Below are 54,112 nucleotides of genomic sequence, written 5' to 3' on the forward strand. Positions count from 1 at the left end.
TCGCCGGCTTCCGGCGGGTTGTCTTCCAGCAGGGTGAGGGCGCCCTGGGTGTCGCCATCCTGTTGCAGCAGCAGGGCCTTGCCGAAAATCAGCTGGCCGTTATTCGGGTGGCGCTGCAACAGGCGATCGAAGCTTTTCATCAGGCCGTTGCGGGTTTCCTGGTCGGTATCGGCGGCGGACAGCGCCAGGAAGTCGAAATGGGTGTCGCCCTTGCCCAGCAGGACTTTCTCCATATAGACCATGGAGTCGTCGTAGCGCCCGGCCCGGGCCAGTTGCACGGCGGCGGCGCGCTGTGCTTCCAGGTCATCGGGGGCATTCCTGGCCCAGATCAGCGCGGTATCCAGCGCGGGCTGGTCGGCGCCCAGGTATTCGGCAATGCGAAATGCCCGTTCGGAGATGCCCGGGTCCTGGGTATTGATGGCCTGGGTCACGTAGTTGTCCAGCGCAATGTCGAAGCGATTGCGCTGGCCTGCCAGTTCGGCGCTCAACAGGCTGAAGATGGTTTCTTCGCTGAACGAGCCATAGACCTTGGGTTTTTCAGGGGCCTGCACACTGTCTTCGACTGGCGGCGTACCGTCTGTCGAAACGGGGGCCATGGACTGGCAGCCGCTGAGCAAGGCAAGGGCGAGGAGCAACGCGGAAGATCTATTCATATAGGAAGAGGACGACTAACCTGCGGTCGGATCATCATGACACAAGCGTTGGGTCAAACATAACCGCCCCGTCGATTTACAACCCAGGGCAGGGCGATAGAGATCGAGTGGTTGTTCTGAATCTGACGAAGTAGGACAATTGCCGGCTTCACGTCACCATCAGCGACCTTGAATGGCCTTCCTTGCACTCGGTATTAACCACAAGACTGCTTCAGTAGACGTCCGCGAGCGCGTGGCCTTTACGCCTGAGCAGCTGGTTGAGGCCCTGCAGCAGCTCTGCCGACTCACCGACAGCCGCGAAGCTGCGATCCTCTCCACCTGCAATCGCAGTGAGCTTTATATAGAACAGGATCACGTTTCGGCCGATTCAGTGCTGCGCTGGCTGGCCGAATATCACAACCTGAGCCTTGAAGAGCTGCGCGCCAGTGCTTATGTGCACGAAGACGATGCGGCCGTTCGTCACATGATGCGCGTCGCCTCGGGGCTCGACTCGCTGGTGCTGGGCGAGCCGCAGATTCTCGGCCAGATGAAGTCGGCCTACGCCGTGGCCCGCGAGGCTGGCACCGTCGGCCCGCTGCTGGGGCGCTTGTTCCAGGCCACCTTCAATGCCGCCAAGCAGGTGCGCACCGACACCGCCATCGGCGAGAACCCGGTGTCCGTAGCGTTTGCCGCCGTCAGCCTGGCGAAACAGATTTTCAGTGATTTGCAACGCAGCCAGGCGCTGCTGATCGGCGCCGGCGAGACCATCACCTTGGTCGCTCGCCATCTCCACGACCTGGGTGTGAAACGCATCGTCGTTGCCAACCGGACCCTGGAACGGGCCAGCACCCTGGCCGAACAGTTCGGTGCCCATGCGGTGCTGCTGTCGGACATTCCCGCTGAGCTGGTGCACAGCGACATCGTCATCAGTTCCACCGCCAGCCAGTTGCCGATCCTCGGCAAGGGCGCCGTGGAAAGTGCCCTGAAGCTGCGCAAGCACAAGCCGATTTTCATGGTGGACATCGCCGTTCCCCGGGACATCGAGCCAGAAGTCGGCGAGCTGGACGACGTTTACCTCTATAGCGTCGACGACCTGCACGAGGTGGTGGCCGAGAACCTCAAGAGCCGGCAGGGCGCAGCCCAGGCGGCGGAAGAGATGATCGGCGTCGGCGCCGAGGACTTCATGGTGCGCCTGCGCGAGCTGGCGGCGGTGGATGTGCTCAAGGCCTATCGTCAACAGAGCGAACGCCTGCGCGACGAGGAGCTGCAAAAGGCCCAGCGCCTGCTGGCCAACGGCGGCAGTGCCGAAGAGGTGCTGGTGCAACTGGCCCGCGGCCTGACCAACAAGCTGCTCCACGCCCCCAGTGTCCAGCTCAAGAAGCTGACAGCCGAAGGCCGCCTCGATGCGCTGGCCATGGCCCAGGAACTCTTTGCCCTCGGTGAGGGCTCACCGGATAGCTTTTCGGATAAAAAAACGCAATGAAAGCGTCACTGCTCAACAAACTGGACATCCTCCAGGACCGTTTCGAAGAATTGACCGCCTTGCTGGGCGATGGCGAAGTCATTGCCGACCAGAACAAATTCCGCACCTATTCCAAGGAATACGCGGAAGTCGAGCCGATTGTCGCCACCTATAAACAGCTGCTTAAAGTGCAGGGCGACCTCGAAGGCGCCCAGGCGCTGCTCAAGGACAGCGACCCGGACATGCGCGAAATGGCCGTGGAGGAAGTGCGCGAAGCCAAGGAACAGTTGCTCGAACTGGAAAGCAACCTGCAGCGCATGCTGCTGCCCAAGGACCCGAACGACGGGCGCAACGTGTTCCTCGAGATCCGTGCCGGCACCGGCGGCGACGAAGCGGCGATTTTTTCCGGCGACCTGTTCCGCATGTATTCGCGTTATGCCGAGCGTCGCGGTTGGCGGGTGGAGATCCTGTCGGAGAACGAAGGCGAGCACGGCGGCTATAAAGAAGTCATCGCCCGGGTCGAAGGCGACAATGTCTACGGCAAGCTGAAGTTCGAATCCGGCGCCCACCGCGTGCAGCGCGTGCCGGCCACCGAGTCCCAGGGGCGCATCCACACCTCGGCCTGCACCGTGGCGGTATTGCCCGAGCCGGACGAGCAGGAAGCCATCGAGATCAACCCGGCGGACCTGCGGGTCGACACGTACCGTTCCTCCGGCGCGGGCGGCCAGCACGTCAACAAGACCGACTCGGCGATCCGCATCACGCACTTGCCCTCGGGCATCGTGGTCGAGTGCCAGGAAGAGCGTTCCCAGCACAAGAACCGTGCGCGGGCCATGGCCTGGTTGTCGGCCAAGCTCAACGACCAGCAGACCAGCGCCGCTGCCAATGCCATCGCCAGCGAACGCAAATTGCTGGTGGGTTCGGGCGATCGTTCCGAACGGATCCGCACCTACAACTTCGCCCAGGGCCGGGTCACCGACCATCGCGTCAACCTGACCCTGTATTCCCTGGACGAGATCCTGGCCGGTGGTGTCGATGCGGTCATCGAGCCGTTGCTGGCCGAATACCAGGCCGACCAGTTGGCGGCGATTGGCGAGTAAGCACAGGTGAATAAATGACCATCATCGCCAGTCTGTTACGCGCCGCCGAGCTGCCGGATTCGCCCACGCCACGGCTGGATGTCGAGTTGTTGCTGGCCGCTGCCCTGGGCAAGTCCCGCAGCTTCCTGCACACCTGGCCCGAGCGGATCGTGCCCAGCGAGGCGGCGTTGCTGTTCTCCGAATACCTGCGTCGCCGTCGCTCCGGCGAGCCGGTGGCCTACATCCTTGGGCAACAGGGTTTCTGGAAACTCGACCTGGAAGTCGCGCCCCATACGCTGATCCCGCGTCCCGACACCGAACTGCTGGTGGAAACCGCACTGGCCTTGCTGCCCGCGACACCGGCCCGGGTCCTGGACCTGGGCACCGGCAGCGGCGCGATTGCCCTGGCATTGGCCAGTGAGCGTGCGGCCTGGAACGTCACGGCGGTCGACCGGGTGCTGGAGGCCGTGGCCCTGGCCGAACGCAATCGCCAGCGCCTGGACCTGCGTAATGTCACGGTGTTGAGCAGCCACTGGTTCAGCGCCTTGGAGGGCGAGCGTTTCCAGTTGATCATCAGCAACCCGCCGTACATCGCGGCCAGCGATCCGCACCTGGCCGAGGGCGACGTGCGTTTCGAACCGGCCAGTGCCTTGGTGGCCGGGCCGGACGGGCTGGATGATCTGCGCCAGATCGTGGCCCAGGCGCCGGCGCACCTCGAACCGGGCGGCTGGCTGATGCTCGAGCATGGTTACGACCAGGCCGAGGCGGTGCGCGACTTGCTGAGCGCCCAAGGGTTTGTTGACGTCCACAGCCGCAAGGACCTGGGCGGCCATGAGCGTATCAGCCTGGGGTGCCTGCCGTGCTGAACGATCAGGAGCTGTTGCGCTACAGCCGGCAGATTCTGTTGCAGCATGTCGACATCGACGGCCAATTGCGTCTCAAGCAAAGCCGCGTGTTGATCATCGGCCTCGGCGGGCTCGGCGCTCCGGTGGCGTTGTACCTGGCCGCGGCTGGCGTGGGCGAGATGCACCTGGCGGATTTCGACAGCGTCGATCTGACCAACCTGCAACGCCAGGTCATTCACGACACCGACAGCGTCGGCCTGAGCAAGGTCGATTCGGCGATGCGGCGCCTGGGAGCGATCAACCCCGAGGTTCGGTTGGTGCCTCACCGGGCCGCCATGGACGAAGACAGCCTGGCCGCAGCAGTCGCGGCGGTGGATGTGGTGCTCGACTGCTCGGACAATTTCTCGACCCGCGAAGCGGTGAACGCAGCCTGTGTCGCGGCGGGTAAACCGCTGGTCAGCGGCGCGGCGATTCGCCTGGAAGGGCAGTTGTCGGTGTTCGATCCGCGCCGCCCTGAAAGCCCTTGCTACCACTGCCTCTACGGCCACGGTAGCGAAGCCGAGCTGACCTGCAGCGAAGCCGGTGTGATCGGGCCGCTGGTGGGGTTGGTGGGCAGTCTGCAAGCCCTTGAGGCCTTGAAGTTGTTGGTCGGTTTCGGCGAGCCATTGGTGGGGCGACTATTGCTGATCGACGCCCTGGGCACGCGTTTCCGCGAATTGCGGGTCAAGCGCGACCCGGGGTGCAGTGTCTGTGGTGGCTCGCATGAATGACGCACCGGTGGGCGTGCTGGACTCGGGCGTCGGCGGGCTGTCGGTGCTGGGCGAGATCCGTCAGTTGCTGCCCAATGAGTCGCTGCTGTACGTGGCTGACTGTGGGCACATTCCCTACGGCGAGAAGAGCCCGGAATACATCCGACAGCGCAGCACGATCATTGCCGACTTTCTCTTCAGTCAGGGCGCCAAGGCGTTGGTGGTCGCCTGCAACACCGCAACGGTGGCCGCGGTCGCCGATCTGCGACGCGATTTTCCTCGCTGGCCGATCGTCGGCATGGAGCCGGCGGTCAAACCGGCGGCCGCCGCAACCCGCAGCGGTATCGTCGGGGTGCTGGCGACCACCGGCACCTTGCAAAGCGCCAAATTCGCCGCCTTGCTCGACCGTTTCGCCACCGATGTGCGCGTCATCACCCAGCCGTGCCCGGGCCTGGTGGAGTTGATCGAAGCGGGGGACCTGCACAGCCAGGCCCTGCATCAACTGCTGCAACACTACGTCGAGCCGTTGCTTGCAGCCGGTTGCGATACGCTGATCCTGGGCTGCACCCACTACCCATTCCTCAAGCCTTTGCTCAAGGACATGATCCCAAGGCACATCAGCCTGATCGACACCGGCGCCGCCGTGGCCCGGCAACTTCAGCGCCTGTTGGCCGAACGTGGGTGGCTGGCAGAGGGGGCACCCTATGAAACGCAATTCTGGACTAGCGCAGACCCGATACATTTGAGAAAAATCCTACCGCTGCTATGGCATTCGTCTGGCGTTGTGCGAAGCTTCGAACTGTAAGAAAAACGTGAAAATTGTGTGAAACGGGCTGAACTTCTGTTTTACCGCGGATTTCTATAGCTTTGTCTGTTTGTAACTAAACTAACTAAGTCGTTCGCAAAGGATGTTTCTAATGAAGCGCTTATTCTGCTTTGCCGCGTTTGCGGCTGCATTGCTGGGGCACACTTACACCGCTCAGGCGGCGGGTGTGGAGTTTGGGGTTGGACAAACTAGCGACTCGACCATGACCTATCGCCTGGGCATGCAGTTCGACTGGGACAAGAGTTGGCTGCAAAGTGACGTCGGTCGCCTGACTGGCTATTGGAGCGGCGCCTATACCTATTGGGAAGGGGACGAAACGTCCAGCAACCATAGCCTGTCGTTCTCGCCCGTGTTTGTGTATGAATTTTCCGGCCAGAACGTGAAGCCTTACATCGAGGCGGGTGTTGGCGTTGCACTCTTCGCCAACACCGAAGTGGAAAGCAACAAGTTGGGGACGGCCTTCCAGTTCGAGGATCGCATCGGGTTCGGCCTGCGCTTCAATGGCGGACATGAAGTGGGCATTCGCGCCACTCATTACTCCAACGCTGGTATCAAGTCGACCAACGACGGTGTGGAAAGCTACGCGCTGCACTACACGATGCCGCTGTAACACCTGAACAATTGTGGGAGCGAGCTTGCTCGCGATAGCGATAGACCAGCCACCTTGAGTTGTCTGACCTACCGCTATCGCGAGCAAGCTCGCTCCCACAGGTTTTTTCGCTTACCGATACGCCGTCGCAATGCCCTGGCGTTCTTCCAGGCATTCCGGCGCGCCCATCTCGAACTCGCGGCAGATCAGCGGGCGCTTTTCGTAGATGGTGCACATCATGCTGTCGCGATCCAGGGCCGCGCACCAGCCGTCGTCGAGCCGCAGCATCACTTCCCCACCCCAATCGTCCGTATCGATAAAACGCTCCGGGACCCCGGTGTCGGTGATCAGCATCACTTCCAATTGGCAGCAGCACGCCGCGCACGTCGAGCAGGTGACGGCCGGTGCCGGGATTTCATGGAGGGGGATGGTTTTCATGGCGCGCAGTGTAAGGCAATCGGCGGCTCAGGGGCGTCCCTTGATCGGATCGCCGCTTTTGGCCTGGCATGAGTCGATGTCGGCCGGCAGGGTTTCGCTGCATGAAGGCAAGGGCCACAGTGCGCTCATGGACGCGATGGGAAGTGCGACTTCCCGGGGGCGTTCGACCAAGTGCTTCAGCACATGCTGCGCCGCTTCTTCTGGCGACCAGTGGACCGGGAATGGGAAACAATCGTCGGGGCCCAGCGATGGGTCGTCGTAGCCTGGGTGCACCCATGTCACATCCACGCCCGCAGCCGCCAGCTCTGCCCGAGTCGATTCGAACAGATGGCGCATCCCGCTTCCACCCGCTTCGCTGTTCGAGGGCGGCAGATACGTCGCCGGGCTGGCAATACCCACCAGATGCGGTTGGGTTCCGGCGCGCAACAAGGGCATGGCCACTTCGATGCAGAAACTGGCGGCCAGCAGGTTACTGCGCACGATATGCTCGATCAATCTGTGGTCAGTATGCTGTTCGTCAACGTACTCAGTCGTTCCAGCATTGAGGATCACCTGATCCAGGGCACCCCATTGCCGGGTGATCTGTTCACCGATCTCGCGCACGGCCTGGCTGTCGGTCAAATTGCCGGGCACGGTCAGCACTTGTCCTGGATAACGTACCGAAAGGTTTTCGCCCGAGCGGGGCGAGTGCGAGCTGACGGCCAGGTATGCACCTGTCTCGAGTATCGCTTCAGCCAACGAAGCGCCGATTCCGTTGCCGGCCCCGGTGAGCCAATAGCGCCGGGGCAGTCTTGAACCCATTCCGTACTCCTTTCGATTGCATAACGCTGATACACGACTTTCAGTAGAGTTCGTACGATTAGTACGACTATAAGTTATCGGGTAAAGATTGCATCCCGCGGCCCGGCAATTTCATGTCCGCTAATCGCCCACCCCTTCAACGGCTGCGTCCTGTCGCGTCGGCAGGTTTTTGAACGCTGCCAGTGCACGCGCCCTGGATTCGCGCAAATCGACGATCGGTGCCGGATAGTCCACTGCGCCAAACAAGCCGCCCTGGGTATTTGGGTTATGGACCTGTTGTCTGTCCAGGTCGTTCAGTTCAGGTAACCAGTACTTGATGAACAGGCCCTCGCGGTCAAATTTTTCCGACTGGCTCAAAGGGTTGAAGATGCGGAACCACGGTGCCGAGTCGGTGCCGGTGGAGGCGCTCCACTGCCAGCCGCCATTATTGGCAGCCAGGTCGCCGTCGATCAGGTGCTGCATGAAAAAACGCTCGCCTTCACGCCAATCGATCAGCAGGTTCTTGGTCAGGAACATGGCGACCACCATCCGCAAGCGGTTGTGCATCCAGCCGGTTTCCAGCAATTGGCGCATGGCCGCATCGATAATCGGCAGGCCGGTGCGTGCCTGTTTCCAGGCCTCCAGTTCGCCGGGGGCCTTGCGCCACGCCAGCGCCTCGGTTTCCGGGCGAAACGCGCGGTGGCGCGACACACGTGGATAGCCCACGAGAATGTGCTTGTAGAACTCGCGCCAGAGCAATTCATTAATCCAGGTCACGGCGCCGGCACTTCCACTCTCGAACTCACCCCGGTTGGCTTGCAGCGCGGCATGCAGGCACTGACGTGGCGACACCACCCCGGCTACCAGGTAGGCCGAGAGCTGGCTGGTGCCGGGCCGGGCCGGGAAGTCCCGCTCGTGCTGGTAATCGTCGAGGTGCTGGTCGACAAAACTGTCCAGGCGCCGTCGGGCTTCGGTTTCACCGGCGGGCCAGAAGGCGCGCAGTGTTTCGCTGGGCGGGGCGAACCCATCGACGTGCGTCGGCACCGGATCGCGGGCAATGCCGGTGGAGGCCTGCTGGCGCGGTGTGGCGACCAGGCTCGGCAGCGAAAAATGCAGACGGTTGTAGCAGACCTTGCGGAACTGACTGAACACCTGGAAATAATTGCCGGTCTTGGTCAGCACGCTGCCGGGCCTGAACAGCAGTTGGTCGAGGTGACGGTGAAACTCGATGCCCTGATCATTCAACGCACGGGCGACTTCGGTGTCGCGCTGCGTTTCATTCAGGCCGTACTCTTCGTTGACATGCACGGCGGCAACGTTCAGTTCGCGACATAGCTTGAGCAGCACGCGTGGCGCCTGGTGCCAATGCGTTGCCTCGCGAATCAAGAGCGGGATGTTCAATTCGTCCAGGGCCACGCTCAATGCGCCGAGGTTGCGCAGCCAGAAATCGATCTTGCACGGTGCGTCGTCATGGGCACGCCATTGTTCGGGGCTGGTCAGGTACACCGCCACGCATGGCCCTTGGGCTGCGGCCGCCGCGAGGGCGGTGTTGTCGTGCAGGCGCAAGTCGCTGCGCAGCCAGATCAGTTGCATGCTGTTTTCCATCTAAAGGAGTTCTCTGCGGCTCAGTTCGCGGTGAGCCGATAGCGGGTCTTCGGCCCAGGACAGGTCAATCATCGAAACGCCTGTGGATAACCGGGCGTGGTGGATCGACGCGGCCGGGCCGGCAATGATGATCGGGCAATCGATGCCACCCAGCAGCCTGGGCAGTTGGGACAGGTTGATGGCGTGACTGGAATACAACAGGACGCCGCGAGCCTTGAGACGTTCGACCGCCAGGGCCAACTCCCCCGCCGGTAGCGGGCTGTCGAGCACCTCCACCGGGCAATCGGCGCTGCTGGCCAGCCAGGCGGTGAGCCACAGGTGCGGCTCCTGGGGCAAGTCCGAATGATTGACCAGCAACAGTGGCGCACCGCGCAACTGACGGTTGTTGTGGTAGATCCGGCTGCCAAACTTGCTGCGCAGCCACGAGTACAGGAAGACCCGTTCCAGCTGCGCGCCGAACTGGCCTTGCCAGCGCACGTGCAGCTCGGCCAGTAACGGCAAGAGCAATTGCTCGCACACGGTCCAGGGCGGATACAGCGCCATCGCCTGGTTGACCAGGTCATCGATCTGACGCTCGGCCAGTTGCGTCACCGCCAGCGCCAGGGCGTGGCGCTGACGCTGCCAATCGTTCTCCGGTGGCGGCGTGGGGGCTGTCGGCAGCGGCGGTGTGTCCAGCAACGGCTTGATCTTGCTCACCGCGACGCCACGGTCGATCCAAGTGAGGATGCTGCGGATCCGTTGCACATGGTCGGCATTGAACAGGCGATGCCCCTTGGGCGTGCGGTGCGGCACGATCAGGCCGTAACGGCGCTCCCAGGCCCGCAGCGTGACAGCGTTGACACCGGTCTGCCGGGCGACTTCGCGTATGGGTAACCAGCCTTGCGCCAAGGCCTTGGCAAAGTCGGCCCCCAGGTCTTCGCGGGCGCTGGAATCGGGGTCGTTGTTCATCAAATGGCGTTTCGCAAACTGAGGTTTTCCGGGTGCGGCTGCAGGTAGACCTGCTGTGCCAGGTAAGGATCGGGGTGCTGGCGCAGGTGATGCTTGAGCAATGTCAGCGGCACCACCAAGGGCACGATGCCGAGGCGGTACTGCCCGATGAGATGCTGTACCTCCTGCTTGTCGTCGGCGTCGATGGCACGCTTGAGGTAACCGCTCAGGTGTTGCAGCACATTGGTGTGGGTGCGGCGAGTGGCGCATTTCTTCAAGGCGGCCATCAATGCACTGAAGTAGCGTGGACCCAGTTCATTGGGGTCGGCCTTGCCCATGTCACCCAGCAGTTTGCCCAGGGCCTTGTACTGTTCGGGGTTGTGAGCCATGAGCAGGTATTTGTAGCGTGAGTGGAATTCGATCAGGTCGCGCCGGGTCAGGCCCTGGCGGCGCAAGGGTTGCCAGGCGGCATAGGCAAACACCCGGGTCAGGAAGTTCTCCCGCAGCACCGGGTCGTTGAGGCGACCGTCTTCCTCCACCGGCAGATCGGGATGGCGTTCGCAAAAGGCCTGGGCATAGATACCGCGTCCGCCGCCTTCCTGGGGGACACCGTTGTGGTCATAGACCTTGACCCGCTCCAGTCCGCAGGACGGCGATTTCTGCATGAAGATGTAGCCGCAGAGGTCATCCAGTTCCCCGGCCATCTGCTGCCCATAGTCGGCCAATGGCCGGGTCACGTTGAGGTCGCGATTCACCGTACCGAGCGCCTCGGGGTGTTCAGGATTGCCCACCAGGCGAATCGGCTCCCGGGGAATGCCCAGGCCGATGGCGACTTCGGGGCACACCGGCACGAAATCGAAGTAATCGATGAGGGTGCGGCTGCACAACGACGATTGCTTGTGCCCGCCGTTGAAGCGAACTTCGGCACCCATCAGGCAGGCGCTGATGGCGATTCTGGGTTTGGCGATGGCTGCGCTGGGCATGGGCGACCTCTGATGGGTTAATCTTGTACAAATTTATATTTATGTACAATATTTTCATCATAGGTCCGAATGCACACAAGTCAACCGGATTCATCGAGGGGCTGGGCGACGTCAGTGGGTGCCGCGGGCAGGCTGCTGTCTCTTTCGACAGCAGCGAAGAGCGATGGGGGACGCGATCTATTGCAGGCTTGCGTGCAGGCGGCGTGCAGCCTCCTGGCCGCTGAGCCATGCGCCTTCGACCCGGCCGGACAGGCACCAGTCACCGCACACGTACAGCCCCAGGTCGGCATCGGCCAGGGCGCCCCATTCATGGCTGCCGGCGGGGCGGGCATAGAGCCAGCGATGGGCCACGCTGAAGCTCGGTGCGGGCATCGCGCTGTGCAGCAGTTCGGCGAACGCACCGTGCAGGTGTTCGATCACCGCTTCCTTGGACAGGTCGATGTGCTGCCGGCTCCAGTCGCTGGTGGCGTGCAGTACCCAGGTGTCGAGCTTGCTGTCGCGTCCCGGTTTGCTGCGGTTGCGCGCCAGCCAGTCCAGAGGACTGTCTTGTACGAAGCAGCCCTCCATGGGCGTATCCAGCGGGGCTTCGAAGGCCAGGGCCACAGCCCAGGTCGGGTCCATCTTCACGCCGGCCGCCACGGCGGCCAGCTTCGGTACGGCCGCCAGCAATGCGGTGGCCTGGGGCGCGGGCGTGGCGATCACCACGTGGCCGAAGGGGCCGTGGGTGAAACCTTCCGCGTCCTGCAGATGCCAATGCTCCTGGCCGCGGTACACCTCGGTGATCCGGCAGGAAAACTGCACCTGCAGCTTGTCGAGCAAGGCGCGGGTGATGGCGCTCATGCGCGGGGTGCCGACCCAGCGAGTCTGTTCGTCCGGCGATGGGCTCAGTTGCCCATTCTGGAAGTTGTAGAGCTGCGGGTTCCATTCCGCGGCCCAGCCGTTGGCTTGCCAGCGCTGGACCTCGGTGACGAAGCGGCGATCGCGGGCAGTGAAGTACTGCGCGCCCATGTCCAGTGCGCCAGCGTCGCTGCGCTTGCTCGACATGCGTCCGCCACTGCCGTGGCTTTTATCGAAGAGTTGAACGATATGCCCGGCCTCCGTCAGGGCCTGGGCGGCTGAAAGTCCGGCGATGCCGGTGCCGATGATCGCGATAGGTACAGTCATGAGGGCCTCGTTTACCTTTCTGTACAGACTACGCCGTCGTTTAAACCTGTACAATTCGGGTTTTTGGTATAAGTTTTACCGTTCGCGTTTGGACAGGTTGTCCTATTGTTAAACACAGACCCCGTCCGATACGAAAAATCCCTGCTTATAAAAATAGACTAATGGGCCGGGTAAAACGCGATTCGAGGAACATCTCATGCACATATTGCTGACCGGCGGTACTGGTTTGATCGGACGTCAGCTCTGCCGTCTCTGGTTGCAGCAGGGGCATCGCCTGACGGTATGGAGTCGCCGACCCGAAGAGGTGGCGAAAATCTGCGGGACATCGGTGCGGGGCGTGGCCAAGCTCGACGAAATCCACGAGCCGGTGGACGCGGTGGTCAACCTCGCCGGCGCCCCCATCGCCGACCGTCCCTGGAGCCATAAACGCAAGATGTTGTTGTGGAGCAGCCGTATCACGTTGACGGAAGTTCTGCTGGCGTGGCTGGAACGTTGCGAGCAGAAACCGCAGGTGCTGATTTCCGGTTCCGCGGTGGGCTGGTACGGCGACGGTGGCGAGCGTGAATTGACCGAGGAATCGGGACCGGTGAGCGAAGATTTCGCCAGCCAGTTGTGCATCGCCTGGGAAGAAACCGCGCAACGGGCCGAGGCCTTGGGCCTGCGCGTGGTGTTGGTGCGTACCGGTCTGGTCCTGTCCGCCGAGGGCGGCTTTTTGTCGCGGCTGCTGTTGCCATTCAAGCTGGCGCTGGGCGGGCGTATCGGCAATGGTCGGCAGTGGATGCCGTGGGTTCACATTGACGATCAAATCGCCCTGATTGATTTTCTTCTGCACCGCACCGATGCCAGCGGTCCTTATAATGCGTGCGCGCCGAACCCGGTGCGCAACCGCGATTTTGCCAAGGCCCTGGGGCGAGTATTGCATCGGCCGGCCGTGGTGCCGATGCCGGAGCTTGCGCTGAAGGTCACGCTGGGGGAATTGTCCTTGCTGTTGCTCGGCGGCCAGCGCGCCACGCCGGCCCGATTGCAGGCGGCGGGTTTCACATTCCGATTCACTGATTTGCCTGCGGCCCTGGAAGACTTGTCCAGCCGCCTTTGAAATAGGACGTTGCATGACCGATCACGCGTTGCTTCTGGTGAATCTGGGTTCGCCTGCCTCCACCTCGGTGGCCGATGTGCGCCGCTACCTCAACCAATTCCTGATGGACCCGTATGTCATCGACCTGCCATGGCCGGTGCGGCGTTTGCTGGTGTCGCTGATCCTGATTCGGCGTCCCGAGCAGTCGGCCCACGCCTACGCCTCGATCTGGTGGGAAGAGGGGTCGCCGCTGGTGGTGCTCAGTCGCCGGCTGCAACAGGCCATGATCGCGCAGTGGACCCAGGGCCCGGTGGAGCTGGCGATGCGTTATGGCGAGCCGTCCATTGAGTCGGCGCTGGTACGGCTGGCGAGTCAGGGTCACAAGAAGATCACGTTGGCGCCGTTGTATCCGCAGTTCGCCGACAGCACCGTGACCACGGTGATCGAGGAGGCCAAGCGGGTCGTGCGGGAAAAGAAACTCAATGTGCAGTTTTCGATCCTCCAACCGTTCTACGATCAGCCCGAATACCTCGATGCCCTGGTGACCAGCGCCAAGCCGTACCTGATGCAGGAACACGATCATCTGTTGTTGAGTTTCCACGGCTTGCCGGAACGGCACCTGACCAAGCTCGACCCGACGGGGTTTCATTGCTTCAAGGATGCCGACTGCTGCAAGAACGCGCCGCCGGAGGTCATGGCGACCTGTTACCGCGCGCAATGCATCCGCACTGCCGAACTGTTTGCCCAACGCATGGGGCTGGCGGATGGCAAATGGTCGGTGTCGTTCCAGTCGCGCTTGGGGCGTGCCAAGTGGATCGAACCCTACACCGAGGCGCGCCTGGAGGAACTGGCCCAAAGCGGCGTGAAGAAAGTGCTGGTGATGTGCCCGGCGTTCGTGGCCGACTGCATTGAAACCCTGGAGGAAATCGGCGATCGCGGCCGTGAACAGTTCCGCGCGGCAGGGGGGGAGGAGTTGGTGCTGGTGCCTTGCCTCAATGATGAGCCGCAGTGGGCGCAGGCGTTGAGTACTCTCTGCGAACGGGCTCCGATCGCGTTGTAAGGTTCAAGGGCCTCATCGCGAGCAAGCTCGCTCCCACATGGAATCTGCGGTGGACACAAATGTTGTGACCACTCGAGACCCTCTGTGGGAGCGAGCTCGCTCGCGATGGCTATCAGGCCGACAACAAAGCCTTCAAGCTTGAGTCACAGCAGCGGCTCATCCGCCTTCTTCTGCTTCCAGCCGTCATTGCCCGGCAGCAGCAGGTTCAGCGCGATCGCCACCACCGCGCACAACGCGATGCCTTTGAGGCCGAAGTCGTCCGGGCCGGTGCCGGTGCCCACCAGCACGCCGCCGATGCCGAACACCAGCGTCACCGAAACGATTACCAGGTTGCGCGCCTCGCCCAGGTCGATCTTGTGGCGGATCAGCGTGTTCATGCCCACCGCCGCAATCGAACCGAACAACAGGCACAGGATTCCGCCCATCACCGGCACCGGGATGCTTTGCAGCAGCGCGCCGAACTTGCCGATGAACGCCAGGCTGATGGCAAAGATCGCCGCCCAGGTCATGATCTTCGGGTTGTAGTTCTTGGTCAGCATCACCGCGCCGGTCACTTCGGCGTAGGTGGTGTTGGGCGGGCCACCGAACAGGCCGGCGGCGGTGGTGGCAATGCCGTCACCGAGCAGGGTGCGGTGCAGGCCGGGTTTCTTCAGGTAGTCGCGACCGGTCACGCTGCCCACGGCAATCACGCCGCCGATGTGCTCGATGGCCGGTGCCAGGGCGACCGGCACGATGAACAGGATCGCCTGCCAATTGAACTCCGGCGCGGTGAAGGCTGGCAGGGCGAACCAGGGAGCGGCGGCGATTTTCGCGGTGTCCACGACCCCGAAGAAAAACGCCATGGCAAAGCCCACCAGCACGCCGGAAATGATCGGCACCAGGCGGAAAATGCCCTTGCCGAACACCGCCACGATCAGGGTGGTGAGCAGCGCCGGCATCGAGATCATCATCGCGGTCTGATAATGAATCAGCTCGGTGCCGTCACCGGCCTTGCCCATTGCCATGTTGGCGGCAATCGGCGCCATGGCCAGGCCGATGGAAATGATCACCGGACCGATGACCACTGGCGGCAGCAGCCGGTCGATGAACCCGGTGCCCTTGATCTTCACCGCCAGGCCCAGGAAGGTGTAGACGAAACCCGCCGCCATCACCCCACCCATGGTCGCGGCCAGGCCGAACTGGCCCTTGGCGAGGATGATCGGGGTGATGAAGGCAAAGCTCGAGGCCAGGAACACCGGTACCTGGCGCCCGGTGACGACTTGGAACAGGATCGTTCCCAGGCCGGCGGTGAACAGCGCCACGTTAGGGTCCAGCCCGGTGATCAGCGGCATCAATACCAGCGCGCCGAAGGCGACGAACAGCATCTGCGCGCCGGACAGGACCTGGCGCCAGAGCGGATCGTTGAACTCATCCTGCATGCTCAAGCGTCCTTCTGCTTGGTGCCGAAGATCTTGTCGCCGGCATCGCCCAGGCCCGGGATGATGTAGCCATGCTCGTTGAGTTTCTGGTCGATGGAGGCGGTGTAGATGGTCACGTCCGGGTGGGCGTCCTGCACGGCCTTGATGCCTTCGGGAGCGGCGACCAGCACCATGGCGCGGATCTCCCGGCAACCGGCCTTTTTCAACAGGTCGATGGTGGCGACCATGGAGCTGCCGGTGGCAAGCATCGGGTCGATGATCATCGCCAGGCGCTCGTCGATTTCCGGCACCAGTTTTTCCAGGTAGGTGTGGGCTTGCAGGGTCTGCTCGTTGCGAGCCACGCCCACGGCGCTGACCTTCGCCCCCGGGATCAGGCTCAGTACGCCTTCGAGCATGCCGATGCCGGCGCGCAGGATCGGCACCACGGTGATCTTCTTGCCGGCGATTTTCTCGACCTGGACCGTACCGGCCCAGCCGTCGATTTCGTAGGACTCCAGCGGCAGGTCCTTGGTGGCTTCGTAGGTGAGCAGGGCACCGACTTCCTGGGCCAGTTCACGGAAGTTCTTCGTGCTGATATCGGCGCGGCGCATCAGGCCGAGTTTGTGTCTGATCAGCGGATGGCGGATCTCGAGGATGGGCATGGGGAAGGCTCCGGCGGCGGGCAAAAAAACCGGCCTAGATTAATCTATCCGAGGGTGTTGTCCTATAGACAATACAGAACGTTAGTCCACAAACGCTTGATCTGGCCGGGCGGGATGCGTACCTTTGCCGGCTTTTCCGAACCCTGCCCCCCCTGGAGAGCGCCATGTCCGCTGATCTCGAGCATATCCGTCAAATCATGCGAGAGGCTGACTGCCTGTACACCGAAGCCGAAGTCGAAGCGGCCATCGCCCGTGTCGGTGCGCAAATCAACGAGCAACTGGCCGATGCCAATCCGGTGGTGTTCTGCGTCATGAACGGCGGGCTGATTTTCTCCGGCAAGCTGCTGACCTGTCTGAACTTCCCCCTGGAAGCGTCCTACCTGCACGCGACGCGTTATCGCAACGAAACCAGCGGTGGCGACCTGTTCTGGAAAGCCAAGCCGGAAGTCTCGTTCATCGACCGCGACGTGCTGATCATCGACGACATCCTCGACGAAGGTCACACCCTGGGCGCGATCATCGACTTCTGCAAACACGCCGGCGCCCGCGCCGTGCACACCGCCGTGCTGATCGACAAGGACCACGACCGCAAGGCGCGGCCGGACTTGAAAGCCGATTTCGTCGGCCTGCCGTGTATCGACCGCTACATCTTCGGCTACGGCATGGACTACAAAGGTTACTGGCGCAACGCCAATGGCATTTTCGCCGTCAAGGGGATGTAATCGATGACTCGGCCAAGTTTCCTGGAACAAGCGTTGTTCGATGAATTGGCCGAGAAAGCCGCGGCCAGTCCTCGCGGACGCCAGCACCATAACTTCCATGAGATGGATGAACCGTGCCACCGCATGGCGGTTGGCTTGCAGCCTTGCACCTACGTCCCGCCGCACCGCCACCTGAGCGCCGATAAGGCGGAAACCTTGCTGGTGCTCAAGGGGCGGCTGGGGGTGTTGATTTTCGACGAGGCCGGTGCGGTGGTGGACAAGCGCATCCTGCAGGCCGGTGGCGATTGCCTCGGCGTCGACCTGCCCTCTGGCGTGTATCACGGGTTGGTGGTGCTGGAAGCCGACAGCCTGATGTTCGAATGCAAGGCCGGTCCCTACCGGCCCGTGGGCGAGGGCGAACTGGCCCACTGGGCGCCCCGCGAAGGCGAGCCAGGCGTGGCCGAGTACCAGGCCTGGATGCGTGCTCAGTTCGACTGAGCACCGAATCAGTCGCCGGCACGGAGCTTTTGTGGCGAGGGAGCTTGCTCCCGCTTGGGTGCTTGGCACCCACCTGCAATTGGGGCTGCTGCGCAGCCCAGCGGGAGCAAGCTCCCTCGCCACCGTTCAAGCAAGTCTTGGATGAGCCGCGCTACCGGCCAACCACTGCTCACTCTTGACCCGCGCCTGCTCCAGGGTCTGCACATAGGCCAATTGCCGCTGTTCGCGATGAATGCCGGCGCGGCGCAGTTTCAGGCGCACCCTGGGCGCGGTCGCCACCAGGATCAGGCCGATGCCGTGCTTGCGGTAATCCTTCAGGATATTCTCCAGCGCAGCCAGCGCGGTCATGTCCAGCATGGGCACGGCGCTCATTTCCACGACCACCACCCGAACGCCCGGGTCGAACCGGCGCAGCACATCCAGGGCTTTTTCCGCCGCGCCAAAGAACAACGGTCCACGAATGGCGTAGCAGCGAACGTGCTCGGGCATGTCCAGCAGGGCCTGGTGAAAATGGCGCGGCAACTCGGCGCTGTCGGTCAGTTCGCTCATGCGCTTGATGAACAGGCCGGCGGCCAGCAGCAGGCCGACGGCGACAGCCAGGACCATGTCGAACAGCACCGTCAGGCCCAGGCAGGTCAGCAGCACCAGCACGTCGCTGCGCGGGGCGATGCGCAGGGTGTGCAGCACATGCCCGGCTTCGCTCATGTTCCAGGCGACCATCACCAGCAGCGCGGCCAGTGCGGCCATGGGCAAGTAACTGAACAGCGGCGCCAGCAGCACAATCGCCACCAGCACCACGAGGCTGTGGATGATCGCGGCCAGCGGTGAAAAGGCGCCACTGCGCACATTGGTGGCGCTGCGGGCAATGGCGGCGGTGGCGGTGATGCCACCGAACAGCGGCGCCACCAGGTTGCCCAGGCCCTGGCCCATCAGTTCGGCATTGGGATCGTGCTTGCTGCCGGTCATGCCGTCCGCCACCACCGCGCACAACAGTGATTCGATGGCACCGAGCATGGCGATGGCAAAGGCGGGCGCCAGCAATTGGCGGATCAGGTCATAGGACAGGATCAACGGATGTCCCTGGCTGTCCGGCAGGTTCCAGGGCCAGTCGAAGCTGGGTAGGAAGGGTGGGATGCCCGGGTGAGCGATGCCATCGACGACGTAGCTGAAACGTTCGCCCAGCGTCGCGATCGGCCATCCGCCGCGCTCCATCGCCAGCCCCAGCAACGTGCCCACCAGCAGCGCCACCAGATGCCCGGGCACCCGTGGCACCCAGCGCGGCCAGACAATCAGCACCGCCAGGCACACGGCCCCGATGACCCCATCACCCAGACGGGCACCGGGCAGCGCCACGATCAATTCGCCCAGCTGTTCGATGTAGTGTTTGGCTTGGCCGGCAGTGGTCAGCCCCAGCAGATCCTTCAGTTGCAACGTGGCGATGACCACGCCGATGCCCGCGGTGAAGCCGAGGATGACCGGATAGGGAATGTACTGGATCAGGCGGCCGGCGCGTATCAGGCCCAGGGCGATCAAGATCAGGCCGGCGAGCATGGTACACAGCAGCAGGCCGCCCAGGCCGTATTGTTGGGTGATGGGCAGCAGGATCACCACGAACGCCGCCGTCGGCCCGCTCACGTTGAAGCGCGAGCCGCCGGTGAGGGCGATCAGCGGTGCCGCCACCAACACCGTGTACAGACCGTGCTGCGGCGGCACGCCGACGGCAATCGCCAGGGCCATGGCCAGGGGGATGGCGATAATGCCGACGGTCAGCCCGGCCACCAGATCGCCGCGCAGGCGTTCCAGGGTGTAGCCGGCACGCCAGGTCTGGCGCCAGGCGGCGAATAACGGTGGTGCGGAGAAAGCCATGAATACTCCTCGCAAGGGGGGCTGGCACTGGCCCCGTGGCGAGGGAGCTTGCTCCCGCTCGAGTGCGTAGCGCTCGCAATATTCTGGGGCGGCTGCGCCACCCAGCGGGAGCAAGCTCCCTCGCCACAAAGGCATGCATCAGTGATATCGATGCTGATGGCCTCTTTGAGTATGCCGCGCCCGCTGTCCGGATGTATTGATCCGGATCGCTTATTTTTACTGTCCGTGCTCATGCTAGAGTGCCCGGCCAAGATTCTGGAGGTTGTCATGCGTGTATCGATCCGCCGCTGCGCCACTTCACTGTTGATCGCCAGCCTGCCTTTGACGGCCGTGGCCGCGCCGATGCACAGCCAGTTCCTGCCGCCGGATGACCTGGTGGTGCGCCAGGAACAGCCCGAACAGCAGCAGTTGCTGCAAGTGACCGAGTATTCGGTGGTGCTGGGTAACCAGCGCCAGTCCAACCAGCAACCGATCCCGGTCACTTCGCCCTTGCTGGTCCGTCTCAAGGGCAAGTCCTTGAACAAGGGGGCGACCATCAGCCAGGTGATCCTCAACTTCGACGGCGAAAGCAAAAGCTTGAAGAAACCGGCCTTCGACGAGGCGAGCAAGACCCTGACACTGTCTTATCCACAGGCCCAGTACCGGGTGGTCATCGACCTGTTGCGCAACAATACGGTCTACGTGCAGTTCCTCACCTACGCCAACGGCCATATCTGGGCCGACCTGCACACCGGCATCGAACGCCCGCGTTGAGCCCCGAGGCCTGCCGGGGGTAAACTGCCCGCCCCCGTGAATTGTGCGAGTTGGAGCCGGCAATGCGTAAAGACAAGAAACAAGTGATTGGCGACGAGATTGGCGATGAGCAGATCAAGCTGTTCCTCAATTTCGAGCCGGTCGATGCCACTTCGCCTTCATTGCACAAACTGATCAAGGCCTACCGTGGCCTGCGGGTCGACGATTTCGAGCGTTTCTTGACGTTCTTCGTCGAGGCCGGCCATGACCTCGACGGCAAGGATGAGCACGGCAACGATTTCGTTGCGCTGATCCAGGACCAGCGCAATGCCGAGGAATACATCGAATTGATCAACAAGGCGCGCCGCTGAGTTGAACCCCTGTCAACGCTCTTCGGAGCGTTGACTCGTTTGGGCTGATCGCAACTAATCTCTTCTTCTGCAAGTTGCTCCGAAAGGTTATGTCACCATTCGGGCTGTTTTGTTTTATTTGAATTTCCATTACTTTTGCGCCGAAGCCAAGTGGCTTTGACGTCATCGTTTAAATGGAGCTTTATTCATCATGGAAGATCAAAAGAAGTTTGTCGCCGGGGTGTTGTTGTCCCTGGCGGCGTGTCTGGCAAGTTCCGCTTCCTGTGCGCGGGATGAAATTGTCAATGTCGAAGTCCATAACGCAACCGCCGCCGTCATCGTTCCCGGCAGAGATTTTACCTGGACGCAGAATCCGGCCAATGCAGGCCACAGCTTTTCGATAAACCCGGGCGAGAGCCAGGAATTAACCTACTACCTGCCCCAGTCACGCGCCGAGCGAGAGGCCTTCAGCTATACGCAAGGCAGCCGAACCTGTCAATTCAGCTTTGGACATGTCGCAAGGGCACCGGGCAGTGATAAAGAGGCAATGCCTTATCATCGCTGGGTCAAGGCGGAGCCGGCGGGTTCCTGTGTCGCTGAATTGTTTTATGTTGAAGATGATGACGACTATGTGAGTCACGGTGGAACACGCGTCAAATTCAGCATGAACTAACACCGAGGAAATAAAAAAGCCTCCCGTCTGCACGGGAGGCTTTTTTATATTAGCGGCAAGGTGTCAGGCGTAACTTTGAGCCTTGCTGTCTTCAACCAACTCCAACGCAATGTTGTTCTGCGCGTTGATCTTGCGATACAGCGCCGCGTCGGTTTCCAGCACTTTTTCCCGGGCCGGGAAAATCTCTGCGAGCTTGCCAGCCCACTCGCCCTTGGCCTTGTCCGGGAAGCAGCGCTCGATCAGCTCCAGCATGATCGATACGGTCACCGAAGCACCCGGCGATGCGCCGAGCAGGGCGGCGAGGCTGCCGTCCTTGGCCGCCACCAGTTCGGTGCCGAACTGCAGGACGCCACCTTTCTTCGGGTCTTTCTTGATGATCTGCACCCGTTGGCCGGCCACTTCCAGGCGCCAGTCTTCGGCTTTCGCCTCGGGGTAGAAGCGACGCAGGGATTCCAGGCGCTGCTCCATGGACTGCATCACTTCGCTGATCAGGTACTTGGTCAGGTCCATGTTGTCCCGGGCCACGGCCAGCATCGGGCCGATGTTGCCGGCGCGTACCGACAGCGGCAGGTCCATGATCGAACCGTGCTTGAGGAACTTGGTGGTGAAACCGGCGTATGGTCCGAACAGCAGGGATTTCTTGCCGTCGACCACGCGGGTGTCCAGGTGCGGCACCGACATTGGCGGCGAGCCCACGGCGGCCTGGCTGTAGACCTTGGCCTGATGGTGCTTGACCACTTCCGGGTTGTCGCAACGCAGCCACTGGCCGCTGACCGGGAAGCCACCGAAGCCCTTGCTTTCCTCGATGCCCGAGGCTTGCAGCAGCGGCAAGGCCGCGCCGCCGGCACCGAGGAACACGAACTTGGCGTCGACTTCGCGGGTGCTGCCGGAATTGACGTCCTTGATGCTCACGGTCCAGCCGCTGCCGTTGCGCTTGAGGCCGGTGACGCGCTTGCAGTATTTGACCTGGGTGTCCGGGGCGCTGGTCAGGTGCTTGAGCAACTGATTGGTCAGGGCGCCGAAGTTGACGTCGGTCCCGTTCATGACGCGGGTGGCGGCGATGACTTCATCGTCCGGCCGGCCAGGCATCATCAACGGCATCCACTCGGCCATCTGGCCTTTGTCTTCGGTGTATTCCATGTCGGCGAAGGCGTGATGCTGGCGCATCAACTCGAAGCGCTTCTTCAGGAACGCCACGCCTTTGTCACCCTGTACGAAACTCAGGTGTGGCACCGGGGCGATGAAGGACTTGGAGGAGCCGAACGTGCCTTTCTGGGTCAGATACGTCCAGAACTGCTTCGACACTTCGAACTGGGTGTTGATGTGCACGGCTTTCTTGATGTCGACCGTACCGTCGGCCGCCTGGGGCGTGTAGTTGAGCTCACACAGCCCGGCGTGGCCGGTGCCGGCGTTGTTCCACGGGTTGGAACTCTCCGCGGCACCGGAGTCCATCAGCTCGACGACTTCCAGCGAGATCGCGGGGTCGAGCTCCTTGAGCAGCACGGCCAGGGTGGCACTCATGATGCCGGCCCCTACCAGAACTACATCGACTGCTTCGTTATGCGCCATTTAACGCGTCTCCAAAATCTGCAGCACCAAATTGTCGGCATAGCGGCCAGGAGTGGCGGGGCAGGTCAGTTGCGCCCCAGTTATCCATGGCCAGGATCGCCATGTCCGAATCTTCGCAATTTTTCGCACCTACTGCGGATGCATGCAGCCTGGCCTCAAGAGTCACATGAACTCATTTAAGCGCCGGGCAGGCAATTCGACTTATGGCCGAGACATCCGTTCGTGCAACCAAATCCGTAGCGGACAGGCTTCAGGCGCCGGTTCTTGAGCGATATCCGGTCCTGTGTCGTTGGGCTGTTTCAGACGCTAATGGTGCTTGTTCAGACGCAAAACTCTTCATTTGCTCGCCACACTCTCGTGAAGTTGTGAAAACCCGTTTTTTCACGCTCTTTTGAAGACGTGAACCTCAAAAAAGGGCTGTCCCAGCCTGGCACCGTGCCCGGTTTGGTTGCCCCCATGGAGTACATGACAGGCAAAACAGGCAGACAGCTCAGTGACCGAGCGTAATGACAGCTCTGCAGATTCGCGAAAAGTGGTGATTTGCCTGGAGAACAGCAAGCGCGCCAGCTTCACTCGATCTGTGTGGGCGGCTCTCTGTGGGCGGTGCGGGGTGCCAATACCAGCGCATCAGCGGTGTTGCGAGGCCCGATCAGGAGACGTCCTTATAATCGGGGGGAGATTGTATCGAAGAAACGCAGGGAAATGGTCGTGTTTAATGACTTTTATTAGCCGTCCGGTCAGATGGTCAACAGTTGCCGGTTGCGTGCGCGGGCACGAAGCGGTTGCACGCGGGCGCTGGCGGGCAATGGCTGGTGCAACCAGTTGAGGCGGATTTCGTCGATTTCCACCCAGCCCTCGCCCATGGGTTGCAGGCTGCACTGCTTGAAGGCCTGGCAACGGCCGTTGCGATCGAGCAGGGCGAAGCTGCGGTGATGGGGACGCGGGGTGAACAGGGAAATGAGGAAGCGCATGAGCGAATACCGGGTCAGGGAGCTTGGAGCAAGCCTGACAGCGGGCCATGACATGCCAATGTAAGGACCGTGACAATGGGGTGACAGGAACCGGCAATCACGGCCCGTGTCAGACATTTCAGTATTCATCGTGCGACGCTAGTTCACGGCGATGGCGCACCGCTATACTGCCGGCCTGTTTGTGCCCGATTCTGGAGAGAAGAGCATGTTGCAACGCCTGTTGTTCGGTTTGATCGCTGTGACCAGTCTGACCCTCGTCGGCTGCGCCCACAGCCCGCAACAACTTAACCCGGAGCCCAAGCTCAATGCCCAACTGGCGCCTGTGGGTCGTGGCCAGCCGGTGGTGGTGCGGGTCGTGGACGGTCGTCCGTCGCCGACGCTCGGCACCCGTGGCGGGCTGTACCCGGAAACCAGCGTGATCACGGTGCAGGGTGCGCAGATCCTGCCCAAGCTGCAGGCCCAGGCTGAAGCCGCGGTGCGTTTGCTGGGCTTCACGCCGACCGCCAATGCCTTGAATGCACCGCAACTGACCGTGACCCTGGCTGAGCTCAAGTATCAGTCGCCCAAGGAAGGCATGTACGTGACCGAAGCCACCATTGGCGCGACTTTCCGCTCCGACGTGCAGAACGCCAACCGCCGCTACAGTGGTCGTTACGGTGCGTCCCTGGATCAGCGCTTCGGCATGGCGCCCAACCAGGACACCAACACCAAGCTGGTCAGTGACGTATTGAGCGATGCCCTGACCCGGCTGTTCAAGGACCCGACCATTGGCCAGGTGCTGGCTGAGTAAGCATTAAGTCCTGTAACCCCTGTGGGAGTGAGCTTGCTCGCGATAGCAGCGTGTCAGCCATCTCGATGTCGGCTGATCCACCGCTATCGCGAGCAAGCTCGCTCCCACAGTTTTTTCAGGCGGCCTGGGAATAGAATTCCAGCACGCTGATCCCGGTCAGCAGGTCTGTTTCAGGCAGGTCGGCATGTTGATGGCCGCCGAGGGCGCAGTACACCAGCCAATGGCGGTCCTGCACATTGAAGGACAGGCTGTCGACGAGGTTCTGTTGTTCGTCGCTTGGGCTGATGAGATAGAGGCGATCCTGGTTTTCGGCGTGCAGCATGACGGGTTCCGTGCGGGTTTGAAGGGCGACAGAGTGGCCTATTCAGATGACGAAACCGTTACGGGGGAAATTAACCCGAGGATTGATTGCGGAGCCTGTGGCGAGGGAGCTTGCTCCCGCTGGGCTGCGTAGCAGCCCCCGACTAGCGTCTCGGTGTGTCAGGTTAATCGTGCAAGCTTTTTTTGGGACTGCTGCGCAGTCCAGCGGGAGCTAGCTCCCTCGCCACGAAGTCACCAGGCCATTATCCCAGCCGGTCGTTACTGGTCGGAAAAAACGGTGCAGGACGGCAGGCTTTCGGTAGAATCCGCGCCCTGTTCGTAGGCTACCGGGCGTGTCTGTCCTGTCCGTTTTTCGCTTGAGGTTCGTGATGTCGCTGCATCTGTTTTCGTTGTTCGCCGCCCACCCCGCCAAACTGATCAACCTGCTCGCGTTGCTGTTTGCCTGCCCGGGCGGCTGGGTATTGCACGCGACGCGTCGCCGTGAACAACGGGCGCGAGCCTGCCTGCAAGCACGCAATGGCAATGGCGAGGAGCGCTTCGAAGCACTGCTGGACCTGGCCACCCAGCGCATGAACCGGTTTTTCTATCGGTTCGGCTTTGGCTGCCTGGCGCTGGCGTTGCTGGTGTCGTGGATCAGTACGCAGTTCTGACTGCGTAGCTGTGGCGAGGGCGCTTGCAGCGCAAGCGAGGGCCGCCAGGCAAAGGTGCTTTTGTGGCGAGGGAGCTTGCTCCCGCTGGGCTGCGAAGCAGCCCCCTCTTGAACGGTCAGCCCCAAGGCTCTGACTAACCGCAAGCCCGTTTTGCGATTGCTGCGCAATCGAGCGGGAGCAAGCTCCCTCGCCACAGAGACCCTGTGTCCCCAGACCTGTCGCTTAAAGCGCCAACCCGGCCTTGACCCGATACTGATTACGCACCGGCGTCGCATATTGCAGCACCAGGAACGGCCGGTGTTCCGGCGGGCAAGCGTCCAGCCGGCGCTGCCATTCTTCCTGGGCCTTGGCCAGTTCATCGGCACCAAACACTTCGGCCGCCGTCGGCACCTGCAACTGCGGGTCGGCGTCGGCCCATTGGGCGTAAGCCAGGTAATGCACCGGGAACAGGCGGTAGCCGCCGAGAATCTGCCGGTCCATTTCCAGGGCCAATTGCTTGGTGTCCTCGAACAGCTCGGTGATGGGCGCGGCGAAGTTCACGTGGACCCGGCCCTTGTAGCCGGTGATGCCCTTGGCGATGCTCACGTCGTCCTCGCCCGGTGCCTTGGTGTAGGTGCCGGTGGTGGCGCGGATGTACAACTCGCGGGCCTTGGCCTGGTCGCACGGGTCGTATTCGTAGCTGATCGACACCGGCGTGAGGTTCAGCGACTGGATCACCTCGCCGAACGGCTCGTCCTTGCGGCTCATGTGGAACATCTTGAGGATCGCCGATTCGGTCCGGTCGTCGCCGTCCTTGGCCCGCCCTTCGGCCTGGGCGATCCAGATCGAGGCGCAGTCGTTGCGGATCGAATGGTTGATGTACGCCGACAGCAACTGGTACGCCGCCATTTTTTCCCGCCGTCCGGTGATGGAGCGGTGCACGATGAAGCTCTTGTTCAGGCGCATCAGGTCGCTGACAAAAGGTTTCTGCAGCAGGTTGTCGCCAATGGCGATGCGCGGCGTCGGCAGGCCGGCGTGGTATACGGCGTAGTTGACGAAGGCCGGGTCCATCACGATATCGCGGTGGTTGGCGATGAACAGGTACGCGCTGCCGGACTTGAATTGCTCCACGCCGGTGTAGGTCACGCCATCGGTGGCGCGCTCGATGGTGTGGTCGACGTAGAACTCCACCTTGTCCTGCAAAGTGGCGACCGACGTCACACCGGCGAACTCACGGCGCAATCTTTGCGCTATAAGGGGTTTGAGCATCCAGCCGAAGGCGCCGGCCAGGCGTGGGAAGCGGAAGTGGGTGAGGATATCTAGAAACGCCTTGTCGCCGAGCAGCCGTGCCAGCACCGCTGGGACTTCGCTGTCGTCGTAAGGTCGGATGGCATCGAATTCGCCCATCATGCTCTCTTGTTGGAAACGGCTAGGGTAAGTAAAGGTTCGATCGAAAAAACGACGGGGCACGGCCTGGAAGATAAGCCAGACGAAAATAGCCCTGCAAATAGACCGGCGATTATACGCACAAGTCACTTGGGAGACCGCGATGCTGGAGCAGGCTCATTATGATTGTCCCTATTGCGGGGAGGATGTGGAGACAACCGTGGACTTGTCCGGCGGCGACCAGACCTACATCGAGGACTGTCAGGTGTGCTGTCGACCGATCACCTTTGTGCTGCAGGTCCATGGCGAGGAATGGCATCTCGAAGTCTTCAGCGAAAACGAATGATGGGGCGCCCATGCAGCGAATCTACGAGCTGGAAAACCTGATGGAAGGCGAGTTGTTGCAAGGGATGCTTGCGAGCGAAGGCATCACGGCGCATCTGGTGGGGCGTGATTTGCTCGGCGGCGCGGGGGAGTTGCCCATGCAGGGCCTGCTGGGGCTGGCGGTGGAGGACGAGCAGGCGCAATACGCCCGTGAGTTGATCGCCGCGTACAATGTCGCGCTGCCGCTGCCCGGCGATGAACCGGACAGCTACCCCGGCACGCTGGTCTGTTAGGCTGGCGGTCGTTCGTTCGATCAAGAGTCGTGTTGCCCCATGTGTGGACGTTATGCCCTGTTTCGCTGGAACCCCACCTTTGCGGGCCTGCCCGGTTTTCCCGCCGATCAGAAGGCCCAGTGGAATATTTCGCCCAACGATTCGGTGCTGATGCTACGGGCCGGCGCCGAGGGCCAGCGCGAGCTGGCTCGGGCGCGTTGGGGCCTGACGCCGCCGTGGCTGACCGACTTGTCCCGCACCCCGGCCCATGCCCGGGCCGAAACCGTGGCCGAGCAGCCGATGTTTCGCGAGGCCTTGCGCCTGCGCCGCTGCCTGCTGCCGGCCAACGGCTTTTATGAGTGGCGCGGCGGCACACGCAAGCGTCCGTACTGGCTGACGCCGGGGGAGGGCTCGTCGCTGTTTTTTGCCGCGATCTGGGAAGCGTATCCGGTGCAGGAGCAGGTGTGGCTGAGCACGGCGGTCATCACCCAGCCGGCGGCGGGGCAGCGCCGGCCGTTGATCCTGGACGAAGAAGGCCAGCGCCTGTGGCTCGACCCGCAGACACCGCTGCATGCCTTGCAAGGGTTGCTGGCAAGCGAGCCGGCGCCACTGCGCGAGCGGGTATTGGCCAATATGGTCAATGATCCGAAGCTCAATGGGCCGGAGTGCTTGACCCCGGCTTGAGCTTTGCGGGGATTGTGCCGGCCTCATCGCGAGCAAGCTCGCTCCCACAGTGGGGTGTTCACAAAAAATGTGTTCACCGCCTACCCCCTGTGGGAGCGAGCTTGCTCGCGATGGCGTCGTGTCAGTCAACCTACTCGTGGTGCGGTTCGCCCAGGAAGGTCAGCGAGGTGAACACGCCGCGGGTGGCCACGTCCTTGTTGTCCTTGAGCGCAATTTCCATCTGCGCCGCGATCACATTCAGGCCTTCGTTGCGCACCAGCACCTTGGCCCGGCCTTCTGCATCGGTTTCGGTCGAGACGGTGTTCGGCGCGCTGCGGTAGTCGCCCACCAGTTTCACACCGGCCGCCGGTTTGCCATCCAGCAGCACCCGTACCGGCAATGACTGGCCCGGGCCTACGGTCAGCGGGTCGACTTCCGGCAGGATCACGAACTTGATCGGTGCAAGCGCCGGCAGTTTCGCCCCCGGCTCATAGATCGCCAGGCTGTACTTGAACGTCTGGGTCGACTCGATCGCCCCGGGCACTTTGCTGCGGCCTTCGTTGATCCACTTCTTGTCCGCCGTCTGGGACCACATGCCATTGTCCAGCGCCACCGCCAGCACGGCCGGTGGCTTGAGCGGTTGCAGGCGGGCGTGGTCCGGCAGGCGCTCTACGGTGACCGGAATCATCTTGCCGCCCAGGTCATAGGCCCAGGCACCGCTGATTTTCTGCGCCTTGAAGGCATTGTCTTCGGCACCGTGGCCGTAGATCACTTCGATGTTGCCGCGACGCTGTTCGGTCCACAAGCCATGGGCCGAGGCCTGTGCGGCCAGGAGCAGGCCGAGCAGGGCGAAGGTCTTGGGGTGTTTCATGGCGTTTTTCCTTTTACAGAGCGAGGGTAAGACTGACGGTGAAATTGCGTGGTTCGCCGGGGGTGACCCAGTAGTTGCTGTAGGCGCGCTCGTAGTATTTTTCGTCGAAGACGTTGTTCAGGTTCAGGCCCACGGTGACGTCGTCGCTGGCCTTGTAATGGGCCAGCAGGTCCACGGTGTGATAGGCCGGCAGTTCGAAATCCTTGCCGGCTTCGCCCGAGCGATCGCCGACGTAAGTGAGCGCCGCGCCGACATCCGAACCGCGCAGGTGCCCGTCCTGGAATTCGTAGACCCCCAGCACGCTGCCGCTGTGTTTGGCGACGCCGAGGATCCGGCTGCCGGTGGGAATGGTTTCGTCGCCCTTGGTCACTTCGGCATCGATGTAGGCATAGGCGCCGATCACCCGCACGGCGTCGGTTACCTGCCCGGTCACCTGCAGGTCGATGCCCTGGCTGCGGGCCTTGCCGATGGCGCGACTGAAGTCGGTCCCGGCGACCGGGCTCAGGACGTTTTCCTTCTCTATATGGAAGGCCGCCAGGGTGGTGCTCAGGCGATCGTCGAACCACTCGCTCTTGATCCCCACTTCATAGCCGACGCCTTCCTCGGGGTCGAAAGTCTTGCCACTGGCATCCAGGCCGTTGTTGGGCTTGAACGAGGTGGAGGCGTTGGCGAACAGCCCGACTTCGGGTGTCAGTTGATACAGCAGGCCGGCCCGCTGCGTCAGGGCATCATGGCGTTGGCGATTGGTGCGATTGCGGGTGTGGTCGTCGATGCTCTGCTCGAAATGCTCATACCGCACGCCGAGCATGCCCCGCAGCTTGTCAGTGAAGATGATCTGGTCCTGCAGGTTCAGTGCGCGGCTTTGCACATGTTCGAAGAAGTCTGTGCCGGAGGGCGTGCCAGTGGGTTTTGGCTGGCCGTAGACTGGCTGATAGATGTCGATGGGGTAAGCGCCGGCGATGTTGGTCACGCGCTCGTTCTTGCGGTAGTCCTCGTATTCGCTGCCGACCAGCAGTTCGTGCTGCCACGGGCCGAGGTCGAACAGGCCGCGCAGTTCCAGTTGGGTGATGCTGTCGTGCCAATTGTTGTCGCGCTCGCGGTAGCGGCGGTTCACTGTGTGGCCGTCGGCGTTCAGCGGGCGCGCCTCGGAAGCGAAGCCCCAGAGTTCGCCCTGCTTGTAATGGCTGGCCAAGCGTAACTGCCAGGCGTCGTTGAGCTGATGCTCGAGGGCGGCCTGGAGCATGTTGTTGTGGTTGTCGATGTCGCCGTCGTTGGGTTCGCCCAAAAAGGTCGAACGGGAAACGCCGCTCCAGCGATTGTTCGGGGCGACAATGCCACGGTCGAATGTCGAGCTGTGGCGCACGATTTCGCTTTCCACCAGCAACCGGGTGTCGGGGTTCAACTGCCAACTGATGGAAGGCGCGATGAAAACACGTTTGCTGCCGACATGGTCGCGAAAGCTATTGTTGTCCTCGACCGCCAGGTTGACCCGCGACAGCAGGTTGCCCTCGGTGTCCAGTGGCGTGTTGACGTCCAGCGCGGTGCGGTAGCGGTCCCAACTGCCGGCGCTGGTCTGCAGGGTGGTGAAGGCTTCCGGTTGCGGTTTCTTGGTGACAATGTTCACCGTACCGCCGGGATCGCCCCGGCCATACAGGCTGGCAGCCGGGCCCTTGAGCACTTCGATGCGTTCGATGTTCGCGGCGTCCGGCGTGCTCGGATAACCGCGGTTGGCGCTGAAGCCGTCCTTGTAGAACTCTGAAGTGGTGAAGCCGCGCACGCTGTATTCGTAGAGCGTCAGGCCGCCGAAGTTGTTCTGCTTCGACACACCGCCGGCATATTCCAAGGCTCGCTCGACGCTGGTGCTGCCCAGGTCCTTGAGCACGCTGGCGGGAATCACGCTGATCGATTGCGGGATGTCGCGCAGGGCAGTGTCGGTTTTGGTGGCGCTGGCCGAGCGGGTGGCGCGATAGCCCGTGACAGGGCCGGTGGGGGATTCGTAGTCGGACGTCACGGTGATGGCGTCCAGTTCCAGGGGCTGGATTTCCTCGGCGTAGGCCGGATCGCCCAGTAGTCCCAAGGCGAGGCTGGCAGCTGAAATCCGTTTTAGGGGTGGCATGTTATATTGTTCCAATTTTTAGTATTGAAACAATATAACACTACCAATGAGAATTTATGCTATCTGTAATTTCAAGTGGAATCTGGATAGGTTTGCCAGGGGGATAACATTGGAGTGCAGGTAGGCATCTTTGTGGCGAGGGGATTTATCCCCGTTCGGCTGCGCAGCAGCCGTAGACCCGTTGGTGCGGTTCGTCTGATGGACCGCGGTATCTGATTTTGGGGTTGCTGCGCAACCCAGCGGGGATAAATCCCCTCGCCACAAGTTTTTTCAGGCCCCCAGGATGTGCCCTGCGGCTACTGCTCTTCCTTGAGCACTACCGGCGCCGGCGGTGGGCGCAGGCCGATTTCGGCGGTGAGCTTGAGCTCCTTGCCGTTGCGCATGACCTGGATCGTTACCTTGTCGGTGGGCTTGATCCGCGCCACCTGGTTCATCGAGCGGCGGCCATCGCCGGCCGGTTCGCCATCGATGCTCAGGATCACATCGCCCAGTTGCAGGCCGGCCTTCTGCGCCGGACCGTCGCGGAAAATCCCCGCCACCACGATACCGGGCCGTCCGGACAAGCCGAAGGACTCCGCCAGCTCCTGGGTCAGCGGCTGGACTTCAATGCCCAGCCAGCCACGGATCACCTGGCCGTGTTCGATGATCGACTTCATCACCTCCATCGCCAGCTTCACCGGAATGGCGAAACCGATGCCCTGGCTGCCGCCCGACTTGGAAAAGATCGCCGTGTTGATCCCGGTGAGGTTGCCGTTGGCATCCACCAGCGCGCCGCCGGAGTTGCCGGGGTTGATCGCGGCGTCGGTCTGGATGAAATCCTCATAGTTGTTGAGGCCCAACTGATTGCGCCCGGTGGCGCTGATGATGCCCATGGTCACGGTCTGGCCAACGCCGAACGGGTTGCCGATGGCCAGGGTCACGTCGCCGATGCGAATGCTGTCGGAGCGGCCGATGGTGATGGCCGGCAGGTTCTTGAGGTCGATCTTCAGCACCGCGAGGTCGGTTTCCGGGTCGCTGCCGATCACCCGAGCCAGGGTTTCACGGCCGTCCTTGAGGGCCACCACGATCTGGTCGGCACCGGCGGTGACGTGGTTGTTGGTCAGGATGTAGCCTTCCGGGCTCATGATCACGCCCGAGCCCAGGCTCGACTCCATGCGCTTCTGCTTGGGCGAGTTGTCGCCGAAGAAGCGCCGGAACTGCGGGTCTTCGAACAGCGGATGGCTGGGCTTGTTGATGACCTTGGTGGTGTACAGGTTCACCACGGCCGGCGCGGCGGTGGTCACGGCGTCGGCATAGGACACCGGCCCCTGCTGCACCGCCTTGGTTTGCGGCGCTTGCTGCAGGTTGACGTCGAGGCTCGGCAGGCCGACCCATTCCGGGTAGCGCTGGATAATCAGTAGAGCGACAAGCACGCCGGCCAACAGCGGCCAGCCGGAAAAACGCAGCGCCTTGAGCATTAAGCACGTCCTACAAAGGTTGCAGGCGGTATGAGACCGCCCATAATGTCGCGCATTATACGAGGCCGCGCGCGCCTCTGAACGGGATATTTAGGAGTCTTTTATGGCCGTAGCCCTGAACACCCTGGTTGAAGAAGCGGACCGTTACCTGGCAAGCAGCCGGATTGCCGATTATTGCCCCAACGGCCTGCAGGTCGAAGGCGCGCCCCAGGTGATGCGCATCGTCAGCGGTGTCACCGCCAGCCAGGCGCTGCTCGATGCCGCCGTCGAGGCCGAGGCCGACCTGGTGCTGGTGCATCACGGTTATTTCTGGAAGGGCGAGAACCCTTGTATCACCGGCATGAAACAGCGTCGCCTCAAGACGTTGCTCAAGCATGACATCAGCCTGTTGGCCTATCACTTGCCCCTGGACCTGCACCCCGAGGTGGGCAATAACGTGCAGTTGGCCCGCCAGTTGGACATCACCGTCGAGGGCCCCCTGGACCCGGATAACCCCAAGGTTGTCGGTCTGGTCGGCTCCCTGTCCGAACCAATGACGGCGCGGGATTTCGCGCGCAAGGTTCAGGATGCCCTGGGGCGCGAGCCCCTGCTGATCGAAGGCGGGCAGATGATCCGCCGGGTCGGCTGGTGCACCGGTGGTGGCCAAGGTTATATCGATCAGGCGGTGCTGGCCGGGGTCGACCTGTACCTCAGCGGCGAGGCGTCGGAGCAGACATTCCACAGTGCTCGGGAAAACGGCATCAGCTTCATCGCCGCAGGGCATCATGCGACTGAACGCTACGGTGTCCAGGCGCTGGGCGACTACTTGGCGCGACGCTTTGCCCTGGAGCACATCTTCATCGATTGCCCGAATCCCATCTGACTGCTTATAACCATTGTGGGAGCGAGCTTGCTCGCGATGGCGGTGGGTCAGTCAACCTCAGTGCTGACTGATACACTGCTATCGCGAGCAAGCTCGCTCCCACAAAAAGCGGTTGCAGTGCCCGAACCACCAGGCATATCCATATGCTGTTTCGATCTAGTTGGCGCCCTGATTAGAAGAGGTCGCTGTGCTAGGATTCCCCGCTCGAACACGGCCCGCTGGCCGTTCATAAGAAAGTTTTCGTGAGTAGCCATGGTCGACAAACTGACGCATCTGAAACAGCTGGAGGCGGAAAGCATCCACATCATCCGCGAGGTGGCCGCCGAGTTCGATAACCCGGTGATGCTGTACTCCATCGGTAAAGACTCCGCCGTGATGCTGCACCTGGCACGCAAGGCGTTCTTCCCCGGCAAGCTGCCGTTTCCGGTGATGCACGTCGACACCCGCTGGAAATTCCAGGAAATGTACAAGTTCCGCGACCGCATGGTCGAGGAACTGGGCCTGGACCTGATCACCCATGTGAACCCGGACGGCGTGGCGCAGGGCATCAACCCGTTCACCCACGGCAGTGCCAAGCACACCGACATCATGAAGACCGAAGGCCTCAAGCAGGCCTTGGACAAATATGGTTTCGACGCCGCGTTCGGCGGTGCCCGTCGCGATGAAGAGAAATCCCGCGCCAAGGAGCGCGTGTACTCGTTCCGTGACAGCAAGCACCGCTGGGACCCGAAGAACCAGCGTCCGGAACTGTGGAACGTCTACAACGGCAAGGTCAACAAAGGCGAGTCGATCCGCGTATTCCCGTTGTCGAACTGGACCGAGCTGGACATCTGGCAGTACATCTACCTCGAAGGTATCCCGATCGTGCCGCTGTACTTCGCCGCCGAGCGTGAGGTGATCGAGAAGAACGGCACGCTGATCATGATCGACGACGAGCGCATCCTCGAGCACCTGTCCGACGAAGACAAAGCCCGTATCGTCAAGAAGAAAGTGCGTTTCCGTACCCTTGGCTGCTACCCGTTGACGGGCGCGGTGGAGTCCGAGGCCGAAAGCCTGACGGATATCATCCAGGAAATGCTCCTGACGCGAACTTCCGAGCGCCAGGGCCGGGTCATCGACCACGATGGCGCAGGCTCGATGGAAGATAAAAAACGTCAAGGTTATTTCTAAGGGGCTGTCATGTCGCATCAATCTGATTTGATCAGCGAGGACATCCTCGCCTACCTGGGCCAGCACGAGCGTAAAGAGCTGCTGCGCTTTTTGACCTGCGGTAACGTCGACGACGGCAAGAGCACCCTGATCGGGCGCCTGCTGCACGACTCCAAGATGATCTACGAAGATCACCTGGAAGCCATCACCCGCGATTCGAAGAAAGTCGGCACCACCGGGGACGATATCGACCTGGCGTTGCTGGTCGACGGCCTGCAGGCCGAGCGCGAGCAAGGCATCACCATCGATGTCGCCTACCGCTATTTCTCCACTGCCAAGCGCAAGTTCATCATCGCCGATACCCCCGGCCATGAGCAGTACACCCGCAACATGGCCACCGGTGCCTCCACCTGTGACCTGGCGATCATCCTGGTGGATGCCCGCTACGGCGTGCAGACCCAGACCCGTCGCCACAGCTTCATCGCCTCGTTGCTGGGCATCAAGCACATCGTCGTGGCCATCAACAAGATGGACCTCAAGGACTTCGACCAGGGCGTGTTCGAGTCGATCAAGGCCGACTACCTGAAGTTCGCCGAAGGCTTGAAGATGAAGCCCACCAGCATGCACTTCGTGCCGATGTCCGCCCTCAAGGGCGACAACGTGGTGAACAAGTCCGAGCGTTCGCCGTGGTACACCGGCCAGTCGCTGATGGAAATCCTCGAGACCGTGGAAGTGGCGGGCGACCGCAACTTCACCGACCTGCGTTTCCCGGTGCAGTACGTCAACCGTCCGAACCTGAACTTCCGCGGTTTCGCCGGCACCCTCGCCAGCGGCATCGTGCACAAGGGCGACGAAGTGGTGGTGCTGCCGTCGGGCAAGAGCAGCCGCGTGAAATCCATCGTCACCTTCGAAGGCGAGCTGGAGCACGCCGGTCCAGGCCAGGCGGTCACGCTGACCATGGAAGACGAGATCGACATCTCCCGTGGCGACCTGTTGGTGCATGCCGACAACGTTCCGCCGGTCACCGACAGCTTCGAAGCGATGCTGGTGTGGATGGCCGAAGAGCCGATGCTGCCGGGCAAGAAATACGACATCAAGCGCGCCACCAGCTACGTGCCGGGCTCCATTGCCAGCATCGTCAACAAGGTGGATGTGAACACCCTCGAAGAGGGCCCGGCCAGCGCGCTGCAGCTCAACGAAATCGGCAAGGTGAAGATCGCCCTGGATGCGCCGATCGCCCTGGACGGTTACGAAAGCAACCGCACCACCGGCGCCTTCATCGTCATCGATCGTCTCACCAACGGCACGGTCGGTGCCGGTATGATCGTCGCCCAGCCGTTGACCCACGGCAGCAGCACGCACCACGGCAAACTGGCCCATGTGTCGGTGGAAGAACGCGCCCAGCGCTTCGGCCAGCAACCGGCCACGGTCTTGTTCAGTGGCCTGTCGGGCGCGGGTAAAAGCACCCTGGCCTATGCGGTCGAGCGCAAGTTGTTCGATTCGGGTCGTGCGGTCTTTGTCCTCGATGGCCAGAACCTGCGCCATGACCTGAACAAGGGCCTGCCCCAGGATCGTGCCGGGCGGACCGAGAACTGGCGCCGTGCGGCGCATGTCGCTCGTCAGTTCAACGAAGCCGGCCTGCTGACCCTCGCCGCGTTCGTCGCGCCGAGTGCCGAAGGGCGTGAGCAGGCCAAGGACCTGATCGGCCGTGAGCGTCTGCTGACGGTCTACGTCCAGGCCTCGCCAGCAGTGTGTGCCCAGCGTGATCCGCAAGGGCTGTATGCCGCCGCCGGCGACAACATCCCGGGCGAGTCCTTCCCGTATGACGTGCCGCTGGATGCCGACCTGGTCATTGACACCCAGGCGCTGACACTGGAAGAGAGCGTCAAGCAGGTGCTGGATCTGCTGCGCAAGCGTGGGGCGATCTAAGGAACGCCGCTGTCAGTAAAAAGCCCGCAGATGAGTGATCGTCTGCGGGCTTTTTGTTGTCTGGAAGGACGCTATCGCGAGCAAGCTCGGCTCCCACAGGGATGTCCATTTTCACCAACAATCCCTGTGGGAGCCGAGCTTGCTCGCGATGAGGCCAGTACAGACACCTCAGGATTTACCGGGATACTCGCGGTGCATCTGCGCAAGCAACGCATCCTTGTCCTGCCACAGCTGGTTGATCCAGCCCTGGAACTCCAGGCGATACACGCCGTCCTGGTCGTAGTTCTTGCCGATGAACTGCGGCGGGATCTTCAGTTCCTGGAAATGCACCACCACTTCCCCAACGTTGCCGCAGAGCAAATCCCAATACCCCGGACGTCCGCCCGGGTAATGGATGGTCACGTTGATGATCGATTCCAGTTGTTCACCCATGGCATCGAGCACAAACGCGATGCCGCCAGCCTTGGGCTTGAGCAGGTAGCGAAACGGTGACTGTTGCTGGGCATGCTTGCCGTCGGTGAAACGCGTGCCTTCGACGAAGTTGAAAATGCCCACGGGGTTGTTGCGAAACTTCGCGCAAGTCTTGCGAGTGGTTTCCAGGTCCTTGCCTTTCTTTTCCGGGTGTTTCTCCAGGTACGCCTTGGAGTAACGCTTCATGAACGGGAAGCCCAGGGCCCACCAGGCCAGGCCGATCACCGGCACCCAGATCAGTTCCTGCTTGAGAAAGAACTTCAACGGCCGGATGCGCCGGTTCAGCACGTACTGCAACACCATGATGTCGACCCAGCTCTGGTGGTTGCTGGTGATCAGGTACGAATGCTGGTAGTCCAGGCCCTCCAGGCCACTGAGATGCCAGCGGGTACGGCGCAGCAGGTTCATCCAGGCCTTGTTGTTGCTGATCCAGGCCTCGTGGATGTGGCCCATCAGCCAGTCGGTGAAGCGCTGGGCGGTGGGGAAGGGCAGCAATAGCTTGAAAATCGCCACGATGAACAGCGGCGTGCAGCAGGCGATGGTGTTCAGCGCCAACAGCAGCGAGGCAATGACGCCGCGCAAAGGGGGAGGCAGGAAGTCCAGCATTTAAATATCCAGAGGTCGGTTGGCGGCTTGGATCGCGGTCAGGGCGATGGTGTACACGATGTCGTCGACCTGGGCGCCGCGGGGCAAGTCATTCACCGGTTTGCGCAAGCCTTGCAGCATCGGCCCGAGGCTGACGCAATCGGCGCTGCGCTGCACGGCCTTGTGGGTGGTGTTGCCGGTGTTGAGGTCGGGGAAGATGAACACCGTCGCCCGGCCGGCCACCTGGCTGTTGGGCGCCAATTGCCGCGCCACGGTTTCATTGGCGGCGGCGTCGTATTGCAGCGGACCGTCGATCAGCAGGCCCTGCTGGGCTTCGTGGGCCAGCAGGGTGGCTTCACGGACTTTTTCCACTTCTTCGCCACTGGCCGACTCGCCGCTGGAATAGCTGAGCATCGCCACCCGTGGCGTGATGCCGAACGCGGCGGCCGAGTCGGCGCTTTGCAGGGCGATTTCCGCCAGTTCCGCAGCACTGGGGTGCGGGTTCATCACGCAGTCGCCGTAGACCAGCACTTCTTCGGGGAAGAGCATGAAAAACACCGAGGACACCAGGGAGCAACCCGGCGCGGTCTTGATCAGTTGCAACGCCGGACGGATGGTGTTGGCGGTGGAGTGGATGACCCCGGATACCAGTCCGTCCACTTCATCCAGGGCCAGCATCATGGTGCCGATGACCACGGTGTCTTCCAGTTGCTGCTCGGCCATCGGCGCGTTCAGGCTCTTGCTCTTGCGCAACCTCACCATCGGTTCGACATAACGCTCGCGAATCGAATCCGGGTCGAGAATCTCCAGCCCCGGCGGCAGCTCGATGCCTTGGGCGCGGGCCACCGCTTCGACGTCGGCCGGTTTGGCCAGCAACACGCAGCGGGCAATGCCCCGGGCCTGGCAAATGGCGGCGGCCTGGACGGTCAGCGGTTCGCTGCCTTCGGGCAGCACGATGCGTTTGTTGGCGGCTTGGGCGCGCTGGATCAACTGATAGCGGAACACCGCCGGCGACAAGCGCATTTCCCGCGGTGTGCCGCAGCGCTGGTGCAGCCATTTGGCGTCCAGGTGGCTGGCGACGAAATCGGTGATGATCTCCGCACGTTCGCGGTCATCGATGGGAATTTCCTTGTTCAGGCCGTTGAGCAGGTTGGCGGTGTCATAGGAGCCGGTGCTCACCGACAGCACCGGTAACCCTGCCTGCAAGGCGCCGCGGCACAGGTCCATGATGCGTGGGTCGGGCAGGGTGTCGCTGGTCAGCAGCAGGCCGGCCAGTGGCACGCCGTTGATCGCGGCCAGGCTCACGGCGAGGATGATGTCGTCGCGATCGCCGGGGGTTACCACCAGCACGCCGGGCTTGAGCAGTTCCACCGTGTTGCGCATGGTGCGGGCGCAAATGATGATGTTGCTCATGCGCCGGGTTTCGTAGTCGCCGGCATTGAGCACTTGGGCGCCCATCAGGTCGGCCACGTCGCGGGTGCGCGGGGCGTTGAGTTCGGGGCGAAACGGGATGCAACCGAGCAGGCGGAAATCGCCGCTGCGCAGCAAGGGCGAGTGCTCCTTGAGCCGTGCGGAAAACGCCTCCATGCTTTCCTCGGTGCGGACCTTGTTCAGGATCACCCCGAGGACTTTCGGGTCCTTCGGCCCGCCGAACAGTTGCGCCTGCAACTCTACCCGCCCGGAAAGCTCGGTCAGCACTTCGTTCTCCGGTGCCGACACCAGGATGACCTCGGCGTCGAGGCTCTTGGCCAGGTGCAGGTTGACCCGGGCGGCGTAGCTGGCGTTGCGGGTCGGGACCATGCCTTCGACGACCAGCACGTCCTTGCCGATGGCCGCTTGCTGGTAAAGGGTGATGATTTCTTCCAGCAGCTCATCGAGCTGGCCGTCGCCGAGCATGCGCTCGACGTGCGCCAGGCCCAGGGGCTGCGGAGGCTTGAGGCCATGGGTGCGGGCCACCAGCTCGGTGGAGCGCTCCGGCCCGGTGTCGCCGGGATGCGGCTGGGCAATGGGTTTGAAAAAGCCGACTTTCAGCCCGGCCCGTTCGAGGGTACGCACCAGCCCGAGGCTGATGGAGGTCAGGCCCACACCAAAATCGGTGGGTGCGATAAAAAAAGTTTGCATGCGGATTCTCTAAAGGAGCATGGCAATGGCGCGGCCTATGACTGGCCGTCTACCCACAATTCAGTCGCCAAGGTTATCGCTAACCGGGCCTTGAGCGCACCAGCCGCAAGCAAAGGGCTGGCCTATTTTTTCAATACGTTGCACAGGGTCCAGTACCCAGGCCCGGGACTGCCAGGGTGGCTGGTGGCGCAGGTGCTGGGTATGGCCGCAGGACAGCTCGGCCACCCAGTGCCCGTCCTCATCCTGATGCAAACCAGTGACCGTCGGTCTGTTCGAGCAGGCCCGTTTGTCCGGGTTCCGTTCGCTTTCGGGCAAATCCTTGTTTAGACTTGTCCGTTCTTCATTCTTATGCAAAAGGTCTCGCCCCATGCTGATCGCCGCCAATAAGGCTGTCTCCATCGACTATACCCTGACCAACGACGCTGGTGAGGTCATCGACAGCTCTGCCGGCGGCGCTCCGCTGGTCTACCTGCATGGCGCAGGCAACATCATCCCGGGCTTGGAAAAAGCCCTGGAAGGTAAAGCGGTCGGTGACGACCTGAACGTTGCCGTCGAGCCGGAAGACGCTTACGGTGAATACTCCGCCGAACTGGTCAGCACCCTGAGCCGCAGCATGTTCGAAGGCGTGGATGAGCTGGAAGTGGGCATGCAGTTCCACGCCTCGGCACCCGATGGCCAGATGCAGATCGTCACCATCCGCGACCTGGAAGGCGATGACGTCACCGTTGACGGCAACCACCCGTTGGCTGGCCAGCGCCTGAACTTCAAGGTCAAGATCGTCGACATCCGTGACGCCAGCCAGGAAGAGATCGCCCATGGTCACGTCCATGGCGAAGGTGGTCATCACCACTGATTTGTGCGCTACGCTCAAGTTGACTGGAGAGGCGCCCTATGGCGCCTTTTTAGTCGCTTGCTGTTAGCATCACCCATGGCTGTTTTCGAAAAGATCCGCAAACCTGGAGTTCGTCATGAGTGCTTTCCACGACCTTAAACTCAAAGCCCTGGATGGTCAGGAGCTTGCTCTGGCGCCGTTCAAGGGGCAAGTCGTGCTGGTGGTCAACGTCGCCTCCAAATGTGGCCTGACGCCTCAGTACGCGGCGCTGGAAAATCTTTACCAGCAATACAAGGACAAGGGGTTCAGCGTGCTGGGCCTGCCCTGCAATCAGTTCGCCGGGCAAGAGCCGGGGACCGAGCAGGAAATCCAGGAATTCTGCAGCCTCAACTACGGCGTGACGTTCCCGCTGTCCAGCAAGCTGGACGTGAACGGTCATGATCGTCACCAGTTGTACCGTCTGCTGGCGGGCGAGGGGGCCGAGTTTCCCGGGGACATTACCTGGAACTTCGAAAAATTCCTGCTCGGCAAGGACGGCCGGGTGCTGGCGCGCTTCTCGCCGCGTACGGCACCGGATGATCCCACGGTGATCCAGGCGATCGAAAAAGCACTGAGCTGATTCCCAAGGGCATTGCAGCCATGATGATGTCCCCCTGTGGCGAGGGAGCTTGCTCCCGCTGGGCTGCGCCCGTAGGAGCTGTCGAGTGCAACGAGGCTGCGATCTTTCCCCAATCACTTGAGTCTCAAGCGAAAATCAAAAGATCGCAGCCTTCGGCAGCTCCTACCAACCGGGCGGGAGCAAGCTCCCTCGCCACAGGGTTCTGGTCGAGCCCCCTCAGCGCTTCCTTCTGATCCTTAATCATTCAAATCAATAGTGCTACCCAGCGCTCCCCATGCTCCATATTATCGTCGTCATATCCGATCTGTGACTTCGTCCCGTGGAGTGCCCCATGCCTGCAAAAGCCCTGTTCAAACCCTTCCACCTCGGCGCGTTCGAATTGCCAACCCGGGTGGTGATGGCGCCGATGACCCGTTCCTTTTCGCCGGGCGGCGTGCCGAATGCCAAGGTGGTCGAGTACTACCGTCGCCGCGCGGCGGCCGGGGTCGGCCTGATCATCACCGAGGGCACGACGGTCGGGCACAAGGCCTCCAACGGTTATCCGAATGTGCCGCATTTCTACGGTGACGCCGCGCTGGCCGGTTGGAAGCAGGTGGTCGATGCGGTGCATGCCGAAGGCGGCAAGATCGTTCCACAGTTGTGGCACGTGGGCAGTGTGCGACGCATCGGCACCGAGCCGGATGCCAGCGTGCCCGGCTATGGTCCGAGCGAAAAACTCAAGGACGGCCAGGTGGTGGTCCACGGCATGACCCAGGCCGATATCGACGAGGTTATCGCTGCGTTTGCCCAGGCGGCGAAAGACGCCCAGAGCATCGGCATGGACGGGGTGGAAATCCACGGTGCCCACGGCTACCTGGTGGACCAGTTCTTCTGGGAAGGCAGCAACCAGCGCACTGACGGTTATGGCGGCAGCCTGGCCAACCGCTCGCGCTTCGCGATCGAATTGATCCGGGCCGTGCGGGCGGCAGTGGGCGAGGGTTTCCCGATCATTTTCCGCTTCTCCCAATGGAAGCAGCAGGATTACACCGCGCGCCTGGTGCAGACCCCCGAAGCCTTGGGCGAATTCCTCAAGCCGTTGTCCGAGGCGGGCGTGGACATTTTCCATTGCTCGACACGGCGTTTCTGGGAGCCGGAGTTCGAAGGCTCCGAGCTGAACCTGGCCGGCTGGACCCGCAAGCTCACCGGCAAGCCCACCATCACCGTCGGCAGCGTCGGCCTGGATGGCGAGTTCCTGCAGTTCATGGTCAACACCGACAAAGTCGCGCAACCGGCCAGCCTGGAAAAGCTGCTGGAGCGCTTGAACAACGATGAGTTCGACCTGGTGGCGGTGGGGCGTGCGCTGCTGGTGGATCCGGACTGGGCGCAAAAAGTCCGTGAAGGGCGGGAGCAGGAGATCTTGCCGTTCAGTCGCGAAGCCTTGATGACCTTGGTTTAAGCGGCGCCTTGTAGGGCCTCATCGCGGGCAAGCCTTGCTCCCACAGAGTTGTCAGTCGTGTGGGAGCAAGGCTTGCCCGCGATGCTTTTCAGCGTTGCGACACGGCCTGAGGCAGCGACGATTCGACCTGACAAACCCCTCGCAGCTGCGCTTCAAATTGCTCGATCACCGCCGCCCAACCCTGGCGACTGGCATGCTGGCGAGCATTGAGCCGCACACAACGCAAGGTCTCGCGCTCCTCCAGCAGCCAACGGGCGGCATCGCAGAACGCCTCTTCATCCCCTGGCATCGCCAGCACGCCGTTATAGCCGTGGCGAATGTGTTGCGCAGCCGCGGCCTGATCGTAGGCCACCACACCCAGCCCGGACGCCAGCGCCTCCAACACCACGTTGCCGAAGGTTTCGGTCAGGCTCGGAAAGACAAACACATCCCCGGACGCATAGTGGCTGGCCAGCGCCTCGCCGCGTTGCGAGCCGCAAAAGATCGCCTCGGGCAATTCCTGCTCCAGCTCGGATCGTTGCGGGCCGTCGCCGACTATCACCAGCTTCATCCGTCGCCCCGCAAAAGCGCTGCACAGCGTCTCGAAACTGCGCTTGAGCAGCCCCAGGTTTTTTTCCGGTGCCAGGCGTCCGACATGGAGCACGGCGATGTCGTCGTCGCCCAGGCCCCACGCTTCGCGCAGGCTCGACGAGCGCTTGACCGGATGGAACAGTTGGCTGTCCACGCCGCGGGACAACAACGCCACGCGCTCGAAATGCCGTCGTTCCAGTTCCAGGCGCTGGCTGAGACTGGGCACCAGGGTCAGGCTGGAGCGGTTGTGAAACCAGCGCAGGTAATGGGTGAGCACGCGACTCAACAGCCCGAGGCCGTACTGTTGGGTGTATTGCTGGAAATTGGTGTGGAAACCACTGACCACCGAAATACCCAGGCGTCGTGCCGCCCGCAGTGCCGACAAACCCAGCGGCCCTTCCGTGGCGATGTAGAGCACGTCCGGACGATGACGTTTCCAGCGCCTGAGCAGCTTGTGCATCGACGCCTGGCCCCACTGCAAGCCCGGATAGCCTGGTAACGGCCAGCCCCGGCACAGCAGCAACTGCTCGTCACTGGCTTGGCGTAAGTCGTCGGCTTGGCGAGGCCGTATCAACTCGACCTGATGCCCGCGGGCGCGCAAGCCGTCGTACAGGCGGCCCAAGGTATTGGCCACGCCATTGATTTCCGGCGGGAAGGTTTCGGTGATCAGGGTAATGTGCAGGGGTGTGGTCATGACCCCAGTGTCGACCGGGGCCATTTCGTCATTGTGACGCCAGGATGATGGATTTGTGACGGCTCAGCCCTGACGGGCCAGGGCGGTCTCGGCGCCTTGCTCGCGCACCCAGAACAAGGTCGCCCCGGCCACCGCCGCTGGCATCATCAGGATGTTCACCACCGGGATCAGCAGCACCAGGTACACGCTGCCGCCAAAACCCAGGCTCTGCCAACGCTTTTCCCGCAGCCAGGCGAGCATTTCGTTCCAGCCCAGCTTGTGGTTGTCCGCCGGGTAGTCGATGTACTGGATCGCCATCATCCACACGCCGAACAGCAGCCACAGCGGTGCCGCCACCAGATTGACCACGGGGATGAACGACAGCACGAACAACCCCAGGGCGCGGGGCAGGAAATAGCCGAGTTTGCGCGCTTCACGACCGAGGGTCCGGGGGATCATGGCAATCAATTCGGCCCAGCTGAAGGCCGGGAAGTCGTCGGTGCCACGGATGACCACTTCGACTTTTTCCGCGAGAAAACCGTTGAACGGCGCGGCGATGATGTTGGCGAGCATGGTGAAGGTAAAGAACACCATCAGCACGACGAGCACCACGAACAGTGGCCAGAGCACATAGCTGAGGAAACTCAGCCACTCTGGCAGCGACGGCATCAGCGTATCGACCCACAGGCTGAACTGATGGCCGGCCAGGTAGATCAATCCGACGAACAGCACCAGGTTGATCGCCAGGGGCAAGAGTACGAACAGGCGCAGGCCCGGGCTCAGGACCAGCTTGAGGCCTTCTCGCAAATATTGCGGGCCGGACAGGACGGGGGCGGGCATAGGTGACTCCGAGCGAAGGTGAACGCGCCGACCTTACCGGCTTTGCCCAGCGCGGGAAAGCGGCGACATGGCGTGTAACAACGTTTCTTGAGGCGAGGGCGCCTATTAAAAGGGCCGCTGGGAATAGAGCTCACCTATGAGCTGGATTGTTAAACCGTATTTCCTTAATCTTCGCTCCCTCGATACGCTGCACCCATTCTTTTGCAGGACTGTCGAACCCAAGCCTTCCCCAAGTGCGTCAACGGTCCTTTTTTATTCACGCCGCTCACCCGGCGTTCCGGCCCGCAAGGTCCGGTCAACAGGAGCAGGTCATGTCTGAAGTGCGTCATTCGCGAGTGATTATCCTTGGTTCCGGCCCTGCCGGTTACAGCGCTGCGGTCTATGCGGCCCGTGCCAACCTCAAGCCGCTGCTGATCACCGGCATGCAGGCCGGCGGTCAATTGACCACCACCACCGAAGTCGACAACTGGCCGGGTGACGTCCACGGCCTGACCGGCCCGGCCTTGATGGAGCGCATGAAGGAACACGCCGAGCGCTTCGAGACCGAGATCGTTTTCGACCACATCAACGCCGTGGATTTCGCCGCCAAGCCGTACACCCTGACCGGCGACAGCGCGACCTACACCTGCGATGCCCTGATCATCGCCACCGGCGCCAGCGCTCGTTACCTGGGCCTGCCGTCGGAAGAAGCCTTCATGGGCAAAGGTGTGTCGGCTTGCGCCACCTGCGACGGTTTCTTCTACCGCAACAAGCCAGTGGCTGTGGTCGGTGGCGGCAACACCGCGGTCGAGGAAGCGCTCTACCTGGCCAACATCGCCAGCACGGTCACCCTGATCCACCGTCGCGAAACCTTCCGCGCCGAGAAGATCCTGATCGACAAGCTCAATGCCCGCGTCGCCGAAGGCAAGATCATCCTCAAGCTCAACGCGACCCTGGACGAAGTGCTGGGCGACAACATGGGTGTGACCGGTGCCCGCCTGAAGAACAACGACGGCAGCTTTGACGAGATCAAGGTCGACGGCGTCTTCATCGCCATCGGCCATACGCCGAACACCTCGCTGTTCGAAGGCCAGCTGGAACTCAAGGACGGCTACCTGGTGGTCAAGGGCGGCCGCGACGGCAACGCCACCGCCACCAGCGTCGAAGGGATCTTCGCGGCCGGCGACGTGGCCGACCACGTCTACCGCCAGGCGATCACCTCGGCCGGTGCCGGTTGCATGGCAGCCCTGGACACCGAGCGTTACCTGGATGGCCTGCAGAACGCTTCGTTCTGATCCATCGGGCATAAAAAAACCGGCTTCGGCCGGTTTTTTAATACCCGAATACCTGGCGGTGAACCCTTGTGGGAGCGAGCTTGCTCGCGATGGCGGTGTATCACTCAACATCGATGTCGGCAGACTTGACGCTATCGCGAGCAAGCTCGCTCCCACAGGGTTTTTGTGTGCTCAGAAGCACTGCATTCAGGCCAGCTTCGCCAGGCACGCCTCCAGGATATCCAAGCCCTCTTCCAGCACTGCCGGCTCGGTCGTCAATGGCGCCAGCAGCCGCACGATGTGTCGCGACTTGCCACTGGGCATCAGCAACAAGCCCGATTCCCGCGCCAGGGCCAGCAGTTGCGTCAATTGTGCCGACGCCGGGGTGCCGTCGGCCTGGCTCAGCTCGATGCCGCGCATGGCGCCGATGCCGGTCAGGCGGCCCAGGTAAGGGCTTAGCCCGCGGCTGCGCCAGGATTCGTAGCGACTGACGATCGCCTCTTGCTGTTGCACGCCCCAGGCGTGCAGGTTGGCGTCGGTCATTTCGTCCAGGGTCGCCAGTGCGGCGGCGCAGGCGATGGGGTTACCCGAGTAGGTGCCGCCCAGGCCACCCTTGGGCAGGTTGTCCAGCAGCGCCTTGCGTCCCACCACCGCACCGAGGGGCACGCCGCCGGCAATGCTTTTGCCCAACAGGATCAGGTCTGGTTCGATGCCCAATCGGGAGAAGGCAAAGCGCTGGCCGGTGCGGCCGAAGCCGGACTGGATCTCATCGATAATCAGCACAATGCCCTTGTCGTCACAGAACTGCCGCAGGGCCTGGGCGAAGGGCACGTCCATCGCCAGGAAGCCGGCTTCGCCCTGCACCGGTTCGACAATGAAACAGGCCACGTCATTCACATCGATCTCGACGCTGAACAGCCGCTCCATGGCTTTCAAGGCCTCTGCGCAGGTGACGCCGTTGTCCTGGCTGGGGTACGGCAGGTGATACACCGGCCCGGGCAGGACACCGACTTTCTGTTTGTAAGGCGCGACCTTGCCGTTGAGGTTGAGGGTCGCCAGGGTGCGGCCGTGAAAGGCACCGTCAAACGCGATCACGGCGGTACGGCCCGTGGCGCCTCGCACGATCTTCAAGGCGTTCTCCGCCGCCTCGGCGCCGCTGTTGGTGAGCATGCCGCTGACCGGGTAATCCACCGGGACAAACGCCGCCAGGCGTTCCATCAATTCGATATAGGGAGCGTGAGGGGCGGCGTTGAATGCGTAGTGAGTCAGCCGCGTAGCCTGTTCGCGGATCGCCTCGACAATGCGCGGATGACAATGGCCGAGGTTCAGCACACCAATGCCCCCGACAAAGTCGATGTAGCGTTTGCCGTCGGTGTCCCAGACCTCGGCATTCCTGCCGTGGCTGAGGCTGACGGGATGCACGATGGAGATCGATTGGCTGATGGTTTCGCTGCTCATGGATGACGGCCCGGACGAAGGAGAAATTTCCGTTATCTAAGCCGCGAGCAGAGGAGCCCGGCAAACGAAATAAAGTTGCCGGGTCAATCTTAAAAGTCGGGATGTGGTGAGGCGCCGCTTACTTGGAATGAGCTTGTGGCGAGGGAGCTTGCTCCCGCTGGGGCGCGAAGCGGCCCCGAAACCTGGCGAGCTGGTGTGCCAGGCAAATTGAGTTTGACTGCTTGGGTCTGCTGCGCAGCCCAGCGGGAGCAAGCTCCCTCGCCACAAAAGCGGATCTCACACGGCTAGGATCGATCAGCGCCGTTGCAGCGGCTGCTCGTCGAACTTCACACCTGCCAGCCCATGCACCATCAGCGCGCGAATATTGCCATGATCACTGCCTTCGGGCGTGGCCAGTACCGAACGGTAATGTTCGCCGAATGCCAGCAGCGCTTCTTCATCGCTCAAGCCTTCGAGCAGTGCCAGGCCCAGGGTCTTGCACGAACCTTCGTTCTGCCCGGCGGCGTTTTGCACGCCGCCGTTATTGAAGGCCTGGGGCTGGTAGTCGTAACCGGCGGCGATAAAGGCCAGGGTGTCGGCGAAGGCATGTTCGCCGCTCTTGAGGCGGGTACGCAGGGTATTGAGGTCAGGCATCGGGTTTTCCTTTGGCGAACGCCGCCTGTTGTTCGGCGCTGGCTTCTTTCTGGTATTGGGCTTTCCATTCGGCGTACGGCATGCCGTAGACCACTTCGCGGGCGTCGTCGAGGCTGACCTCGACCTGGCGCTCATCGGCGGCGGCCTTGTACCACTTGGACAGGCAGTTGCGGCAGAAGCCGGCGAGGTTCATCAGGTCGATGTTCTGCACATCCTTGCGGCTGTCCAGGTGGGCAACCAGCCGACGGAAAGCGGCGGCTTCGAGTTCGAGGCGTTGTTGGTCGTTCATGGGGATCTCTGCGAGACAGCTTCAAGCGGCGCGCTTCAAGCTGCAAGTTTGGATTACGGTGGTCAGGCTCGAAGCTTACAGCCTGAAGCCTGTAGCGGCTATGAAGCAGCCCGGCTTGCTGCGAGCGTAATCGACACTGATTCGGCGAATCGCAAGGCGTGGGGCTTGTCGACTTCGACTTCGGCGTACAGCACCGACTCGTTGGCCATGACCAGGTCGAGCAATTCCTGGGTCAGGCGTTCGAGCAGGGCGAAGCGGTTGCCTTCCACGTGGGCAATGATCGCCTTGGTGATGGTGCGGTAGTTCAGCGCGTGGTCGATGTCGTTGTCGCGCACCGCCTCCTGGGCGGCATAGAGGATGGTCAGGTTGATCAACACATCCTGCTTGTTGAGGATTTCATCCTCGTTGATGCCGATGAAGGTGCGCAGGCGCAGGTCCTTGACCTTGATGCGTGCCATGGCTGGCTGAAGTTGTGGCATTTACTTGCTCCGTCGAATCAATTGCAGGAACTCCTGGCGCGTGGTGCTGGAATCGCGAAAGGCGCCGAGCATCACCGAGGTGTTCATGGTCGAGTTCTGTTTTTCGACACCGCGCATCATCATGCACATGTGCTGGGCCTCGATCACCACCGCCACGCCAGCGGCCTGGGTGACCTGCTGCACCGCGTCGGCGATTTGCCGGGTCAGGTTCTCCTGGATCTGCAGGCGGCGGGCGAACATGTCGACCAGCCGGGCGACCTTCGACAGCCCCAGGACCTTGCCGGTAGGAATATAAGCCACATGGGCCTTGCCGATGAAGGGCAACAGGTGATGTTCGCACAGGGAATAGAGTTCGATGTCGGCGACGATCACCATTTCATCGTTGTCAGAGGCGAACAGCGCGCCGTTGACGATCTGCTCGACGCTTTGTTCATAGCCGTGGCAAAGGTACTGCATGGCCTTGGCGGCACGCACCGGGGTGTCGAGCAAACCTTCGCGCTCGGGGTTTTCCCCCAGGCCGATGAGGATCTCGCGGTAGTTCTGGGGCAGGGATAGCGTCATGGTGCATCCTCGAAACAAGGCTATTTGACGTGCCGCCCGCCGTTGACGGTCAGGGTCGTGCCGGTGACATAAGGGTTGTCCAGCAGATAACGCAGGCTCTGGTAGATCACTTCGCTGCCGGGTTCGATACCCAGTGCGGACTTGGCCAGTGCCTTGGCGCGGTAAGCCGCGTCGTCTTCGGGGTTGAACAGTAGCAGGGCCGGGGCGATGCCGTTGACCTTGATCGCCGGGGCGAACTTGGCCGCGAACGACAGGGTCAGGCTTTCCAGGCCGGCCTTGGTGGCGCAATAGGCGATATGTCGGGCGCTGCCCTTGCGGGTCACGTCATCGCTGATGTGCACGATATCCGCCGGCGTTGAACGCAGCAGCAACTCGGCGCAATGCAGGTTGATCAGGTAAGGCGCAAGCATGTGTACGCCGAACATGGCGTTGAAGGCCGCCGCTTCGCTGCCCGGGCCTTCGGCCAGCCAGGCCGAGGCGTTGTGCACGATGGCCCGCAGCCGGTCGGTGTGTTGCTTGAGTTGTTCGATAAAGGCCAGGATCCCCGTTTCGCTGGAGAAGTCGGCGAACAGCACCACTGCCCCCAGGTCCCGCAACGTTTGCACGCCGGGGCGCTCGGTGCGATAGGTCGCGATCACCGGATGCCCGTCCTCCAGCAAGCGCCGGGCGCAATGCAGGCCGACGCGCTGGGCTGCACCAGTGATCAGGATCGGAGCGGTGGCGCTGGACATGGGACGGCTCGGTTCACGGCAAGAGCAAAACTATAACAGCGACGCGGGGCGCGTCCTATGTACAAAGATCAATCCGGTCGCGACCAGTTGCCCACTGTGGGCGCGAGCTTGCTCGCGATGACGGCCTGACCTTCAATATCCTCATTGACTGTCACACCGCTATCGCGAGCAGGCTCGCTCCCACAGGAGGACTATCGAGGCAGGTGGCCTCAATGATTCTGCGTAGCCGGCAATGCCCGCTGCGGCGCGCCGTTGAGCCAGTTCGCCAGCAGATGGGTCGACATCGGGATAAACAGGTAGACCATCAGCGGTGTCAGGATGACGGTGCTGATGAGCACGCGGCTCAACAGGCCTAGTTCGCCCAGCAGCGGTCCCAACAGGAAATTGAACAACAGCGACACGGGAAAGAACGCCAGCCAGATGGCCACGGCCTGTTTCCAACGTGGCGGACGCTGGCCGACCGTGCCGAACCAGCCATCGATGCCACGCACCCGATGTTCGGAGGGATGGGCAAACAGATCGCTGCCCCGTCCCAGCCAGGCCGTGCGCGAGGCGGAGTGTTCCCAGGCGTGCAGTGTCTGCTCGTCGGCAAAACGGAAAATGATCTGGAATTCATCGTCCTGGGGCGGAGGCGCAAGCACGCCGGACCCCAGGTAACCAGGGAAATCGGTGGCCAATTGTTCGCCTTCGCGCAACCAGGCAATCAGATCCTGATAACGTCCATTGGCGACGCGGCGGGCCACCATCAAAGTGACGGGTGAGGTCGACATTATGTATCTCCGTAACACAGGCGCAGTGCTCCGGGTAGGAGGTTTGCGGGGGACGCCCCGGGGTGGTGGGTAGCGTCTGGTCGTCAAAAAACAGGCAAGGATTATTCCCGATTGTGCGTAAAACAACAAAATCGCACACCTGAATACGTTTGCCCTTGTCATGACATGTCTTGGAGGAGGAAGATAGGATCCAATTGCCAGCCGGAATTGTCTGCCAAAATGAGCGTAATCACAGAGGATAGCTTTATTTTCCAGGCATCAGCCTTGAAAAGGGAAGATCTGTTTCCCATTCGCGAAGTCGCCCGCATGACCGGCGTGAACCCCGTGACCCTACGCGCATGGGAGCGGCGCTACGGTTTGATCCAGCCTACTCGCACCGAAAGTGGGCATCGCCTGTACTCGTTGAGCGATATCGAAAAGGTTCGCAGCATCCTGGCATGGATCGAGCGCGGCGTGGCAGTCAGCAAAGTGGGCAAGATCCTGGCCAAGACCGAGGCGGTGCAACCGGTGTCCACGCTGCTTTCATCCGACCTGGTCAAGGCTGATCACGCCCGGTGGCAACAACAGGTGGCGGACGCGGTTGGCAACTTTGACGATGTGGAACTGGATCGCGTCTACGGCCAGGTCTTTTCCACCTACACCGTGCCGGTCGTATTCCAGGACATCCTGATGCCGCTTTGGCGACAAATGCTGTATCGCCAGCCAGAGTTCGGGCAAATCAGTGAATGGGTGTTTTTCGACGGGTTCCTGCGTTCGCGCATCATCCAACGGCTGTTGTTCAAGCGCGAAGGTCATTCGCCGCGGGTCCTGGTCTGTGCCCTGGCCGGCCAGTGCCGTGAGCTGGAGTTGCTGGTCGCGGCACTGTTCCTGTCCAGCGCGGACGTGGGCGTCAGGGCGCTGTCGATCGGCCTGCCATTCAACGAACTGACCTTGGTGTGCCAGAAGATCCAGCCGCTGGCCTTGGTGCTGGTTTCCAATCATGCGCCGGTCCCGGACTTGTCCAAGCGCCTGGGCAAATTGGCGATGAGCCTGGATTGTCCGTTGATGCTGGCCGGTGAAGCATCTGACCTGGCGCAGGAAAGCCTGGCTGGCTCGTCGATCGGTTGCCTGGGTAACGAAGGCACAGTGATGCGCCAGCGCCTGCGTCAATTTCTGGCAGGCAACCTCGACACCTAGAGATGCATGGAGGGATGGGTCAGGCGATGTTGCTGCAGGATGTACTGGCGCAGGCGCTCAGTCTCGTCCTGGTCATTCTGGTTCAGGTGGTAGGCCAGCAAACCTCGATCGGTTTCCCGTTCGAAGGCACCACGCAACGAAATTCTTTCGTAGCCTGAGGGGCTGAACCACAAGGCAAACTGCTTCGGTGGCTTGGTCCGGCTGCGGTTCTCCAGCAATACACCCTTGCAGGACACTTCGTGGACCCAGAGCGGTCCCGGCTGGCCCTTGATATTTTCCAGCGCCACCGGCTCGTCGAGCGTCAGGCGCCACGGGCGTATCTTCGGTCCGTCTTCGTAGATGCTGGGCACCCCCAGGCGCAGGTGCATCGCATGGAATTCGTCTTCCACCAGGTGCAACGGAAACGTCATTTGCTGATTTTCGAAATTGGCTTGCAGGGTGACCTGCTCATTCGCCGCCAGGCGCGTCAACAGATCACGGATCTGCGACCCACCGTTGACCAGCAAGCTCGACGTGACATCCCGCTCGTTCAACTGCGGGTTGTGTTGCATGGTCCGGATGAAATCCAGTTCATCCTGCGTCAGAAGGGCATCGCGCTGCATGGTCGGCTCGAAAGGATAATTTACATTTTCACTGGTGATTGTAGTGACTGACCGTTAATTCGGGGTTTTGTTTGCACCGTTCGTCGCCTCAAGCCGGGCAATCGTTTCCCGGGCTTCGGCCAGCTCCTTTTCCAGCTGGGCGACGCGTTGTTGAGCCTTGACCTGGGTCGTGACGTCTTTTTGCACACCGACGAAATAGGTGTACCCGTCAGCCTGGTTTTTTACCGTGGACAATGACAGCTCATTCCAGAACGGCGTGCCGTCCTTGCGGTAGTTGCGCAGCACCTCTCGACAGGCACCGCCCTCTCGCAAGGCCTGGCGAATCGGCTCCAAGGCCGATTGGTCCCGATCACCCGACTGCAGGAACCGGCAATCCTGGTAAAGGATTTCGTCGCGGTGATAGCCGGTCAAGCGTTCGAAGGCCGGGTTCACATAGATCAGGATATTGTCTTCGCCTTCTTTTTCAGCGATGACAATCCCGTCGTTGGAAGCATTGATGACCAATTGCATCAGTTGAGCGTTGATCATTTGAAAGATCCCTTTTGAACATCCCTGTTGAATCAGCATTTTAGAAGAAATCGAAGGGCTGTCCACTGGCCATTACTGCCGTTGAGAGCCATTCGCAGCCTTGTGGGTGCAACTGTTACTATCCCGGCTCTTTTTTCAGGATCAGGATCAGATTGATGAAAGTCGCCATTCTTTCCGGCTCAGTGTATGGCACCGCCGAAGAAGTCGCCCGGCACGCCGCCAAACTGCTGCGCGACGCGGGCTTCGATGCCTGGCACGACCCTCGTGCGACCCTGGCGGATGTCCAGGCATTCGCGCCAGAAGCTTTGCTGGCGGTGACGTCTACGACCGGCATGGGCGAGCTGCCAGACAGTCTGATGCCGTTGTATTCGACCATCCGCGACCAATTGCCAGGGTTCTTTCGCGGCTTGCCCGGCGCGGTGATTGGCCTGGGCGATGCCAGTTACGGGGATACCTTCTGCGCCGGCGGCGAGCAGATGTGCGAACTGTTCGCCGAACTGGGCGTTCGCGAGCTGCTGCCGATGCTGCGTCTGGATGCCAGCGAAAGCGTCACGCCGGAAACTGACGCCGAGCCGTGGCTGGCTGAGTTGATCGACACGTTGCGGTCTTGAAGCGGATGCGCTGACTCGTTTGGCCAGTAAGCTGGCTGCCAATGCAACTACCGCCTCTGAAAGACCTGACTAGACTGACTTTCTTGAGTACGACGTTTTGATGACAAAACTCCTATAACAAGAAACCAGAGGCCATAGCCGTGAGCGTAGCGCCCGTCCAAACGACACTCAGTATCAAGGAACAGGTCAGTGCGGCCGAATGGCAAACCCGGGTGGACCTTGCCGCCTGTTATCGACTTGTCGCGCTACATGGCTGGGATGACCTGATCTTCACCCATATCTCTGCGAAGGTCCCCGGCACCGAGGATTTCTTGATCAACCCGTTCGGGCTGATGTTCCATGAAATCACCGCCTCGAGCCTGGTCAAGGTTGACCAGACCGGCAACAAGTTGATGGACAGCCCCTACGAGATCAACCCGGCTGGCTACACCATCCACAGCGCGGTGCATGAGGTGCGCCATGACGTGGCTTGT

59 protein-coding genes (2 of these 59 running past the window's edge) are annotated in these 54,112 nt (G+C 61.8%); 28 read left to right on the plus strand and 31 right to left on the minus strand.

Annotated elements, in window-relative coordinates:
- Positions 1-653, minus strand: partial view of a tetratricopeptide repeat protein gene (locus AO356_RS16505; RefSeq protein ID WP_060740651.1) — the 5' end (the start) only. It extends 1,072 nt beyond the left edge of the window; only the first 653 of its 1,725 coding nucleotides appear in the window; its start codon is at positions 651-653; its stop codon lies beyond the left edge, outside the window.
- A gap of 172 nt (positions 654-825) precedes the next feature.
- Here AO356_RS16505 and hemA point away from each other — a divergent pair, with 172 nt between their 5' ends.
- From hemA to AO356_RS16535, 6 genes are all read left to right on the plus strand, one after another.
- Positions 826-2,115 (plus strand): glutamyl-tRNA reductase, encoded by a 1,290-nt coding sequence (gene hemA / locus AO356_RS16510; protein ID WP_060740652.1) that lies wholly within the window; start codon positions 826-828, stop codon positions 2,113-2,115.
- Positions 2,112-3,194, plus strand: coding sequence for a peptide chain release factor 1 (prfA, locus tag AO356_RS16515; protein WP_060740653.1), 1,083 nt, complete (start codon positions 2,112-2,114; stop codon positions 3,192-3,194). The genes hemA and prfA overlap by 4 nt, the downstream gene beginning before the upstream one ends.
- A 14-nt stretch (positions 3,195-3,208) precedes the next feature.
- Complete coding sequence (gene prmC, locus AO356_RS16520) at positions 3,209-4,039, plus strand: peptide chain release factor N(5)-glutamine methyltransferase (protein ID WP_060740654.1); 831 nt, start codon at positions 3,209-3,211, stop codon at positions 4,037-4,039.
- Positions 4,033-4,788, plus strand: a complete 756-nt coding sequence (locus AO356_RS16525) for a molybdopterin-synthase adenylyltransferase MoeB (protein WP_060743134.1) — start codon at positions 4,033-4,035, stop codon at positions 4,786-4,788. The genes prmC and AO356_RS16525 overlap by 7 nt, the downstream gene beginning before the upstream one ends.
- On the plus strand, positions 4,781-5,572 hold the full coding sequence (gene murI, locus AO356_RS16530) for a glutamate racemase (protein ID WP_060740655.1): 792 nt from the start codon (positions 4,781-4,783) through the stop codon (positions 5,570-5,572). The genes AO356_RS16525 and murI overlap by 8 nt, the downstream gene beginning before the upstream one ends.
- A 112-nt stretch (positions 5,573-5,684) precedes the next feature.
- Positions 5,685-6,203, plus strand: coding sequence for an acyloxyacyl hydrolase (locus tag AO356_RS16535; protein WP_060740656.1), 519 nt, complete (start codon positions 5,685-5,687; stop codon positions 6,201-6,203).
- A 111-nt stretch (positions 6,204-6,314) separates the two neighbouring features.
- On the opposite strand, the gene AO356_RS16540 is transcribed toward AO356_RS16535, so the two are convergent.
- From AO356_RS16540 to AO356_RS16565, 6 genes are all read right to left on the minus strand, one after another.
- Positions 6,315-6,620 carry a YkgJ family cysteine cluster protein gene (locus tag AO356_RS16540; protein WP_060740657.1) on the minus strand — a complete coding sequence of 102 codons (306 nt, stop codon included), beginning with the start codon at positions 6,618-6,620 and terminating at the stop codon, positions 6,315-6,317.
- Positions 6,621-6,647: 27 nt separating this feature from the next.
- On the minus strand, positions 6,648-7,421 hold the full coding sequence (locus tag AO356_RS16545; protein ID WP_060740658.1) for an SDR family NAD(P)-dependent oxidoreductase: 774 nt from the start codon (positions 7,419-7,421) through the stop codon (positions 6,648-6,650).
- A gap of 120 nt (positions 7,422-7,541) precedes the next feature.
- Positions 7,542-8,993, minus strand: coding sequence for a deoxyribodipyrimidine photo-lyase (gene phrB, locus AO356_RS16550; RefSeq protein WP_060743135.1), 1,452 nt, complete (start codon positions 8,991-8,993; stop codon positions 7,542-7,544).
- Positions 8,994-9,005: 12 nt separating this feature from the next.
- Positions 9,006-9,953, minus strand: a complete 948-nt coding sequence (locus AO356_RS16555; RefSeq protein ID WP_060740659.1) for a MerR family transcriptional regulator — start codon at positions 9,951-9,953, stop codon at positions 9,006-9,008.
- Positions 9,953-10,915 (minus strand): YbgA family protein, encoded by a 963-nt coding sequence (locus AO356_RS16560; RefSeq protein WP_060740660.1) that lies wholly within the window; start codon positions 10,913-10,915, stop codon positions 9,953-9,955. The genes AO356_RS16555 and AO356_RS16560 overlap by 1 nt, the downstream gene beginning before the upstream one ends.
- 177 nt (positions 10,916-11,092) lie before the next feature.
- On the minus strand, positions 11,093-12,079 hold the full coding sequence (locus tag AO356_RS16565; protein ID WP_060740661.1) for an NAD(P)/FAD-dependent oxidoreductase: 987 nt from the start codon (positions 12,077-12,079) through the stop codon (positions 11,093-11,095).
- A 196-nt stretch (positions 12,080-12,275) separates the two neighbouring features.
- Between AO356_RS16565 and AO356_RS16570 the strand changes: the two genes are divergently transcribed.
- Together AO356_RS16570 and hemH are read left to right on the plus strand one after the other, a co-directional pair.
- A complete protein-coding gene (locus AO356_RS16570; protein WP_060740662.1) occupies positions 12,276-13,175 on the plus strand; it encodes a TIGR01777 family oxidoreductase in 900 nt (299 codons plus the stop codon).
- Positions 13,176-13,188: 13 nt separating this feature from the next.
- Positions 13,189-14,214, plus strand: coding sequence for a ferrochelatase (gene hemH, locus AO356_RS16575; protein WP_060740663.1), 1,026 nt, complete (start codon positions 13,189-13,191; stop codon positions 14,212-14,214).
- A gap of 143 nt (positions 14,215-14,357) precedes the next feature.
- On the opposite strand, the gene AO356_RS16580 is transcribed toward hemH, so the two are convergent.
- Both AO356_RS16580 and upp read right to left on the minus strand, forming a co-directional pair.
- On the minus strand, positions 14,358-15,632 hold the full coding sequence (locus AO356_RS16580) for a uracil-xanthine permease family protein (RefSeq protein ID WP_060740664.1): 1,275 nt from the start codon (positions 15,630-15,632) through the stop codon (positions 14,358-14,360).
- A 2-nt stretch (positions 15,633-15,634) separates the two neighbouring features.
- Positions 15,635-16,273, minus strand: coding sequence for a uracil phosphoribosyltransferase (gene upp / locus AO356_RS16585; RefSeq protein ID WP_060740665.1), 639 nt, complete (start codon positions 16,271-16,273; stop codon positions 15,635-15,637).
- A 164-nt stretch (positions 16,274-16,437) separates the two neighbouring features.
- Here upp and AO356_RS16590 point away from each other — a divergent pair, with 164 nt between their 5' ends.
- Entirely contained in the window at positions 16,438-16,995 is a 558-nt protein-coding gene (locus AO356_RS16590) for a hypoxanthine-guanine phosphoribosyltransferase (protein ID WP_057451825.1), read from the plus strand.
- A gap of 3 nt (positions 16,996-16,998) precedes the next feature.
- Positions 16,999-17,472, plus strand: a complete 474-nt coding sequence (locus AO356_RS16595) for a WbuC family cupin fold metalloprotein (protein WP_060740666.1) — start codon at positions 16,999-17,001, stop codon at positions 17,470-17,472.
- A 126-nt stretch (positions 17,473-17,598) separates the two neighbouring features.
- On the opposite strand, the gene dauA is transcribed toward AO356_RS16595, so the two are convergent.
- Positions 17,599-19,338, minus strand: a complete 1,740-nt coding sequence (dauA, locus tag AO356_RS16600; protein ID WP_060740667.1) for a C4-dicarboxylic acid transporter DauA — start codon at positions 19,336-19,338, stop codon at positions 17,599-17,601.
- Positions 19,339-19,605: 267 nt separating this feature from the next.
- Here dauA and AO356_RS16605 point away from each other — a divergent pair, with 267 nt between their 5' ends.
- From AO356_RS16605 to AO356_RS16615, 3 genes are all read left to right on the plus strand, one after another.
- Positions 19,606-20,091, plus strand: a complete 486-nt coding sequence (locus tag AO356_RS16605) for a hypothetical protein (protein WP_060740668.1) — start codon at positions 19,606-19,608, stop codon at positions 20,089-20,091.
- Between the two features lie 62 nt (positions 20,092-20,153).
- The gene (locus AO356_RS16610; protein WP_060740669.1) at positions 20,154-20,441 is read left to right on the plus strand and encodes a PA4642 family protein; all 288 of its coding nucleotides are present in this window, start codon (positions 20,154-20,156) and stop codon (positions 20,439-20,441) included.
- Between the two features lie 190 nt (positions 20,442-20,631).
- Entirely contained in the window at positions 20,632-21,093 is a 462-nt protein-coding gene (locus AO356_RS16615) for a hypothetical protein (protein ID WP_060740670.1), read from the plus strand.
- 63 nt (positions 21,094-21,156) lie between these two features.
- Here the strand turns inward: AO356_RS16615 and mqo are convergent, their stop codons facing one another.
- Positions 21,157-22,662, minus strand: a complete 1,506-nt coding sequence (mqo, locus tag AO356_RS16620; RefSeq protein WP_060740671.1) for a malate dehydrogenase (quinone) — start codon at positions 22,660-22,662, stop codon at positions 21,157-21,159.
- A gap of 737 nt (positions 22,663-23,399) precedes the next feature.
- Positions 23,400-23,633, minus strand: coding sequence for a hypothetical protein (locus AO356_RS16625; protein ID WP_014340171.1), 234 nt, complete (start codon positions 23,631-23,633; stop codon positions 23,400-23,402).
- A 205-nt stretch (positions 23,634-23,838) separates the two neighbouring features.
- Between AO356_RS16625 and AO356_RS16630 the strand changes: the two genes are divergently transcribed.
- Entirely contained in the window at positions 23,839-24,423 is a 585-nt protein-coding gene (locus AO356_RS16630; protein ID WP_003205489.1) for a YajG family lipoprotein, read from the plus strand.
- Between the two features lie 115 nt (positions 24,424-24,538).
- Here the strand turns inward: AO356_RS16630 and AO356_RS16635 are convergent, their stop codons facing one another.
- Complete coding sequence (locus AO356_RS16635) at positions 24,539-24,745, minus strand: hypothetical protein (protein ID WP_003185312.1); 207 nt, start codon at positions 24,743-24,745, stop codon at positions 24,539-24,541.
- Between the two features lie 367 nt (positions 24,746-25,112).
- Between AO356_RS16635 and AO356_RS16640 the strand changes: the two genes are divergently transcribed.
- Positions 25,113-25,394, plus strand: a complete 282-nt coding sequence (locus AO356_RS16640) for a hypothetical protein (RefSeq protein WP_060740672.1) — start codon at positions 25,113-25,115, stop codon at positions 25,392-25,394.
- Between the two features lie 222 nt (positions 25,395-25,616).
- Here AO356_RS16640 and AO356_RS16645 read toward each other — a convergent pair whose 3' ends face one another.
- Positions 25,617-26,783, minus strand: coding sequence for a 1-acyl-sn-glycerol-3-phosphate acyltransferase (locus AO356_RS16645; protein WP_060740673.1), 1,167 nt, complete (start codon positions 26,781-26,783; stop codon positions 25,617-25,619).
- A 139-nt stretch (positions 26,784-26,922) separates the two neighbouring features.
- Here AO356_RS16645 and AO356_RS16650 point away from each other — a divergent pair, with 139 nt between their 5' ends.
- Genes AO356_RS16650 through AO356_RS16660 form a run of 3 tightly spaced genes read left to right on the plus strand, consistent with a single transcriptional unit; the run spans position 26,923 to position 28,039 of the window.
- The gene (locus tag AO356_RS16650; RefSeq protein WP_060740674.1) at positions 26,923-27,105 is read left to right on the plus strand and encodes a CPXCG motif-containing cysteine-rich protein; all 183 of its coding nucleotides are present in this window, start codon (positions 26,923-26,925) and stop codon (positions 27,103-27,105) included.
- A gap of 10 nt (positions 27,106-27,115) precedes the next feature.
- Positions 27,116-27,376, plus strand: a complete 261-nt coding sequence (locus tag AO356_RS16655) for a putative signal transducing protein (protein WP_024619861.1) — start codon at positions 27,116-27,118, stop codon at positions 27,374-27,376.
- A gap of 39 nt (positions 27,377-27,415) precedes the next feature.
- Positions 27,416-28,039, plus strand: a complete 624-nt coding sequence (locus AO356_RS16660; RefSeq protein WP_060740675.1) for an SOS response-associated peptidase — start codon at positions 27,416-27,418, stop codon at positions 28,037-28,039.
- 130 nt (positions 28,040-28,169) lie between these two features.
- On the opposite strand, the gene AO356_RS16665 is transcribed toward AO356_RS16660, so the two are convergent.
- The 3 genes from AO356_RS16665 to algW all read right to left on the minus strand — a co-directional run bounded on the left by AO356_RS16665 (position 28,170) and on the right by algW (position 32,462).
- The gene (locus AO356_RS16665) at positions 28,170-28,889 is read right to left on the minus strand and encodes a DUF4198 domain-containing protein (protein WP_060740676.1); all 720 of its coding nucleotides are present in this window, start codon (positions 28,887-28,889) and stop codon (positions 28,170-28,172) included.
- 13 nt (positions 28,890-28,902) lie between these two features.
- A complete protein-coding gene (locus AO356_RS16670) occupies positions 28,903-31,005 on the minus strand; it encodes a TonB-dependent siderophore receptor (protein ID WP_060740677.1) in 2,103 nt (700 codons plus the stop codon).
- A 296-nt stretch (positions 31,006-31,301) separates the two neighbouring features.
- The gene (gene algW / locus AO356_RS16675; RefSeq protein ID WP_060740678.1) at positions 31,302-32,462 is read right to left on the minus strand and encodes a Do family serine endopeptidase AlgW; all 1,161 of its coding nucleotides are present in this window, start codon (positions 32,460-32,462) and stop codon (positions 31,302-31,304) included.
- 103 nt (positions 32,463-32,565) lie between these two features.
- Here algW and AO356_RS16680 point away from each other — a divergent pair, with 103 nt between their 5' ends.
- The 3 genes from AO356_RS16680 (at position 32,566) to cysN (ending at position 36,402) form a co-directional block, all read left to right on the plus strand.
- Positions 32,566-33,324, plus strand: coding sequence for a Nif3-like dinuclear metal center hexameric protein (locus AO356_RS16680; protein ID WP_060740679.1), 759 nt, complete (start codon positions 32,566-32,568; stop codon positions 33,322-33,324).
- 252 nt (positions 33,325-33,576) lie between these two features.
- On the plus strand, positions 33,577-34,494 hold the full coding sequence (gene cysD, locus AO356_RS16685; RefSeq protein ID WP_003178041.1) for a sulfate adenylyltransferase subunit CysD: 918 nt from the start codon (positions 33,577-33,579) through the stop codon (positions 34,492-34,494).
- A 9-nt stretch (positions 34,495-34,503) separates the two neighbouring features.
- Positions 34,504-36,402: a sulfate adenylyltransferase subunit CysN gene (gene cysN / locus AO356_RS16690; RefSeq protein ID WP_060740680.1), complete on the plus strand. Its 1,899-nt coding sequence runs from the start codon at positions 34,504-34,506 to the stop codon at positions 36,400-36,402.
- Between the two features lie 168 nt (positions 36,403-36,570).
- On the opposite strand, the gene AO356_RS16695 is transcribed toward cysN, so the two are convergent.
- The 3 genes from AO356_RS16695 to AO356_RS16705 are packed head-to-tail and all read right to left on the minus strand — an operon-like array spanning position 36,571 to position 39,978.
- Positions 36,571-37,479: an acyltransferase gene (locus tag AO356_RS16695; RefSeq protein WP_060740681.1), complete on the minus strand. Its 909-nt coding sequence runs from the start codon at positions 37,477-37,479 to the stop codon at positions 36,571-36,573.
- The gene (gene pta / locus AO356_RS16700) at positions 37,480-39,579 is read right to left on the minus strand and encodes a phosphate acetyltransferase (protein WP_060740682.1); all 2,100 of its coding nucleotides are present in this window, start codon (positions 39,577-39,579) and stop codon (positions 37,480-37,482) included.
- 60 nt (positions 39,580-39,639) lie between these two features.
- Positions 39,640-39,978, minus strand: coding sequence for a DUF3565 domain-containing protein (locus AO356_RS16705; RefSeq protein WP_060740683.1), 339 nt, complete (start codon positions 39,976-39,978; stop codon positions 39,640-39,642).
- Between AO356_RS16705 and AO356_RS16710 the strand changes: the two genes are divergently transcribed.
- From AO356_RS16710 to AO356_RS16720, 3 genes are all read left to right on the plus strand, one after another.
- Positions 39,947-40,432, plus strand: coding sequence for an FKBP-type peptidyl-prolyl cis-trans isomerase (locus AO356_RS16710; protein ID WP_060740684.1), 486 nt, complete (start codon positions 39,947-39,949; stop codon positions 40,430-40,432). The genes AO356_RS16705 and AO356_RS16710 overlap by 32 nt on opposite strands.
- A gap of 115 nt (positions 40,433-40,547) precedes the next feature.
- Complete coding sequence (locus AO356_RS16715; protein WP_060740685.1) at positions 40,548-41,030, plus strand: glutathione peroxidase; 483 nt, start codon at positions 40,548-40,550, stop codon at positions 41,028-41,030.
- 331 nt (positions 41,031-41,361) lie between these two features.
- Complete coding sequence (locus tag AO356_RS16720) at positions 41,362-42,465, plus strand: NADH:flavin oxidoreductase (RefSeq protein WP_060740686.1); 1,104 nt, start codon at positions 41,362-41,364, stop codon at positions 42,463-42,465.
- A gap of 88 nt (positions 42,466-42,553) precedes the next feature.
- Here AO356_RS16720 and AO356_RS16725 read toward each other — a convergent pair whose 3' ends face one another.
- Complete coding sequence (locus AO356_RS16725; protein ID WP_060740687.1) at positions 42,554-43,753, minus strand: glycosyltransferase family 4 protein; 1,200 nt, start codon at positions 43,751-43,753, stop codon at positions 42,554-42,556.
- A 39-nt stretch (positions 43,754-43,792) separates the two neighbouring features.
- A complete protein-coding gene (gene cysZ, locus AO356_RS16730) occupies positions 43,793-44,548 on the minus strand; it encodes a sulfate transporter CysZ (protein ID WP_053125122.1) in 756 nt (251 codons plus the stop codon).
- 311 nt (positions 44,549-44,859) lie between these two features.
- Between cysZ and trxB the strand changes: the two genes are divergently transcribed.
- Positions 44,860-45,822: a thioredoxin-disulfide reductase gene (gene trxB / locus AO356_RS16735; protein ID WP_003205459.1), complete on the plus strand. Its 963-nt coding sequence runs from the start codon at positions 44,860-44,862 to the stop codon at positions 45,820-45,822.
- A 186-nt stretch (positions 45,823-46,008) separates the two neighbouring features.
- Here the strand turns inward: trxB and AO356_RS16740 are convergent, their stop codons facing one another.
- The 7 genes from AO356_RS16740 to AO356_RS16770 all read right to left on the minus strand — a co-directional run bounded on the left by AO356_RS16740 (position 46,009) and on the right by AO356_RS16770 (position 50,722).
- Complete coding sequence (locus AO356_RS16740) at positions 46,009-47,259, minus strand: aspartate aminotransferase family protein (RefSeq protein WP_060740688.1); 1,251 nt, start codon at positions 47,257-47,259, stop codon at positions 46,009-46,011.
- Between the two features lie 294 nt (positions 47,260-47,553).
- On the minus strand, positions 47,554-47,892 hold the full coding sequence (locus AO356_RS16745) for a HopJ type III effector protein (RefSeq protein WP_060740689.1): 339 nt from the start codon (positions 47,890-47,892) through the stop codon (positions 47,554-47,556).
- Complete coding sequence (locus AO356_RS16750) at positions 47,885-48,181, minus strand: DUF1244 domain-containing protein (protein WP_003205454.1); 297 nt, start codon at positions 48,179-48,181, stop codon at positions 47,885-47,887. The genes AO356_RS16745 and AO356_RS16750 overlap by 8 nt, the downstream gene beginning before the upstream one ends.
- 98 nt (positions 48,182-48,279) lie before the next feature.
- Positions 48,280-48,660: a dihydroneopterin triphosphate 2'-epimerase gene (gene folX, locus AO356_RS16755; protein WP_014340149.1), complete on the minus strand. Its 381-nt coding sequence runs from the start codon at positions 48,658-48,660 to the stop codon at positions 48,280-48,282.
- Entirely contained in the window at positions 48,661-49,221 is a 561-nt protein-coding gene (gene folE, locus AO356_RS16760; RefSeq protein ID WP_060740690.1) for a GTP cyclohydrolase I FolE, read from the minus strand. It lies immediately after the preceding gene.
- 20 nt (positions 49,222-49,241) lie between these two features.
- Entirely contained in the window at positions 49,242-49,952 is a 711-nt protein-coding gene (gene folM / locus AO356_RS16765) for a dihydromonapterin reductase (RefSeq protein WP_060740691.1), read from the minus strand.
- A gap of 209 nt (positions 49,953-50,161) precedes the next feature.
- Positions 50,162-50,722, minus strand: coding sequence for an antibiotic biosynthesis monooxygenase (locus AO356_RS16770; protein WP_060740692.1), 561 nt, complete (start codon positions 50,720-50,722; stop codon positions 50,162-50,164).
- A 219-nt stretch (positions 50,723-50,941) separates the two neighbouring features.
- Here AO356_RS16770 and AO356_RS16775 point away from each other — a divergent pair, with 219 nt between their 5' ends.
- Positions 50,942-51,898 carry a MerR family transcriptional regulator gene (locus tag AO356_RS16775; protein WP_060740693.1) on the plus strand — a complete coding sequence of 319 codons (957 nt, stop codon included), beginning with the start codon at positions 50,942-50,944 and terminating at the stop codon, positions 51,896-51,898.
- Here AO356_RS16775 and AO356_RS16780 read toward each other — a convergent pair.
- Together AO356_RS16780 and AO356_RS16785 are read right to left on the minus strand one after the other, a co-directional pair.
- Entirely contained in the window at positions 51,895-52,500 is a 606-nt protein-coding gene (locus AO356_RS16780) for a hypothetical protein (protein WP_060740694.1), read from the minus strand. The genes AO356_RS16775 and AO356_RS16780 overlap by 4 nt on opposite strands.
- A gap of 54 nt (positions 52,501-52,554) precedes the next feature.
- Entirely contained in the window at positions 52,555-53,028 is a 474-nt protein-coding gene (locus AO356_RS16785; RefSeq protein WP_060740695.1) for a PAS domain-containing protein, read from the minus strand.
- 155 nt (positions 53,029-53,183) lie between these two features.
- On the opposite strand from AO356_RS16785, the gene AO356_RS16790 reads away from it, so the two are divergent.
- Both AO356_RS16790 and AO356_RS16795 read left to right on the plus strand, forming a co-directional pair.
- A complete protein-coding gene (locus tag AO356_RS16790) occupies positions 53,184-53,639 on the plus strand; it encodes a flavodoxin (RefSeq protein ID WP_060740696.1) in 456 nt (151 codons plus the stop codon).
- Positions 53,640-53,779: 140 nt separating this feature from the next.
- Positions 53,780-54,112 carry the beginning of a class II aldolase/adducin family protein gene (locus AO356_RS16795; protein ID WP_060740697.1) on the plus strand. 450 nt of this gene lie beyond the right edge of the window, so only the first 333 of its 783 coding nucleotides appear in the window; the start codon lies at positions 53,780-53,782; its stop codon lies beyond the right edge, outside the window.

Source organism: Pseudomonas fluorescens (genome assembly GCF_001307275.1).
Lineage (GTDB): Bacteria > Pseudomonadota > Gammaproteobacteria > Pseudomonadales > Pseudomonadaceae > Aquipseudomonas > Aquipseudomonas fluorescens_AA.

Bases quoted from the DNA above. Each gene is read 5' to 3' on its own strand.
- AO356_RS16720 (WP_060740686.1), top strand. From the start codon at position 41,362: ATGCCTGCAAAAGCCCTGTTCAAACCCTTCCACCTCGGCGCGTTCGAA.
- AO356_RS16670 (WP_060740677.1), bottom strand. From the start codon at position 31,005: ATGCCACCCCTAAAACGGATTTCAGCTGCCAGCCTCGCCTTGGGACTA.
- AO356_RS16750 (WP_003205454.1), bottom strand. From the start codon at position 48,181: ATGAACGACCAACAACGCCTCGAACTCGAAGCCGCCGCTTTCCGTCGG.
- AO356_RS16560 (WP_060740660.1), bottom strand. From the start codon at position 10,915: ATGCCCAGCGCAGCCATCGCCAAACCCAGAATCGCCATCAGCGCCTGC.
- AO356_RS16595 (WP_060740666.1), top strand. From the start codon at position 16,999: ATGACTCGGCCAAGTTTCCTGGAACAAGCGTTGTTCGATGAATTGGCC.
- AO356_RS16785 (WP_060740695.1), bottom strand. From the start codon at position 53,028: ATGATCAACGCTCAACTGATGCAATTGGTCATCAATGCTTCCAACGAC.
- AO356_RS16645 (WP_060740673.1), bottom strand. From the start codon at position 26,783: ATGATGGGCGAATTCGATGCCATCCGACCTTACGACGACAGCGAAGTC.
- prfA (WP_060740653.1), top strand. From the start codon at position 2,112: ATGAAAGCGTCACTGCTCAACAAACTGGACATCCTCCAGGACCGTTTC.
- AO356_RS16660 (WP_060740675.1), top strand. From the start codon at position 27,416: ATGTGTGGACGTTATGCCCTGTTTCGCTGGAACCCCACCTTTGCGGGC.
- AO356_RS16780 (WP_060740694.1), bottom strand. From the start codon at position 52,500: ATGCAGCGCGATGCCCTTCTGACGCAGGATGAACTGGATTTCATCCGG.
- AO356_RS16790 (WP_060740696.1), top strand. From the start codon at position 53,184: ATGAAAGTCGCCATTCTTTCCGGCTCAGTGTATGGCACCGCCGAAGAA.
- trxB (WP_003205459.1), top strand. From the start codon at position 44,860: ATGTCTGAAGTGCGTCATTCGCGAGTGATTATCCTTGGTTCCGGCCCT.
- hemH (WP_060740663.1), top strand. From the start codon at position 13,189: ATGACCGATCACGCGTTGCTTCTGGTGAATCTGGGTTCGCCTGCCTCC.
- AO356_RS16715 (WP_060740685.1), top strand. From the start codon at position 40,548: ATGAGTGCTTTCCACGACCTTAAACTCAAAGCCCTGGATGGTCAGGAG.
- folX (WP_014340149.1), bottom strand. From the start codon at position 48,660: ATGCCACAACTTCAGCCAGCCATGGCACGCATCAAGGTCAAGGACCTG.
- AO356_RS16630 (WP_003205489.1), top strand. From the start codon at position 23,839: ATGTTGCAACGCCTGTTGTTCGGTTTGATCGCTGTGACCAGTCTGACC.
- hemA (WP_060740652.1), top strand. From the start codon at position 826: ATGGCCTTCCTTGCACTCGGTATTAACCACAAGACTGCTTCAGTAGAC.
- AO356_RS16695 (WP_060740681.1), bottom strand. From the start codon at position 37,479: ATGCTGGACTTCCTGCCTCCCCCTTTGCGCGGCGTCATTGCCTCGCTG.
- AO356_RS16570 (WP_060740662.1), top strand. From the start codon at position 12,276: ATGCACATATTGCTGACCGGCGGTACTGGTTTGATCGGACGTCAGCTC.
- AO356_RS16590 (WP_057451825.1), top strand. From the start codon at position 16,438: ATGTCCGCTGATCTCGAGCATATCCGTCAAATCATGCGAGAGGCTGAC.
- algW (WP_060740678.1), bottom strand. From the start codon at position 32,462: ATGCTCAAGGCGCTGCGTTTTTCCGGCTGGCCGCTGTTGGCCGGCGTG.
- prmC (WP_060740654.1), top strand. From the start codon at position 3,209: ATGACCATCATCGCCAGTCTGTTACGCGCCGCCGAGCTGCCGGATTCG.
- AO356_RS16740 (WP_060740688.1), bottom strand. From the start codon at position 47,259: ATGAGCAGCGAAACCATCAGCCAATCGATCTCCATCGTGCATCCCGTC.
- AO356_RS16640 (WP_060740672.1), top strand. From the start codon at position 25,113: ATGTCGCTGCATCTGTTTTCGTTGTTCGCCGCCCACCCCGCCAAACTG.
- AO356_RS16710 (WP_060740684.1), top strand. From the start codon at position 39,947: ATGCTGATCGCCGCCAATAAGGCTGTCTCCATCGACTATACCCTGACC.
- AO356_RS16535 (WP_060740656.1), top strand. From the start codon at position 5,685: ATGAAGCGCTTATTCTGCTTTGCCGCGTTTGCGGCTGCATTGCTGGGG.
- folM (WP_060740691.1), bottom strand. From the start codon at position 49,952: ATGTCCAGCGCCACCGCTCCGATCCTGATCACTGGTGCAGCCCAGCGC.
- AO356_RS16580 (WP_060740664.1), bottom strand. From the start codon at position 15,632: ATGCAGGATGAGTTCAACGATCCGCTCTGGCGCCAGGTCCTGTCCGGC.
- folE (WP_060740690.1), bottom strand. From the start codon at position 49,221: ATGACGCTATCCCTGCCCCAGAACTACCGCGAGATCCTCATCGGCCTG.
- AO356_RS16725 (WP_060740687.1), bottom strand. From the start codon at position 43,753: ATGGCCCCGGTCGACACTGGGGTCATGACCACACCCCTGCACATTACC.
- AO356_RS16555 (WP_060740659.1), bottom strand. From the start codon at position 9,953: ATGAACAACGACCCCGATTCCAGCGCCCGCGAAGACCTGGGGGCCGAC.
- AO356_RS16610 (WP_060740669.1), top strand. From the start codon at position 20,154: ATGCGTAAAGACAAGAAACAAGTGATTGGCGACGAGATTGGCGATGAG.
- cysZ (WP_053125122.1), bottom strand. From the start codon at position 44,548: ATGCCCGCCCCCGTCCTGTCCGGCCCGCAATATTTGCGAGAAGGCCTC.
- AO356_RS16540 (WP_060740657.1), bottom strand. From the start codon at position 6,620: ATGAAAACCATCCCCCTCCATGAAATCCCGGCACCGGCCGTCACCTGC.
- AO356_RS16775 (WP_060740693.1), top strand. From the start codon at position 50,942: ATGAGCGTAATCACAGAGGATAGCTTTATTTTCCAGGCATCAGCCTTG.
- AO356_RS16615 (WP_060740670.1), top strand. From the start codon at position 20,632: ATGGAAGATCAAAAGAAGTTTGTCGCCGGGGTGTTGTTGTCCCTGGCG.
- AO356_RS16680 (WP_060740679.1), top strand. From the start codon at position 32,566: ATGGCCGTAGCCCTGAACACCCTGGTTGAAGAAGCGGACCGTTACCTG.
- AO356_RS16705 (WP_060740683.1), bottom strand. From the start codon at position 39,978: ATGGAGACAGCCTTATTGGCGGCGATCAGCATGGGGCGAGACCTTTTG.
- AO356_RS16625 (WP_014340171.1), bottom strand. From the start codon at position 23,633: ATGCGCTTCCTCATTTCCCTGTTCACCCCGCGTCCCCATCACCGCAGC.
- murI (WP_060740655.1), top strand. From the start codon at position 4,781: ATGAATGACGCACCGGTGGGCGTGCTGGACTCGGGCGTCGGCGGGCTG.
- AO356_RS16565 (WP_060740661.1), bottom strand. From the start codon at position 12,079: ATGACTGTACCTATCGCGATCATCGGCACCGGCATCGCCGGACTTTCA.
- AO356_RS16745 (WP_060740689.1), bottom strand. From the start codon at position 47,892: ATGCCTGACCTCAATACCCTGCGTACCCGCCTCAAGAGCGGCGAACAT.
- phrB (WP_060743135.1), bottom strand. From the start codon at position 8,993: ATGCAACTGATCTGGCTGCGCAGCGACTTGCGCCTGCACGACAACACC.
- mqo (WP_060740671.1), bottom strand. From the start codon at position 22,662: ATGGCGCATAACGAAGCAGTCGATGTAGTTCTGGTAGGGGCCGGCATC.
- AO356_RS16650 (WP_060740674.1), top strand. From the start codon at position 26,923: ATGCTGGAGCAGGCTCATTATGATTGTCCCTATTGCGGGGAGGATGTG.
- AO356_RS16635 (WP_003185312.1), bottom strand. From the start codon at position 24,745: ATGCTGCACGCCGAAAACCAGGATCGCCTCTATCTCATCAGCCCAAGC.
- upp (WP_060740665.1), bottom strand. From the start codon at position 16,273: ATGCCCATCCTCGAGATCCGCCATCCGCTGATCAGACACAAACTCGGC.
- AO356_RS16605 (WP_060740668.1), top strand. From the start codon at position 19,606: ATGCGTGTATCGATCCGCCGCTGCGCCACTTCACTGTTGATCGCCAGC.
- dauA (WP_060740667.1), bottom strand. From the start codon at position 19,338: ATGGCTTTCTCCGCACCACCGTTATTCGCCGCCTGGCGCCAGACCTGG.
- AO356_RS16665 (WP_060740676.1), bottom strand. From the start codon at position 28,889: ATGAAACACCCCAAGACCTTCGCCCTGCTCGGCCTGCTCCTGGCCGCA.
- cysN (WP_060740680.1), top strand. From the start codon at position 34,504: ATGTCGCATCAATCTGATTTGATCAGCGAGGACATCCTCGCCTACCTG.
- AO356_RS16545 (WP_060740658.1), bottom strand. From the start codon at position 7,421: ATGGGTTCAAGACTGCCCCGGCGCTATTGGCTCACCGGGGCCGGCAAC.
- AO356_RS16655 (WP_024619861.1), top strand. From the start codon at position 27,116: ATGCAGCGAATCTACGAGCTGGAAAACCTGATGGAAGGCGAGTTGTTG.
- AO356_RS16770 (WP_060740692.1), bottom strand. From the start codon at position 50,722: ATGTCGACCTCACCCGTCACTTTGATGGTGGCCCGCCGCGTCGCCAAT.
- cysD (WP_003178041.1), top strand. From the start codon at position 33,577: ATGGTCGACAAACTGACGCATCTGAAACAGCTGGAGGCGGAAAGCATC.
- pta (WP_060740682.1), bottom strand. From the start codon at position 39,579: ATGCAAACTTTTTTTATCGCACCCACCGATTTTGGTGTGGGCCTGACC.